The organism is Nocardia sp. NPDC004415, from assembly GCF_053602435.1.
Map to the genome: position 1 here is coordinate 1 of NZ_JBSGDP010000040.1, position 55,793 is coordinate 55,793.

At 70.9% G+C, this 55,793-nt stretch carries 56 protein-coding genes (1 of these 56 running past the window's edge); 26 read left to right on the forward strand and 30 right to left on the reverse strand.

Annotation, left to right across the window (positions count from 1 at the left end; genetic code table 11):
* Positions 1-188: 188 nt before the first annotated feature.
* Together ACWEMY_RS19140 and ACWEMY_RS19145 are read right to left on the reverse strand one after the other, a co-directional pair.
* Entirely contained in the window at positions 189-464 is a 276-nt protein-coding gene (locus ACWEMY_RS19140; RefSeq protein WP_452391106.1) for a hypothetical protein, read from the reverse strand.
* Positions 465-690: 226 nt separating this feature from the next.
* Positions 691-1,224, reverse strand: a complete 534-nt coding sequence (locus tag ACWEMY_RS19145) for a helix-turn-helix domain-containing protein (RefSeq protein ID WP_452391107.1) — start codon at positions 1,222-1,224, stop codon at positions 691-693.
* 117 nt (positions 1,225-1,341) lie between these two features.
* Between ACWEMY_RS19145 and ACWEMY_RS19150 the strand changes: the two genes are divergently transcribed.
* Both ACWEMY_RS19150 and ACWEMY_RS19155 read left to right on the forward strand, forming a co-directional pair.
* Positions 1,342-2,151 carry an alpha/beta fold hydrolase gene (locus tag ACWEMY_RS19150; RefSeq protein ID WP_452391108.1) on the forward strand — a complete coding sequence of 270 codons (810 nt, stop codon included), beginning with the start codon at positions 1,342-1,344 and terminating at the stop codon, positions 2,149-2,151.
* Entirely contained in the window at positions 2,145-2,582 is a 438-nt protein-coding gene (locus ACWEMY_RS19155) for a GbsR/MarR family transcriptional regulator (protein ID WP_452391109.1), read from the forward strand. Before ACWEMY_RS19150 ends, ACWEMY_RS19155 begins: the two co-directional genes overlap by 7 nt.
* Before the next feature lie 36 nt (positions 2,583-2,618).
* On the opposite strand, the gene ACWEMY_RS19160 is transcribed toward ACWEMY_RS19155, so the two are convergent.
* The gene (locus tag ACWEMY_RS19160; RefSeq protein WP_452391110.1) at positions 2,619-3,299 is read right to left on the reverse strand and encodes a hypothetical protein; all 681 of its coding nucleotides are present in this window, start codon (positions 3,297-3,299) and stop codon (positions 2,619-2,621) included.
* A 159-nt stretch (positions 3,300-3,458) separates the two neighbouring features.
* Here ACWEMY_RS19160 and serC point away from each other — a divergent pair, with 159 nt between their 5' ends.
* The 3 genes from serC (at position 3,459) to ACWEMY_RS19175 (ending at position 6,683) form a co-directional block, all read left to right on the forward strand.
* Entirely contained in the window at positions 3,459-4,580 is a 1,122-nt protein-coding gene (serC, locus tag ACWEMY_RS19165; RefSeq protein WP_280345863.1) for a phosphoserine transaminase, read from the forward strand.
* Positions 4,581-4,871: 291 nt separating this feature from the next.
* On the forward strand, positions 4,872-5,909 hold the full coding sequence (gene sepH / locus ACWEMY_RS19170; protein ID WP_452391111.1) for a septation protein SepH: 1,038 nt from the start codon (positions 4,872-4,874) through the stop codon (positions 5,907-5,909).
* 51 nt (positions 5,910-5,960) lie between these two features.
* Positions 5,961-6,683, forward strand: coding sequence for a DUF6928 family protein (locus ACWEMY_RS19175; protein ID WP_375933839.1), 723 nt, complete (start codon positions 5,961-5,963; stop codon positions 6,681-6,683).
* On the opposite strand, the gene ACWEMY_RS19180 is transcribed toward ACWEMY_RS19175, so the two are convergent.
* Entirely contained in the window at positions 6,684-6,986 is a 303-nt protein-coding gene (locus ACWEMY_RS19180) for a DUF2537 domain-containing protein (RefSeq protein ID WP_375933836.1), read from the reverse strand.
* Entirely contained in the window at positions 6,983-7,786 is an 804-nt protein-coding gene (locus ACWEMY_RS19185; RefSeq protein ID WP_452391112.1) for a TrmH family RNA methyltransferase, read from the reverse strand. The genes ACWEMY_RS19180 and ACWEMY_RS19185 overlap by 4 nt, the downstream gene beginning before the upstream one ends.
* A gap of 25 nt (positions 7,787-7,811) precedes the next feature.
* On the opposite strand from ACWEMY_RS19185, the gene ACWEMY_RS19190 reads away from it, so the two are divergent.
* The gene (locus ACWEMY_RS19190; protein WP_375933830.1) at positions 7,812-8,213 is read left to right on the forward strand and encodes a YccF domain-containing protein; all 402 of its coding nucleotides are present in this window, start codon (positions 7,812-7,814) and stop codon (positions 8,211-8,213) included.
* Here the strand turns inward: ACWEMY_RS19190 and ACWEMY_RS19195 are convergent, their stop codons facing one another.
* Positions 8,214-8,645 carry a MarR family winged helix-turn-helix transcriptional regulator gene (locus ACWEMY_RS19195; protein ID WP_452391113.1) on the reverse strand — a complete coding sequence of 144 codons (432 nt, stop codon included), beginning with the start codon at positions 8,643-8,645 and terminating at the stop codon, positions 8,214-8,216.
* A gap of 68 nt (positions 8,646-8,713) precedes the next feature.
* On the opposite strand from ACWEMY_RS19195, the gene ACWEMY_RS19200 reads away from it, so the two are divergent.
* Positions 8,714-8,974, forward strand: a complete 261-nt coding sequence (locus ACWEMY_RS19200) for a DUF2530 domain-containing protein (protein ID WP_452391114.1) — start codon at positions 8,714-8,716, stop codon at positions 8,972-8,974.
* On the opposite strand, the gene ACWEMY_RS19205 is transcribed toward ACWEMY_RS19200, so the two are convergent.
* The gene (locus ACWEMY_RS19205) at positions 8,971-11,010 is read right to left on the reverse strand and encodes a neutral/alkaline non-lysosomal ceramidase N-terminal domain-containing protein (protein WP_452391115.1); all 2,040 of its coding nucleotides are present in this window, start codon (positions 11,008-11,010) and stop codon (positions 8,971-8,973) included. The genes ACWEMY_RS19200 and ACWEMY_RS19205 overlap by 4 nt on opposite strands.
* 117 nt (positions 11,011-11,127) lie before the next feature.
* Between ACWEMY_RS19205 and ACWEMY_RS19210 the strand changes: the two genes are divergently transcribed.
* Positions 11,128-11,754: a TetR/AcrR family transcriptional regulator gene (locus ACWEMY_RS19210; RefSeq protein WP_375933816.1), complete on the forward strand. Its 627-nt coding sequence runs from the start codon at positions 11,128-11,130 to the stop codon at positions 11,752-11,754.
* A 1-nt stretch (position 11,755) separates the two neighbouring features.
* Here ACWEMY_RS19210 and ACWEMY_RS19215 read toward each other — a convergent pair whose 3' ends face one another.
* A complete protein-coding gene (locus tag ACWEMY_RS19215; protein WP_452391116.1) occupies positions 11,756-14,605 on the reverse strand; it encodes a sacsin N-terminal ATP-binding-like domain-containing protein in 2,850 nt (949 codons plus the stop codon).
* A gap of 5 nt (positions 14,606-14,610) precedes the next feature.
* Complete coding sequence (locus ACWEMY_RS19220) at positions 14,611-15,900, reverse strand: DUF3027 domain-containing protein (protein WP_452391117.1); 1,290 nt, start codon at positions 15,898-15,900, stop codon at positions 14,611-14,613.
* Between the two features lie 17 nt (positions 15,901-15,917).
* On the opposite strand from ACWEMY_RS19220, the gene ACWEMY_RS19225 reads away from it, so the two are divergent.
* From ACWEMY_RS19225 to ACWEMY_RS19235, 3 genes are all read left to right on the forward strand, one after another.
* The gene (locus tag ACWEMY_RS19225) at positions 15,918-16,694 is read left to right on the forward strand and encodes a glutaminyl-peptide cyclotransferase (RefSeq protein WP_452391118.1); all 777 of its coding nucleotides are present in this window, start codon (positions 15,918-15,920) and stop codon (positions 16,692-16,694) included.
* 67 nt (positions 16,695-16,761) lie between these two features.
* Entirely contained in the window at positions 16,762-18,537 is a 1,776-nt protein-coding gene (locus ACWEMY_RS19230) for an MFS transporter (protein WP_452391119.1), read from the forward strand.
* A complete protein-coding gene (locus tag ACWEMY_RS19235; protein ID WP_452391120.1) occupies positions 18,534-19,049 on the forward strand; it encodes a DUF2771 domain-containing protein in 516 nt (171 codons plus the stop codon). Before ACWEMY_RS19230 ends, ACWEMY_RS19235 begins: the two co-directional genes overlap by 4 nt.
* Before the next feature lie 40 nt (positions 19,050-19,089).
* On the opposite strand, the gene ACWEMY_RS19240 is transcribed toward ACWEMY_RS19235, so the two are convergent.
* Complete coding sequence (locus ACWEMY_RS19240) at positions 19,090-19,509, reverse strand: cold-shock protein (protein ID WP_375935683.1); 420 nt, start codon at positions 19,507-19,509, stop codon at positions 19,090-19,092.
* A gap of 162 nt (positions 19,510-19,671) precedes the next feature.
* Between ACWEMY_RS19240 and ACWEMY_RS19245 the strand changes: the two genes are divergently transcribed.
* Positions 19,672-19,887 (forward strand): hypothetical protein, encoded by a 216-nt coding sequence (locus ACWEMY_RS19245; protein WP_375933799.1) that lies wholly within the window; start codon positions 19,672-19,674, stop codon positions 19,885-19,887.
* A 333-nt stretch (positions 19,888-20,220) separates the two neighbouring features.
* On the forward strand, positions 20,221-20,829 hold the full coding sequence (locus ACWEMY_RS19250) for a transglycosylase family protein (RefSeq protein ID WP_452391121.1): 609 nt from the start codon (positions 20,221-20,223) through the stop codon (positions 20,827-20,829).
* Between the two features lie 66 nt (positions 20,830-20,895).
* On the opposite strand, the gene ACWEMY_RS19255 is transcribed toward ACWEMY_RS19250, so the two are convergent.
* Entirely contained in the window at positions 20,896-21,087 is a 192-nt protein-coding gene (locus tag ACWEMY_RS19255) for a hypothetical protein (RefSeq protein ID WP_278264671.1), read from the reverse strand.
* 83 nt (positions 21,088-21,170) lie between these two features.
* Between ACWEMY_RS19255 and ACWEMY_RS19260 the strand changes: the two genes are divergently transcribed.
* The gene (locus tag ACWEMY_RS19260) at positions 21,171-23,471 is read left to right on the forward strand and encodes a helicase-associated domain-containing protein (RefSeq protein ID WP_452391122.1); all 2,301 of its coding nucleotides are present in this window, start codon (positions 21,171-21,173) and stop codon (positions 23,469-23,471) included.
* 29 nt (positions 23,472-23,500) lie between these two features.
* Here the strand turns inward: ACWEMY_RS19260 and ACWEMY_RS19265 are convergent, their stop codons facing one another.
* Positions 23,501-24,016 carry an LppU/SCO3897 family protein gene (locus tag ACWEMY_RS19265; protein ID WP_375933790.1) on the reverse strand — a complete coding sequence of 172 codons (516 nt, stop codon included), beginning with the start codon at positions 24,014-24,016 and terminating at the stop codon, positions 23,501-23,503.
* A 77-nt stretch (positions 24,017-24,093) separates the two neighbouring features.
* Here ACWEMY_RS19265 and ACWEMY_RS19270 point away from each other — a divergent pair, with 77 nt between their 5' ends.
* Positions 24,094-24,972 carry a hypothetical protein gene (locus tag ACWEMY_RS19270; protein WP_452391123.1) on the forward strand — a complete coding sequence of 293 codons (879 nt, stop codon included), beginning with the start codon at positions 24,094-24,096 and terminating at the stop codon, positions 24,970-24,972.
* Here the strand turns inward: ACWEMY_RS19270 and ACWEMY_RS19275 are convergent, their stop codons facing one another.
* The 3 genes from ACWEMY_RS19275 to ACWEMY_RS19285 form a co-directional block, all read right to left on the reverse strand.
* Complete coding sequence (locus tag ACWEMY_RS19275) at positions 24,973-26,346, reverse strand: M1 family metallopeptidase (RefSeq protein WP_452391124.1); 1,374 nt, start codon at positions 26,344-26,346, stop codon at positions 24,973-24,975.
* 49 nt (positions 26,347-26,395) lie between these two features.
* Positions 26,396-27,061, reverse strand: a complete 666-nt coding sequence (locus tag ACWEMY_RS19280) for a DUF3239 domain-containing protein (protein ID WP_375933781.1) — start codon at positions 27,059-27,061, stop codon at positions 26,396-26,398.
* A gap of 94 nt (positions 27,062-27,155) precedes the next feature.
* Entirely contained in the window at positions 27,156-28,823 is a 1,668-nt protein-coding gene (locus tag ACWEMY_RS19285; protein WP_375933778.1) for a DNA repair helicase XPB, read from the reverse strand.
* A 309-nt stretch (positions 28,824-29,132) separates the two neighbouring features.
* On the opposite strand from ACWEMY_RS19285, the gene ACWEMY_RS19290 reads away from it, so the two are divergent.
* Together ACWEMY_RS19290 and ACWEMY_RS19295 are read left to right on the forward strand one after the other, a co-directional pair.
* Positions 29,133-29,777, forward strand: a complete 645-nt coding sequence (locus ACWEMY_RS19290) for a LysE family translocator (protein WP_452391125.1) — start codon at positions 29,133-29,135, stop codon at positions 29,775-29,777.
* A gap of 308 nt (positions 29,778-30,085) precedes the next feature.
* Entirely contained in the window at positions 30,086-30,679 is a 594-nt protein-coding gene (locus tag ACWEMY_RS19295; RefSeq protein ID WP_375935680.1) for a trimeric intracellular cation channel family protein, read from the forward strand.
* A 75-nt stretch (positions 30,680-30,754) separates the two neighbouring features.
* Here the strand turns inward: ACWEMY_RS19295 and ACWEMY_RS19300 are convergent, their stop codons facing one another.
* A complete protein-coding gene (locus ACWEMY_RS19300) occupies positions 30,755-31,933 on the reverse strand; it encodes a pyridoxal phosphate-dependent aminotransferase (RefSeq protein ID WP_452391126.1) in 1,179 nt (392 codons plus the stop codon).
* 174 nt (positions 31,934-32,107) lie between these two features.
* On the opposite strand from ACWEMY_RS19300, the gene ACWEMY_RS19305 reads away from it, so the two are divergent.
* Positions 32,108-32,323: a hypothetical protein gene (locus ACWEMY_RS19305; RefSeq protein WP_278264679.1), complete on the forward strand. Its 216-nt coding sequence runs from the start codon at positions 32,108-32,110 to the stop codon at positions 32,321-32,323.
* A 51-nt stretch (positions 32,324-32,374) separates the two neighbouring features.
* Here ACWEMY_RS19305 and sigJ read toward each other — a convergent pair whose 3' ends face one another.
* Genes sigJ through ACWEMY_RS19320 form a run of 3 tightly spaced genes read right to left on the reverse strand, consistent with a single transcriptional unit; the run spans position 32,375 to position 36,855 of the window.
* The gene (gene sigJ, locus ACWEMY_RS19310; protein WP_452391127.1) at positions 32,375-33,256 is read right to left on the reverse strand and encodes an RNA polymerase sigma factor SigJ; all 882 of its coding nucleotides are present in this window, start codon (positions 33,254-33,256) and stop codon (positions 32,375-32,377) included.
* 60 nt (positions 33,257-33,316) lie between these two features.
* Positions 33,317-36,028 carry an ATP-dependent RNA helicase gene (locus tag ACWEMY_RS19315; protein WP_452391128.1) on the reverse strand — a complete coding sequence of 904 codons (2,712 nt, stop codon included), beginning with the start codon at positions 36,026-36,028 and terminating at the stop codon, positions 33,317-33,319.
* A gap of 32 nt (positions 36,029-36,060) precedes the next feature.
* Entirely contained in the window at positions 36,061-36,855 is a 795-nt protein-coding gene (locus ACWEMY_RS19320; protein WP_452391129.1) for a helix-turn-helix domain-containing protein, read from the reverse strand.
* A gap of 86 nt (positions 36,856-36,941) precedes the next feature.
* On the opposite strand from ACWEMY_RS19320, the gene ACWEMY_RS19325 reads away from it, so the two are divergent.
* Positions 36,942-37,298, forward strand: coding sequence for a nuclear transport factor 2 family protein (locus ACWEMY_RS19325; protein ID WP_452391130.1), 357 nt, complete (start codon positions 36,942-36,944; stop codon positions 37,296-37,298).
* Between the two features lie 104 nt (positions 37,299-37,402).
* Here the strand turns inward: ACWEMY_RS19325 and ACWEMY_RS19330 are convergent, their stop codons facing one another.
* From ACWEMY_RS19330 to ACWEMY_RS19340, 3 genes are all read right to left on the reverse strand, one after another.
* The gene (locus ACWEMY_RS19330) at positions 37,403-38,494 is read right to left on the reverse strand and encodes a 3-deoxy-7-phosphoheptulonate synthase (RefSeq protein ID WP_452391131.1); all 1,092 of its coding nucleotides are present in this window, start codon (positions 38,492-38,494) and stop codon (positions 37,403-37,405) included.
* 321 nt (positions 38,495-38,815) lie between these two features.
* Positions 38,816-39,286 carry a carboxymuconolactone decarboxylase family protein gene (locus tag ACWEMY_RS19335; protein ID WP_452391132.1) on the reverse strand — a complete coding sequence of 157 codons (471 nt, stop codon included), beginning with the start codon at positions 39,284-39,286 and terminating at the stop codon, positions 38,816-38,818.
* Between the two features lie 84 nt (positions 39,287-39,370).
* Positions 39,371-40,234, reverse strand: a complete 864-nt coding sequence (locus ACWEMY_RS19340; RefSeq protein WP_452391133.1) for an oxidoreductase — start codon at positions 40,232-40,234, stop codon at positions 39,371-39,373.
* Positions 40,235-40,390: 156 nt separating this feature from the next.
* Here ACWEMY_RS19340 and ACWEMY_RS19345 point away from each other — a divergent pair, with 156 nt between their 5' ends.
* Positions 40,391-42,004: a (2,3-dihydroxybenzoyl)adenylate synthase gene (locus ACWEMY_RS19345; protein ID WP_452391134.1), complete on the forward strand. Its 1,614-nt coding sequence runs from the start codon at positions 40,391-40,393 to the stop codon at positions 42,002-42,004.
* Positions 42,005-42,014: 10 nt separating this feature from the next.
* On the opposite strand, the gene ACWEMY_RS19350 is transcribed toward ACWEMY_RS19345, so the two are convergent.
* The 3 genes from ACWEMY_RS19350 to ACWEMY_RS19360 form a co-directional block, all read right to left on the reverse strand.
* Entirely contained in the window at positions 42,015-42,329 is a 315-nt protein-coding gene (locus ACWEMY_RS19350; RefSeq protein ID WP_452391135.1) for a hypothetical protein, read from the reverse strand.
* An 87-nt stretch (positions 42,330-42,416) separates the two neighbouring features.
* On the reverse strand, positions 42,417-43,286 hold the full coding sequence (locus tag ACWEMY_RS19355) for an alpha/beta fold hydrolase (RefSeq protein ID WP_452391136.1): 870 nt from the start codon (positions 43,284-43,286) through the stop codon (positions 42,417-42,419).
* 102 nt (positions 43,287-43,388) lie between these two features.
* The gene (locus ACWEMY_RS19360) at positions 43,389-44,675 is read right to left on the reverse strand and encodes a salicylate synthase (RefSeq protein WP_452391145.1); all 1,287 of its coding nucleotides are present in this window, start codon (positions 44,673-44,675) and stop codon (positions 43,389-43,391) included.
* Between the two features lie 190 nt (positions 44,676-44,865).
* Between ACWEMY_RS19360 and ACWEMY_RS19365 the strand changes: the two genes are divergently transcribed.
* Both ACWEMY_RS19365 and ACWEMY_RS19370 read left to right on the forward strand, forming a co-directional pair.
* Positions 44,866-47,295 (forward strand): glycerol-3-phosphate 1-O-acyltransferase, encoded by a 2,430-nt coding sequence (locus ACWEMY_RS19365; protein ID WP_452391137.1) that lies wholly within the window; start codon positions 44,866-44,868, stop codon positions 47,293-47,295.
* Positions 47,295-48,710 (forward strand): HAD-IB family hydrolase, encoded by a 1,416-nt coding sequence (locus ACWEMY_RS19370; RefSeq protein ID WP_452391138.1) that lies wholly within the window; start codon positions 47,295-47,297, stop codon positions 48,708-48,710. Before ACWEMY_RS19365 ends, ACWEMY_RS19370 begins: the two co-directional genes overlap by 1 nt.
* Before the next feature lie 135 nt (positions 48,711-48,845).
* Here the strand turns inward: ACWEMY_RS19370 and ACWEMY_RS19375 are convergent, their stop codons facing one another.
* From ACWEMY_RS19375 to ACWEMY_RS19385, 3 genes are all read right to left on the reverse strand, one after another.
* Positions 48,846-50,045, reverse strand: a complete 1,200-nt coding sequence (locus ACWEMY_RS19375; protein ID WP_452391139.1) for a Dyp-type peroxidase — start codon at positions 50,043-50,045, stop codon at positions 48,846-48,848.
* Positions 50,038-50,580 carry a copper chaperone PCu(A)C gene (locus ACWEMY_RS19380; RefSeq protein WP_452391140.1) on the reverse strand — a complete coding sequence of 181 codons (543 nt, stop codon included), beginning with the start codon at positions 50,578-50,580 and terminating at the stop codon, positions 50,038-50,040. Before ACWEMY_RS19380 ends, ACWEMY_RS19375 begins: the two co-directional genes overlap by 8 nt.
* 118 nt (positions 50,581-50,698) lie before the next feature.
* Entirely contained in the window at positions 50,699-51,247 is a 549-nt protein-coding gene (locus ACWEMY_RS19385; RefSeq protein WP_452391141.1) for a hypothetical protein, read from the reverse strand.
* Positions 51,248-51,399: 152 nt separating this feature from the next.
* Between ACWEMY_RS19385 and ACWEMY_RS19390 the strand changes: the two genes are divergently transcribed.
* Positions 51,400-51,834 carry a DUF6069 family protein gene (locus tag ACWEMY_RS19390; RefSeq protein ID WP_375933724.1) on the forward strand — a complete coding sequence of 145 codons (435 nt, stop codon included), beginning with the start codon at positions 51,400-51,402 and terminating at the stop codon, positions 51,832-51,834.
* A gap of 55 nt (positions 51,835-51,889) precedes the next feature.
* Here ACWEMY_RS19390 and ACWEMY_RS19395 read toward each other — a convergent pair whose 3' ends face one another.
* Both ACWEMY_RS19395 and ACWEMY_RS19400 read right to left on the reverse strand, forming a co-directional pair.
* Positions 51,890-52,609: a polyprenol monophosphomannose synthase gene (locus tag ACWEMY_RS19395; protein WP_452391142.1), complete on the reverse strand. Its 720-nt coding sequence runs from the start codon at positions 52,607-52,609 to the stop codon at positions 51,890-51,892.
* Between the two features lie 127 nt (positions 52,610-52,736).
* Positions 52,737-53,420, reverse strand: coding sequence for a GAP family protein (locus tag ACWEMY_RS19400; protein ID WP_375933719.1), 684 nt, complete (start codon positions 53,418-53,420; stop codon positions 52,737-52,739).
* Between the two features lie 98 nt (positions 53,421-53,518).
* Here ACWEMY_RS19400 and ACWEMY_RS19405 point away from each other — a divergent pair, with 98 nt between their 5' ends.
* The 3 genes in view from ACWEMY_RS19405 to ACWEMY_RS19415 are tightly spaced (at most 9 nt apart) and all read left to right on the forward strand, a layout consistent with a single transcriptional unit that may run on beyond the window.
* Positions 53,519-53,836, forward strand: a complete 318-nt coding sequence (locus tag ACWEMY_RS19405; RefSeq protein ID WP_375933716.1) for a hypothetical protein — start codon at positions 53,519-53,521, stop codon at positions 53,834-53,836.
* Positions 53,836-55,104 (forward strand): hypothetical protein, encoded by a 1,269-nt coding sequence (locus tag ACWEMY_RS19410; RefSeq protein ID WP_452391143.1) that lies wholly within the window; start codon positions 53,836-53,838, stop codon positions 55,102-55,104. Before ACWEMY_RS19405 ends, ACWEMY_RS19410 begins: the two co-directional genes overlap by 1 nt.
* A gap of 9 nt (positions 55,105-55,113) precedes the next feature.
* Positions 55,114-55,793 carry the 5' portion of a hypothetical protein gene (locus ACWEMY_RS19415; protein WP_452391144.1) on the forward strand. It continues 361 nt past the right edge of the window, so 680 of the gene's 1,041 nt are visible here — the first part of the coding sequence; the start codon lies at positions 55,114-55,116; the stop codon falls past the right edge of the window.

Consider the following 55,793-nt stretch of genomic DNA (forward strand, 5'->3'; position numbering starts at 1 on the left):
CACCACCGAATCCACCATCGCCCCCGGCCCCCCCCCCCCCCCCCGTCGCCCCGGCCTGCCCCCCCCCCGCCCGCTCCTAAAACACTCCCCCCTCGTCGGCCCGCCCGTTTCACCCCGCCCGCCCCGACTCGATTTCCCTCGCCGACTACCTGGTCGGCAGGACCTCACGGAATGTTGTTCCAGCTAACTCAACCAGCGGATCGCAACAGTTCGACGGCATCGTCCATTCCGTAGCGGGATACCAGAATCTTCAGCGCGTCCTCCTCCGCGACGACCGGGTTCCGGTATCGGCTCAGCATGGTGCGCAGCGCGTATACGGCCGTCTCCGGCGAGACCGCCACCGTGTCGGCAGCGAATTCTGCCGCCGTCCGAACCGATACCCCGTCCGGCATGCGATCAGCCGGGAAGTCCCGCAGATTCTGGGTGACGATCGCGTCGGCTCCACCGACAACCGCCGCCGCCACGACGTGCTCGTCATCGTGGTCAGGTAGCCCGAAGGTGCCCTCGTGCGGCTCCCAATTCAGAACCAGGGCGTCGTCGAACCGTGACTCCAGCGTGGCGACGAGTCGGGGTCCGCTCGGACCACAGCGGTCGGTAGAGACCCTCGACGGCGAGCGACAGCAAGAAATCGCGCTGCAGGCTCGGCCAGAGAACACACGTATCGAGCAGTACCGCGAACACCGATCCCCCTCAGTCGTTGCGCTTGCCTCTGGTCCGTTCCGCTGCCAGGCGGCGTGCCTCACGCAGGTGACGCTCGACATCGGCGGGGTCGTCTTCGATGGAGATGTCGACTGTCGTTTCGGCAAGGGCGTCGTACTGACGGCGACGGCGCACCTCGCGATAGTCGAGGACATCATCGAGTTCGAGCCGGTGCCGCGTGCCGATCCGCTGGGCAGGCAGCTCACCCTTCTCGATGAGACGCTTGACGGTCGGCCGACTGACACCCAGCAGGTCTGCCGCCTGCTGCGAGGTCAGAGTCATGCTGCGCGGCGCGATCGTGACGGCCCGGCCGGCCAGCAAGGCCGCGACCACCTGTTTGAGTGCCTGGTGCACGTCGGCGGGAAGTTCGATCCGATCCCCCTCGTCGGTGCCTACCAGCGCATAGCTCGGCTTCGCGGCGGCGCCCCACCGGCGCTCATGTGCTTCCAGGAAGCTCATGACCGGCGCCAACCGGGCACGATCTTCGGGCAGGAACGTGCGCTCTTCGAGCGGTTGCGAGACCACCGCACCTCCTCGGTTCCGAACGTTTCGAAATATCGTTCGATTCGTTCGAATACTACCTTGCTCCCTGTCGAAGCACGACGGGCGGCGCACCTCCATGATCTGCTCTATATTCAGAGAATGGTGAAACTGGATCGGCGGATGGGGCGGGCTGGGGCGGAGATCGCGTTTGCCGACAGTGGGGGTGATGGGCCGGTTGTGGTTTTCACGCATGGTGCGGGGATGGATCACAGCATGTTCGACGCGCAGGTCGAGGCGTTGGCGGCGGGCGGGTATCGGGTGATCACGTGGGATCTGCGGGGGCATGGGGAGTCGGTGTTGGGGGCGGGGGTGCGGTTCGCCGGGGTGGATGCGGTGGCGGATCTGGCGGCGCTGATGGCGGAGTGTGGGGTTGGGCGGGCCGTGCTGGTGGGGCATTCGCTCGGGGGGAATATCGGGCAGGCTTTCGTGCGGGCGCACGGTGCGCGGGTGGCGGGGCTGGTGGTGCTGGATTCGGCGTGGAACGCGGGGCCGTTGACGTGGGGTGAGCGGGTCGCGTTGCGGGTGGCGGCGCCGTCGCTGGCGGTGGTCCCGGGGCGGGTGTTGCCGGGGGTGATGGCTCGGGCTTCGGCGGTGACGCCGGACGCGATCGCCAGGGCCGAGGCGGTTTTCGCGCGGATGCCGAAGCGGGTGTTCCTGGATGTCTGGCGGGCGACGGTGTCGTTCGTCGAACCGGAGCCGGGGTATCGGTGTCCGGTACCGCTCGCGCTGGTCCGGGGTGCACGGGATCGGACGGGCAACATCGCGACCGCGATGCCACGCTGGGCGCGGGCGGAAGGGGTTGCGGAGCAGGTGATTCCGGGGGCGGGCCATCTCGTCACCTGGGACGCGCCGGAGGAGACCTCCCGGGTGCTGCTGCGGACACTCGCGCACTGGGACCTGGCGTGCTGAGCCCGGAGCGGGAACAGTTCGTCAACGCCATGGGCGACACCCTGGCGACCTGGCACCTCCCCCGCGCGACCGGCCGCGTCTACGGCTATCTGCTCCTGCACAGCGCCCCGTCGACCTCCGAAGAACTGCGCGCCGACCTGTCCCTCAGCTCCGGCGCGGTCAGCACCGCCATCCGCGAACTGGTCTCCTGGGGTCTGGCCAACACCATCCCCAGCCCGGGCAGCCGCCGGTTGCTCGTGGAAGCAGCGGGCGACTTCGAGCAACTCCTCGCCGCCAGTCACGAACGCACCCGCGCCTTCATCCGCACCCTGCGCGCCGCCGAACCCCTCACCGACGACACCGCGACACGACGCCTCCGCGATGTCACCACCCTGTTCACCACCTATGTCGACGCCGGAGAACGAGTCCTGCGCGAGCGTGCGCGGGAGTGAGGCTGTTGTCGAGACCGCGAGGGCGAGCGGACAGTGTCAGCGCGGTTCGGGTCGACGGTCCGGCCGGTCGGCGGACGCGCCTCGGGTGAGGGAAGCGAAGTCCAGGGCGACGGAGTCGCCCCGGTCGACGGTGAAGAAGGCGGCGTCGAGGCGGGTGCCCAGTTCTATATAGCCGACGGCGGCCAGGGGCACGGGCTGGATGAGGCGGACGCGCCAGGGGGACGGTTCGTCCCAGGCGCGAAGCTCCAGGTCCAGGCGCAGGATGGGGTCGTCACGGCCGGTGTAGTCGGCGGCGACGGGGGCCACGGCCAGGACGGTCGCCTCGGCACGACGGCCGTTGGCGAGGATCTTCGCCGCCGCGCTGCGGCCGGATTCGGGGACCTCGGGGATATACAGCACCACCCGGTCGCGGTCGCCGGGGTCGACCCGGCAGCTCACCGCGTCGCCGGGCTGCATCCACTCCAGGTCCTGGCTGCGCACCCGCTGGTGGACCCGGGCGTCGTAGGCGAGTTCGCCGGGAACGCGCACCCGCACCGAGAAGCGGTACCCGCCCTCACCGCGCCGCGACCGCACCGACAGCACCGTCGCCTGCGCCGGCATCCCGCGCATCAGCAACTCCCGCCGCGCCCCCTCCGACAGCAACCCCGGTCGGCGCCCCAACGCCCACACGATCCGGTCGACCAGGCCCCACCCCGGATCGGCCACAACAAGGCTCATCCCGGAAGAGTAGACCGCTACGCCCGCGCGTCGAGGCAAATTCTCCGCACTCCCGATACCCCTTGCCCCGACTCGCCGGTAACCGGCCGCGGGTGGTCCGTCTCACAGGACCCCACCCACCACCACCACGGCAAACCCCCGACCACTAAACTCGCCCGCATGACCAGTGCGTTCCCGACGATTCCCGCCGACCTCAAGCCCGCCGACGGACGGTTCGGCTGTGGACCCTCCAAGGTCCGCCCGGAGCAGCTGCAGTCCCTGGTGACTGTGGGCGCCTCGGTGTTCGGCACCTCCCATCGCCAGAAGCCGGTCAAGGACGTGGTCGCGCGCGTTCGCAACGGCCTGCGTGAGCTGTTCTCGCTGCCCGAGGGCTACGAGGTCGTGCTCGGCAACGGTGGCACCACCGCGTTCTGGGACGCCGCCGCGTTCGGCCTGATCCGCGAGCGTTCGCTGCACCTGACCAACGGCGAGTTCTCCTCGAAGTTCGCCTCGGTCGCCAAGGGCAACCCGTTCATCGGTGACCCGATCGTCGTGTCGGCCGAGCCGGGCAGCGCGCCCGAGCCCGTGTCGGACCCGAGCGTCGACCTCATCGGCTGGGCCCACAACGAGACCTCGACCGGTGTGTCCATCCCGGTGTCGCGTCCGGCCGGTTCGGAGAACGCCCTGATCGCCATCGACGCCACCTCCGGCGCGGGCGGCCTGCCGGTGAACATCGCCGACTCCGACGTCTACTACTTCGCCCCGCAGAAGTGCTTCGCCGCCGACGGTGGCCTGTGGATCGCGATCATGAGCCCGGCCGCGCTGGCCCGCGTCGCCGAGATCAAGGAGTCGGGTCGCTGGACCCCGGAGTTCCTGTCGCTGCCGATCGCCATCGACAACTCCACCAAGGACCAGACCTACAACACCCCGGCGCTGGCCACCCTGCTGCTGTTCGCCGACCAGATCGAGTGGATGAACGCCAACGGCGGCCTGGACTGGACCGTCAAGCGCACGCTGGACTCGTCCTCGCGCCTGTACTCGTGGGCCGAGTCGAGCTCCTTCGCCACCCCGTACGTCACCGATCCGGCGCACCGCTCGCAGGTCGTCGGCACGATCGACTTCGACGACGCGGTCGACGCCGCCCAGGTCGCCAAGATCCTGCGTGCCAACGGCATCGTCGACACCGAGCCGTACCGCAAGCTGGGCCGCAACCAGCTGCGTGTCGGCATGTTCCCGGCCATCGATCCGGAAGATGTTTCGCAGCTGACCCGTTCGATCGACTGGGTCGTCGGCCAGCTCTGAGATAAGACCGCAATCAGCGCCGGTGCGCGGCGGAGAAATGGCTCCGCCACGCACCGGCGCTTTGCCATGTGTTCGCAATATTCGCATTCCCGAGCTCCGCTAAATGATGTTGATCCATCACCAAAGTCCCTGCACAGGACCGGAATTCGGGTGGGGAGCCGATCAGATTAGCCGGAGCGGGAGCCCTCGTGCGCGATTTCGGTCGTGCGTGTCTGCTGCGGCGGGCAAGTAATGTGCACTACTGTCTAGGAAAGTGGGCGGTGTCGTAGCCGACGCGATAAGGAGGTAACGGTGCGTGAACTTCGAGTGATCGGGGTGACGCCCGACTCCACGCACATCGTGTGCAGCGACATCGAGTCCGGTACCAAGTTCCGGCTGCCCGCCGACGACAAGCTCCGCGCAGCGGCGCGCGGCGACCTCGCACGATTCGGCCAGATCGAGATCGAAACGGAGGCGTCTATGCGTCCTCGCGATATCCAGGCCCGTATTCGAGCCGGAGCGTCCGTCGAGCAGGTCCAGGCGGAATCCGGCATGCCGGCCACCAAAGTCGAACGTTTCGCCTACCCGGTGCTGCTCGAGCGTGCGCGCGCCGCCGAACTGGCGCAGAAGGCGCACCCGGTGCGGCCCGACGGCCCCGCGGTGGAAACGCTGCACGAGATCGTCACCGCGGCCTTCGCCGAGCGCGGCCACACCATCGAACAGGCCGAGTGGGACGCCTGGAAGGACGAGAAGGGTTTCTGGGTCGCGCAATTGCAGTGGCGGCACGGTCATTCCGAGATCGCCGCGCACTGGCGCTACCAGCCCGACGCGCACGGCGGCTCGGTCTCCCCGCTCGACGACCCGGCCAACGATCTGATCGACCCCGACTTCGGCCGAGCGTTGCGCGGGCTGGCCACCATCCTGCCCGAGCCGTCCACGCCCGTCGTCGAGCCGCCGGTCCCGGTGGAACCGCGCCCGCGCGAACAGCTCTCGCCCACCGCGCGCCCGGCCGCCCGGCCGCAGCCGAAGTTCGACGAGTTCTACGAGCAGCGTCAGGTCGCCGCGGGCGGTGGCACGGCGGCGATTCCGGCCGCCCCGGTCCCCGCGGCGGCTCCCGCGCCCGTCCCGGCGGCAGCGGCTCCCGCGCCCGTCCCGGCGGCAGCGGCCCCCGCGGCCGCGCCGGTGCCCGCGGTCCCGAGTCAGCCGGTGGCCCAGCAGGACAAGCCGACGGCCGACGAGCCGGTGCCGGTCGACCCGCCCGCGCCGAAGCCCGCCCGCCCGAAGCGCGGCAAGGCTCCGATGCCGTCCTGGGAGGACGTCCTGCTGGGCGTCCGCAGCTCCGGCCACTAGCACCGCGGGTCCCGAGCCGGATTCCGGCACGGCGGGACAGGAGGTGGGTTCATGCGATCGGCTTCCACACTCTGGTACATCGACACCGCCGACCCGATGGCGGTGCTGAAAGAGGGCCCCGACCCCGATCCCGAGGCCGCCGCGGCCCTGGCCGGGCAGCTCTACAGCGAGCACGACGTGCGCCCGATCACGATCGGCACGCTCGAAGGCTGCGCGGCACCGGATCGCGACGAGGTCTACATCGGCTGCTATCCCGGCTTGACCGTGGTGTGCACGGCCGAGGCGGCCCTGGTGGAGCCGACGAAACTGCCGGATCTGCTGGTGCGGCCGCTGGCCTCGGAGCACACCTTCCTGGTGTCGTTCGACGACCGGGTGCACTGGGGCGCGTTCGCGCAGTGGGAGCGTGGGGAGTTCCGGCGCTCGTTCAGCTCCACCCGGGTCGACATCCTCGAGAACGAGGGACTGCCGATGGTGTGGGAGCGGCAGTACTGGGCCGGGGAGCATCCGGTGCCGTGGCGCGGGGCCGATCATCCGCAACCGCGGTCGCTGCCCTTCGACCCGCCGGAATTCGCCGACGCCGCCAACGACGAGTGGCTCGGCTTCCGCTATCTCGGGTCGGGCGAGGAGGAGCTGACCCCCGGTTCGCTGGCCGTGTGCGGCTTCACGCTGTACCCGAAGGGACGCGCACCCGAGCCCGCGCCGCGGCCCGCCGCCGAACCGCGCGCCAGGCACGGGCTGTTCGGCTGGCTGCGCGGCGGCGACCGGGTGCGCTGATCACAGCAGGCCGCTGAGCTCGTCGACGAAGATCGCCAGCCAGCCGAGCACCAGGCCGACGGCCGCCCCGGCGAGCACCCAGCGCACCACCGGCGTGTACCGCCACCGCCACGCCGTCGGTGCCACCCCGAGCACCGCGACCGCGTTCACCGCGACGGCGAGCAGCGGATGCACCGCGGCCAGCGCGGTGCCGAAGGCGTACACCGCGACGGCGGCGAGCACGGCGACCAGCGCGATGACGGTGCACCCGGCCGCCCACGGCACCGAATCCGGTTGCGCGCGATAGGGACCGTCGGGCTTCACGAGGTGCGCACCCGCTCGTAGAAGGCCATCGCGGCGGCGGTGGCGACATTGAGCGAATCGGTCCCCGGCGACATGGGTATCCGGGCGCGCACATCGGTGGCGCGCATGGCCTCCTCGGTGAGCCCCGGGCCTTCGGCGCCGAGCAGCAGCGCCACCTTCTCCCCCGTCATGGCCGTGGCCAGGTTCACCGCCGACGGGTCGGGGGTCAGCGCGATGATCTGGAAGCCGCGCTCCCGCAACAGCTCCAGCCCGCCGGGCCAGGTCGGCAGGGTCGCGAACGGCACCCGCAGCACGTGGCCCATCGAGACCCGCACCGCCCGGCGATAGAGCGGGTCGGCCACCCGGTCGCCGAACAGCACCGCGTCCGCGCCCAGGCCCGCCGCGTTGCGGAACATCGAGCCGAGGTTCTCGTGATCGTTGACGCCTTCGAGCACCGCCACCGTGCGCGCGCCGTCGAGCACCTCCTCGGGGGTGAGTTCGGCGGGCCGTGGCGCGACGGCGAGCACGCCACGATTGAGATGGAAGCCGACGATCTCGGCCATCACCTCGGCGGTGGCGCGGTAGTACGGGATGTCGCGGCCGGCGAGGTCCTCGGCCAGCGCCTCGTGGCGTCTGGCGACTCCGAGCAGCGCGCTGGGGGTGAAGCGGGAGCCGAGCATGCGCTGGACCACCACCACACCCTCGGCGATCACCAGGCCCTTGCGGCCGGGCAGGTCGGGTCTGCGATCGGCGGAGGACAGATCGCGGAAGTCGTCGACCCGGGGGTCGGCGGAATCGTCGATGTCTATCACTGCGGCCACGCGCTCATCCTGGCATGCTGGACACATGAAGGTCGTACAGTTGATCTTGAACATTCTCTGGGTGGTGCTGTGCGGCTTCTGGATGGCCCTGGGCTATCTGCTGGCGGCGATCATCTGCTTCATCCTGATCATCACCATCCCCTTCGGCGTCGCCTCGCTGCGCAACGCGGGCTACGTGCTGTGGCCGTTCGGGCGCACGGTGGTGAGCAAGCCGAGCGCGGGCGCGGGCTCGCTGATCGGCAATGTGATCTGGTTCGTCTTCGCGGGCTGGTGGCTGGCGCTGGGCCACATCACCACCAGCATCGCGCTGGCGATCACGATCATCGGCCTGCCCTTCGCCTGGGCCAATCTCAAGCTGGTGCCGCTGGCGCTGTTCCCCCTCGGACACGAGGTGGTCTCCTCCGACGACGCCCGCGCCCAGCTGTGATCACTCCGATCCGGCGACGATCTGGTTCATGATCGCGACCGCCTGATCCAGCACCGCGAGCTGCTGCGGATCGAGCATGGCCAGCTGCTCGGTCATCCACGCCTCCCGGGCGTGGGTCTCGTCGGCGATCAGCGCCCGGCCCGCGGGGGTGAGCGAGACGATGATCTGCCTGCCGTCGGTCGGGTGGGGACGGCGATCCACCAGTGCCAGGTCCGACAGCGAGGCGATGACGCGGGTCATCGACGGCGGTTGCACGCGTTCCTTGCCTGCCAGGGTGCCCGGTGTCATCGCGCCGTCGCGCGCCAGCGTGGCGAGTGCCGACAGCTGGGTGAGCGAGATCTGCGCGTCGGTACGGCGGCCGCGCAGGTGTCTCGTGAGCCGCACGATCGCCAGTGAGAGGTCACCGGCCAGGGCGCGGACGTCGGATGGCATTGTCACAGTGCAGAACTCTACGGTACGTCCGGCTGCCAGATCGGGTTTCACCCGGCTACTGTTTGGGTATGGAAGCCGGACGCGTCACCCCCGAGATTCCGCACCTGCCCCGATTCCTCGTCGACCCACGCCCGGTCGTGCTCGCCGGATTCGCCGCCTGGATCGTCGCCACCGTCCTGTCGTGGCTGGTCCCGGCGCTGGCCGACGCCCGGCCGGTCTGCCTGATGGGGCTCGCTGTCGGCGCGCTGGGCTCCTCGATCTTCCTCGCGCAGCGCCGGTCGGCCCGGCGCGGCGACAAGGGCGCCCAGGTCGGCCTGCAGACCGATTAGGCGCTGACCTGGAACTCCGCGCTCGTCCCGACGACCGGCCGCAGGGTGCCGTCCCCCTGGAGAACGTCCACGTAGTGCACGAAGCGGTGTAAACCCGGCTCGACAGATTCGGGGATGTCCCAGGTGAATTTCGCGAGCGAGATCGCCGCCCCGCCCGAGCTCCAGTGGTACCGCACATCCCACTCACCCTCGTTGGCCACCCGCACCCACTGCCCCGCACCCGTGCGGCGTTGCACCTCGAGGAAGGTGTCCCCGCGCCGCGGATTGTGCTTGGGATGGGCCGAGACGAACTCGACCGTCACCCGGTCACCGCGCGCGGTGTCGACCGGCTGCGCCAGCACGTCACCGAAGGCGCGCCCCGGCGGTGCCGCGTCCGGACCCGGCGTGGTGGCGAAGTTCGGTTGCAGCGCGGAGACATCGCGCGGCGCCGGACCGCGGCCCAGCGCCGCGCCCGCCACGAACGCCTCGGCCACCCGGGTGAATTCCTGCACATAGCCGCACAGGGTGTAGCGCCCGAACAGCGTCGAGGCTCCCTCGTACTGCTGGGCGTCGTACTCCTCCGGCGTCGTCACGTACTCGTGGTAGCTGTTGGCGTAACCCTGCAGCAGCACCTGTTCCACCGCGACACCGAGCACCGCGGCCACCGCGCGCCGCACCCGCAACCCGGCGACGATGGTGAACTCCGCGCCCGCCGCGGCCAGATACAGCTCACCGATCCGGACCAGCTGCACCGGAACCACATTCGGCACCCACGGCACCGGCGGCAGCAGCCCCAGCGGCGCGAAGATCGCCTTGGGCGCCTGCGCGTCGGCCAGCCAGGCCGGATGCGGATGGTCGATGCCGCCGAGGAAATCGACCATCGGATTGCGCACGCCCTCGGGAATCGGCCCGCCGGGCAGGCCGGGGCCGTCCTCGACACTGCCCGCGGCCAGCGAGACACCCGCGGCGGCGGGCGAGGTGCGGCGCGGGGCACCGTCGGGGGTGAAGCGCCCGTCGACGGCCAGGTCGGCGAAGTCGACGTAACACAGCAGCGCACCGACCGCGCCGCCCATCGGAACCGCTTGTCCGGCAGCCGCTTTCGATGCCGCGTACTGACGTTCGCCGATGATGCGGGTGTTGGCGAACTCGTCGGTGGTCGGCCCGTCTCCCGGTCGCAGGTTCAGGTTCGGCGACATGTCACCGGCATTGGTCTGGGCGAAGGCGGCGATGTAGTCGGGCCTGCCGTCCAGGTGCCGCACGCCGTGTTCGAGCTGTTCGGCGGCGTAGCTGGCGTAACCCTTGTTGTCGGCGCTGATCAGGCGGTTGGCATTGGTCATCGAGGTGTTGTGGGTGGCGAACCAGGTGAGCGCGCCGACCTCGCGGCCCGCGCGCCGGAAGACCAGCGTCGTCACCGCCGGGTCGACGGCATCGGGGAACTCCGCGCGATCCTCGGCGGGATTGCGGTCGAAGGCGACCCGCGACCGGTTCACGCTCGCGTCGTGCAAGCGCGCCCGGCCCACCGCGATGGTGCCGGGCGCGTAGTCGGCGTCGGCGGCCACGATCGCCTCGACGATGCCGGCCACCTCCGCGTCGTAGACCTGCCGCTGGAATCCGAGGGTCGCCAGGGTGTAGGCGTAATCGTGCGCCGAGCCACCACAACTCGCGTGGGTGTGGGTGGAGGTGAGTACGACATTGCGTTCGGTGTATCGATCACCGAAACGGTGTGCCAGTGCCAGCAGCACCCCGCTGTGCACCGAACCGAACACGGCGCCGTTCTCCACCGCCACGTACGCGATACGATTCTCGCCGGAACCGATGACGAATGCCCGCGCGCGGGGACGCAGATGAATTCCGGCAGTGGTCTGCTCGAGTTGGGAATAGCCCATCATGCCGCATTCCGCGGCCGGTCCGGTGAGATCGGCGATCCCCGTTCCGAATTCGAACCCGTCGCTTTTCGGATTTGCGCGGGCGGTGGGCGCACTCAGCGTCGGCACGAGTGGCACGGCGGTGACACTCAGTGCCGACGCGGCGAGTACTGCGCGGCGGGACACGGACATCAGGCGACTCCTTCGCTACTTCCGCTCCGGAGAAAACCACACAACTGGTCGCATGTCCAGGATTTCGGCCGGATCGGCGAATTGACTGTTTGCGACGCGAGCGCTTAACTCGCACACGTGTCCTCCCGATTGAGCGTCGAAGAACGACGAGCCCACCTGATCGAGGCAGCGATCGGTCTCGCCGAGAAAAAGGGCGTGGCGGGCGTGACCACGCGCGATGTCGCCCAAGCGGCCGGCGTCTCGCTCGGAGTGGTGCATTACTGTTTCGAAAACAAGGACGCGCTGATGACCGAGCTGGTCAAAGCGCTCTCGATCGAATTGCGCGATTCGGTGGACGCCGAAGAGTCGGTGTGGGAAGACGTCGGAACCGGAAAAGAAGCGCTTCAGAAATTGGTGCGCCGCGCGCTGGAACTGATGTGGCGCAACATCGAAGCCACCCCCGAACGTCAGCTGCTCACCTACGAGACCACCACCTATTCGCTGCGCGAAGGTGAGGCCACCCCCGCCAAGATCGCCATCGCGCGCGACCAGTACGGGTTCAACGACAGCACCGTGGCCGATGTGCTCGACCACTGCCGCGAGGCCACCGAGACCACCTGGACCACCCCGGTCACCGAGCTGAGCCGGTTCAGCCTGGCCGTGATCGACGGGATCGTGCTGCGCTGGCTGGTCGACGACGACAGCGAGTCGGTACAGACCCAGCTCGACCTGCTCGCGGCCATGGTCGCCACGCACGCGAACTGAGTCAGCCGCGCGGCACCTGCACGTGCACCGCGCCGTCGGCGCTCCACCACGGCACCCGCACGGTGCCGGTGATCGCGCCGCGCAGATGCACTTCCAGCGTCTCGTGCAGCACCAGGTCGCCGGAGGTGTCCGGCGGTGACCAGAGCTGACGCAACACCACCCCCAGCGGATCGGCCGCCCAGCTGGTCCGCCTGCCCGCCCCGAGGATCTCGGCGCTGACCTCCTCGGAGACCAGCGGCAGATCGAGCAGGGTGGCCAGGGCCTCGGCGGGCCCGCCCGCCACCAGCTGCCCGGCGGGCACCACCAGTCCGAAGCTGGGCTGATCCAGCACCATGGCCATGCTCGCCGCGACGACCTCGCCCGACAGCGCGCGGACGTGGTCGGGCAGGTCGAGATCGCGCGGATCGAGGGTGCCCTCGGCGACGGCGGTGGCCAGTCGCGTGTGGGTGCGGGCGACGACCTCGGGGGCCGGGGTGTTGGTGGGGTCGGCGAGGGCGTCGAGCAGTTCCTCGGCCAGCGCGGCCGACATCACCTCGGGCCGCACCAGCAGCGGGCGCAGGGCGTCGAGATCGCTGGCGTCGAAGCCCTCGGCGGGGAAAGCCGGGAGCAGACCGGCGAATTCGGTGTCGTCGGGGTGGCGCAGCCGGCCAAGCGCGATGCCGTCGAGGTGGGCGTGGCGGTGCAGCCACCAGGCGGTATAGCCGTCGCGGTCGGCGAGCAGGGCGCGGGTGCGCGGGTCGGCCAGCAGCAGGCGCAGGGCCGTGGCCCAGCGGTCGTCGTCGACCAGATCGAGATCGCGGACGGCGGTGAGCTCGCGCGGGTCCTCGGAAAGGCTGTCCCACCAGTCGTGTTCGTCGTCGAGGTCGTGATCGGGGCCGACCGGGTCGGGTTCGGTGAGGACCGCGAAGTCCCAGCCGACGCCGATCGCGCGCAGCGCCGCTTCGCCGTGCTCGGCGACGGTCGCGGCGGCCACGGTGCCGAACGGGGCGTCCTCGGCCAGCACGGTGGACAGCGGGGCGTCCGGGAGCAGCAGTTCGTCGGCGGGGCGCAGTTCGCCGGTGTCGTCGGGGAGTTCGAGCAGGCCGAGCCAGTGCGGTAGGTCGTGCGCGGAGGCGAACGGGGTCAGCTGGAGGACGGCGGCGACGGTGTCCGGGTCGGCCGGGTCCTGGTCGAGCAGGTCACGCAGCCCGGGGTCGGCGAGCAAATCGTCGGCGGAGGCGCTGCGGGCGCCCAGCCGCGACAGCAGGGCGTGGGTGGCCTCCGGGTGCACCAGGCGGGCCCAGTGCACCGGCACGGCGACGGTGAGCTGGTCGTCGAGCACGACGGTGCGCGGGCCGGTCACCACCCGGCCGTCGGCCAGCGGGACGGCCAGGGCACCCAGCTCCTCGGCGATCCGCGAATCGGTGACGAAGGGTTCCAGCGCCGCGTAGAACCGCTGCCACCAGCGGGGTTCGCGATCCAGGCCGCTCGTCGCCTCGGCCAGCGCGGCGGGGCCGAGGCGGTGGACGTCGAGGACGGAGAGTCTGTCCTGGTGCTCGCGGCCCGAGAGCTCCGGAATCAGCAGGGGGCCGGTGATCTCGGCGAGGAGCGGGGCGAGTTCCGGGGTGAGATCGGGGAAGACGGTCGCGCGGGTGGGGATGGCGAGGGCGGACCGTCGCGGGTCGTCCGGTGTCGGCTCGTCGATCTCGCCCGGGGTTTCGCCGGATGCGCCGAGAGTGGTCTCCCAGTCGAGACCGCCCTGTTCGGGTGAGGTGTCGTGGCTCGCAGCGCAGATCGGGAGCCAAGGGTGGGTGCGGAGTTCGGTGATGATCGCTTCGCGCAGGAGGGTGTCGGCTTCGCTGCGGGGGAAGCCGGGGGCCGGGACCAGGGTGAGGCGGTCTTTCGGCGGGAGGGCACGGGCGAAATCGGCGTAGCCGGAGGCGATTTCGGCGAGGTGGGCGCCGGGGAGCAGGCGGCGGCGGTCCGGCTGCATGGGGGTGTCGGCGACGAGGAGGGCCGGGAGGGAGAGTTCCTCGTCGGAGCGGGTGGGGGCGCGCAGGACGTCCGGGGCCGCCGGGGTCGGGCGGCCGTGGTGCAGTGGGAGCAGCCAGCGGGCGCGTTCGGTGCGGAACTGCCACCAGGTGCGGGTGGTTCCGGACGGGAGGGTGACGGACAGTTCGTCCAGGTCGCCGAGAGTGGTTACCGCGCTGGCGAATTCGTCTTCGTCGATGCGGATGCGCTGGAGGGCGGGCAGTTCCAGGAGCAGGTCGGGGGCTTCGGCGCGCATGGCGCCCAGGAGTGCGTCGGCGTCGATGCCGTCGCGCAGGTGGATGACGATCTCGGTGTCGAAACCCGCGGGCGGGGTGGTCGGGACGGGCCAGGCCAGGCGCAGCACCGGGGGTGCGAGAGCGGCCAGGTCATCCGGGACGGTGATCCCGTTGTCGTGCAAGGCGTTCAGCGTGGCCGTCCGCGAGAAACGGATGGACCCGGTGGTCGAGCGCACCTCGACCTCGTCGCCCACCGACCGCACCGCCGTGAACCCGACCCCGAACCGCCCGACCTGCGCGGCATCACCCTTGCCCGAGGCACGCAGGGCCGTCAGCGCGTGCACACCCGGGACATCCAGCGGCGCACCGGTATTCGCGATGTGCAGGCGCCCGTCGAGCACCCGCACACTCACCGCCCCGGCGACACCAGCCTTGGCCGCCGCGTCGGCCGCGTTCTGCGCCAGCTCGGTGAGCAGCCGATCCCGGTAGCCCGCGGCCACCAGATCACCCTCACTCGCGCTGTCCTCCCGCAGCCGCGTCGGCGAATCCCGCCACGCGGCGAGCACACCACCCCGCAGCTCCGCCGTCCCGAACGGATCCCCCACTCCGTTCAGCGCGCCACCGGCGATCCGTGCTCCACCTCGACCGCGGGCACCTCGGCATCTCCGCCGACAGCATTGCGCGCGTCAGAACTCTGCTCGGCGTGGTCGGCCTGGTCAGAGCCGGACTGATCAGACTCGCCGACAACCTGTCCGGACTCGGTGACGGCCTGTCCGGACTCGGTGACGGCCTGTCCGGACTCGCCGGCAGCCTGATCGGATTCGGCTCCAGACTCCGCGCCCGCAGCTCGATCGGCAACAGCGGCATGGTCGGTCGCGGTCTCGCTGGAGGCCGGTGCGTCGGTGCCCTGAGTGGCAGCGGCCGCTTCCTCAGCCGGGCTGGGATCGCCGACGTCTGCCGTCTGCGACTCCGCCGCCACGACCTCGGCGGCCGACTCGGGCGCGGCGCCTTCGGCCAGAGCCACCTGCTCGGCGGCAGCGGCTTCGACGGATTCGGCCTCGGCGGTCTCCTGGTCGGTCGGCGACGGCTCGGCGGGAGCCTGCTCACCGACCGACGGCTCGTCGGAAGGCTGCTCGCCCACCGACTGCGCCGCCGCGCGCACCTGCACGTACTCCACCGCGTGATCGTCGAACGCCTCGTACCGGGGCGAACCGTTCCCACTCGGCGCGACCACATCGGAGTGCGCGCCGCAGCCGTATTCGAGGTGGACGACGTGTCCGTCCGCGCCCATCGCGTTGGCGCACACGCCGAAGGATTCGCGCAGCGCGCCGGCCAGGGGGACGTAGAAGCCGCACAGGCCGCAGGTGGAGGGGGCGGCCTTGGCCATCTCGGTGTCGGGGCCGTATTCGAGGTACCAGCGCTGGGCGGCGTCGACGCGGCCCTCCAGGCTGAGCACCTGGACACGGCCGAGGCCGACCTCGCGGGCGACGTCGTCGACGACGGGGTCGCCGGTGGCCACGTAGCCGGGGACCAGGCGCGGGTCGTCGGTGGGCGGGGCGAGCAGGTCGCCGGGGCCCAGGTCGCCGGGGCGCACGCGCTGTTCCCACGGGATGAAGTCGGGGGCGATGAGGGCGTCGGGGCCGGGCAGCAGCGCCGACTCGCTCACCGTCGCGGATTCCGCACCGGGCGGCGCGGCCACGACGACGGCCCACTGCCAGCCGCGGTAGCCGGGCAGGCTCGCCTCGAAGCGGTGGGTGGCCGCCGTCTCGTCTTCGGCGGTCACCCCCAGATGGACTCCGACCCCGTGGGGTTCGAGTTCGACGAGCGCTCGACGTGCGACTTCGGCCGCATCGGCCAGAACGGGACGCACGCCGGACTCCGAAACAGATACTGCGCTCACGGCATACATTTTGCCGTATGAAGTGCAATCGGAGTTCGTTGGCCGTCGTAGTGCTGGTCAGCCTGCTCGGCGTGGGGGCGTGTAGCGGTCCCGGCGCCGGCGCGCCGCAGCGGCTGCGGGTGGAGGTGATCGGCTCGTCACCGCACGATCCGCGGGCCTTCACCCAGGGGCTCGAGGTGGTCGACGGGGTCCGCTACGAAAGCACCGGCATGTGGGGCGTGTCGAGCGCGCGGGCCGCCGATCAGGCGACCGGTTCCGAGACCGCGCGGGTCGATCTGCCGGGCCGCCTGTTCGCCGAGGGGATGACCAAGGCGGGCGACATCGTCTGGCAGCTCACCTGGCAGGACGAGATCGCCATCGCCCGCGATCCGGTCACGCTGGCCGAGATCCGCCGGGTCGGTTACCCGGGCGAGGGGTGGGGCCTGTGCGCGCAGCCGGACCGGCTGATCATGTCCGACGGCACGCCGAAACTCACCTTCCGCGACCCGGTGACCTTCGCCGAGACCGGCTCGGTGACCCTGACCGGCTACCGCGACCCGAAACCCAACGAACTCGACTGCGCCGCCGACGGCACCGTCTACGCCAACAACTACCCGACCGACGAGATCCTGCGGATCGATCCCGGCACCGGCCGGGTGACCGGGGTGATCGAGGCCGGCGGGCTGCTCACCACCGAGGAACGCCAACGCACCGATGTGCTCAACGGCATCGCGCAGCTGCCGGGCACCGACCGCTTCCTGCTCACCGGCAAGTACTGGCCGCACCTTTTCGAGGTCCGTTTCGTCCCGAAATAGCACGCTGTGTCCGACACCGCCGCGCCGCGAGTGAACGCCTGTCGCCCGCGTGCGACAGAATTGGACTGTGACTACGCCCCGCGAACCATCGGGTCCCGACCGTGGTCGCCGGGACGGCACCGCCGCGGGCGCCCCGCCCGGCCGACACCCCGGCTTCGGGCAGTACCCGCCCCGCGCGGGCGACCCGGAACCGCGGCGCGCTCCGCGCAAGGTCTTCCCCCGCCCCGATCCCCCGACGGCCCGCTTCCGGGGCGGCGGCCGCGAGGACGACGCCCCCACCAGCGACTTCCGCAAGCCCGACCCGCGCCCGATCGAGCCGGGCCCGCCGCGCACCCGCCCGCTCCCCCGGCCCGACGACGCGGCCGAGCCCGAGGAGATCCGGCAGCGCGTTCCGCGCAAGCTGACCGTCACCCGGGTCGCCGCCATGCGCAGCCGCGAACTCACCGAGCGCGGCATCGCCACCTTCCAGCGCGCCGCCAAGGCCGACGGCGCCGACCAGTCCGGCCTGACCGCGCTCACCTACGCCACGATGGCCAATTTCGCGCTCGACGCCGCGATCGCCGTCGCCCTGGCCAACACGCTGTTCTTCGCCAGCGCCACCGCCGAGTCGAAGGTGAAGGTGGCGCTGTATCTGCTGATCACCATCGCCCCCTTCGCGATCATCGCCCCGCTGATCGGGCCGCTGCTCGACCGGCTGCAACGCGGCCGCAGGCTGGCCCTGGCCACCACCTTCGGGTTGCGCGCGGGGTTCGCGGTGCTGCTCATCTTCAATATCGACACCTGGGGTCTGTATCCGCTGGCCCTGTGCATGATGGTCGGCTCGAAATCGTTCGCGGTGCTCAAGAGCGCGGTCACCCCGCGCGTGCTGCCACCCGATATCGACCTGGTCCGCACCAACTCCCGGCTGACCGTGTTCGGCCTGGTCGGCGGCACCATCGGCGCGGGCGCGCTGGCCGCGCTGGCCGCCCTGATCGCCGATTCCACCGGCGCGCTGATCTTCGCCGTCGCCATCGCGCTGACCGGCGCGTATCTGAGTCTGCGGATTCCGTCGTGGGTCGAGGTGACCGAGGGCGAGGTGCCCGCCACGCTGAGCTATCACGGGTCCGACGCGCGCACCGAGGTGCTCGATCCGGGCGAGCTGTCGGCCGTGCCCGCCAGGAAACGCCGTCAGCCGCTGGGGCGCGCGGTGGTCACCGGGCTGTGGGGCAACAGTTCCATCCGGGTGCTCACCGGCTTCCTGACCTTCTACATCGCCTTCGTCGCCAAGGGCTCGGGCGGCAGTCCCACCGAGCAGGCGGCGATGCTGGCCGCGGTCGGCGCGGCGGCGGGCTTCGGCAATTTCGGCGGCAATGCCACCGGCGCCCGGCTGCCGCTGGGCAGGCCGTCGCTGGTGGTGCTCGGCTGCACCGCCGCGTGCGCCGGGGTGGCGCTGTTCGCGGTGTTCACCGGCAATCTGTTCGGGGCCGTGTTCGCCGCGCTGGTGGCCTCGGCGGCCAGCGCGCTGGCCAAAGTCTCCCTCGACGCGGCCATCCAGGACGACCTGCCGCCGGAGTCGATCGCCTCCGGTTTCGGGCGTTCGGAGACGGTGCTGCAGCTGAGCTGGGTGGTCGGCGGCGCGGCCGGTGTGCTGCTGCCGATCGAGTTCTGGAAGGGTTTCGCGGTGATCAGTGTGGTGCTGGTGGCCGGGCTCGTGCAGACCTTCGCCAGCTACACCGGACATTCGCTGCTGCCGGGTCTGGGCGGAAACCGCCCGCAGCACGCCGAGCAGGAAGTACCGACAACCCATCCGTTCCGGGCAGGTCCCGGCACGGTTCCGCGAGGGACAGGAGACCCCATCCGGTGAGCAAGCTCAACGTTCGCACGACCCTGGCCCTGGCCGCGGCGGGCCTGCTGGCCGTCGCCGTGGTGACGGCCGTGTGGGTCGGGATCGCGGCGTCGAAGGCACCCGCCTACCAGCCCCAGATCACCGCGTACGCCTACGGCGAGACCGTCACCGTGGAGCCGTTCATGTACTGCACGGTCCGGATGGAGGACTGCCGCTACGGCGAGACCACCCCGCTGACGGTGCCCTCCGGCCTGCCGGTGCAGCTCTCGCTGCCCGAGAAGATCTCCGGGTCGCCGTGGCTGATCCAGCTCATCTACCAGCGCCCCACGGGCGAACAGGTCGACCGCGTGCTGAGCTTCGCCGACTTCCCCGACGGCGCCCGCGCCATCACCGTCGACTCCCAGCCCGAACCCGACCTGCGCCTGGTCGGCATCGAGGTCCAGCTCCCGATCCTGGCCCGCGACACCGCGACCGGCCGCGAGACCTACATCCCGCACGCGGCCTGGTCGATCGTCACCCCGGAGCCGTGAGACAGCTCGGCCCCGGACACTGGTCCGGGGCCGATTCGTCTCAGTGGTCGAGTTCGCGGGCTACGGCCCGGACGACCTCGGAGATGCGCTGGGAGAGCTTGCGATCCGGGTACTTGCCGCGGCGCAGGTCCGGCTGGACCTTCGTCTCGAGCAGCGTGATCATGTCCTCGACGAGGCCGTGCAGTTCGTCGGGCGACTTGCGCGGCCCGGCGTCCTTGCGGGCGGGCGCCGACGAGCGCTCACCGCGCACGCTGGGCGGCGCCTCGAGCAGCTTGAGGCTCAGCGCCTGCGGACCACGACGACCCGCGGCCATGCCGAACTCGACGCGCTGCCCGGGCTTGAGCCCTTCGACACCTTCGGGTAGCGCGGAGGAACGGACGTAGACGTCCTCGCCCTCGTCTTGGGAAAGGAAGCCGAAGCCCTTTTCGACGTCGTACCACTTCACCCGGCCGGTCGGCACTGCACTCACCCGTTCATCGTCATTCGGCACCCGAACCCCTGCGGTTCGAGTCGGTCCTGCGTTGTCGCGAAAAGAACGCGCCCCACAACATGGCGGGACGCGATGTGCTCAGAGTCTACCCCGGTGGCTATACCGCGAGCACATCAGTTTTACGGTGCACCAGTGACCAACTCACCTCGGCGTCGAAGCGATCGCCTGCTGCAACTGGCCGTCGCCCTGTTCGGGATCGGCATCCTGGCGGTGATCGGCATCTTCGTGTGGTCGATCGTGTCCGACAGCGAGCCGGGCCTGTGGCTGTACCTGCTCGCCATGCTCGCCCCGGTCGGTTTCCTGCTCGCACTGGTGTTCGCACTGTGGTCGGGACGCCGAGCCCGCTAAACATGTGACCTTCGTCACATAACAGCGGGGTAACGAACTGAGCGTGCAACCGTCGCGAACACCCGGCGTGCCGACTACCAGCGCGGACGCCTCGGGGATCACCCTGAGACCACCCCGAGACACCCCGGAACCCGCCGGTTACCAAATAGTGACTTTCGCCGCTGGGCGTCGTACCGTTTCTGGCAGCCGGGGCAAACCCCGGAACCACCGGCCCGCCGCACCGAACCTCACCCCGCGGGTACCGGACCCCGATTGGAATCAGGGGTGAGGGCGGACCGGGAGACCTCTCAGTCCGGACCACATGCAGGTGCGCACGAGAGGAAGAAACCCGATATGAGTGGACGCCACCGCAAGCCGACTTCCACCGGGCGCACTGCTGCCAAGGTCGCCGTCACCGGCGCGATCTTCGGCACCGCAGCCGCCGCCCTCGCCGGAAACGCCAGCGCGGCCCCCGACTCCGACTGGGATCGCCTCGCGCAGTGTGAAGCCGGCGGCAACTGGGGTATCAACACCGGCAACGGCTACCAGGGCGGACTGCAGTTCTCCCCCTCCACCTGGAACGCACACGGTGGTGGCGAGTACGCCGCCACAGCCAACCAGGCCACCCGCGAACAGCAGATCGCGGTCGCCGAAAAGGTTCTCGCTTCCCAGGGTTGGGGTGCCTGGCCCTCCTGCTCGGCTCAGCTCGGCCTGAGCAGCGGCCCGACCGAGCGCATCGCGCCGTCGGCCCCGAGCTGGGTCCCCGAGGTCAGCGTCCCGCAGGTGCAGGACCCGAGCCAGGAAGTCTTCCAGGCCGTGGACCGCGCCCTCGAGGTCGTGCAGCAGCAGGGCATCGCGGTGCCCCAGCAGGCGCTCGACTTCGTCGCCAACGCCAAGGGTTCGCAGCTGGACCCGGCCGTGATCGACTTCTTCCAGGCGAACAAGGGCCTGCTGCCCTCCTGATCGCCCCCGCAGACAACAAGAGCCCGCATCCTCGAAGGATGCGGGCTCTTGTCTTTCCCGTCCGATTTACACCCGGTTGATGGTGGTCTGCGGGTGCACGTAGGGCAGCTGCGAGGCCGGGACGGGAAACTCGGTCTCCTCGCCGAAGGGCGAGAGGTTACCGGCGCGGGTCGACGACAGTTCGGTCACGGCGTGCTCGCCGTCGGCCACCTGCGGCCAGCCGTTGTCGACGTAGGGTTTCTTCGATTTGTTCACCACGGCCTCATTCTGGCACACGTGGCACCGGGCTCGATCGCGGCTGGCACAGCAGCTTCCCGGCCGCGAACGGTAGGCTTTATCCGATGATCGCGACGGACTCCCTCGCCGACTGGCTCGGTGCGCGTACCGACGCCCAGCTGGTGAAACTGCTGCAGTTGCGGCCCGATCTGGCGGTGCCGCTGCCCGCCTCGATGTCGGTGCTCGCGGTGCGCGCCCAGCAGCGCGCCTCGGTGCTGCGCGCCGCCGACGATCTGGACACGCTGGAGTTCGCGATCATCGAGGCGCTCGCCGCCAACGACGACGCCCGCACCATCGGCACCGCGCTCACCCCGCTCGCCCGCGCGACCCTGCACGCGCAGCTGAAGGACCGGGTCACCAAGACAGCCTTCGCCGCGGCGCTGACCAGGCTGCTCGACCGCGCGCTGGTCTGGCAGACCGGCGACGACCTGCACGTCACCCCGTCGGCCGTGGAGGCCCTGCCCTGGCCGCTGGGCGCCACCACCGCGCTGCCGGACGCGCTCACCGAACCCGAGGCGAATGCCGCGCTGGCGCAGGCGAGTCCGCCCGAGCGCGCGCTGCTGGAGAAACTGGCCACCACCGGCCCGCGCGGCCGCACCCGCGACGCCGCACCGGGCACCCCCGCCGACCGTCCGGTGCAGCGGCTGCTGGCCGCGCGGCTGCTGCACCGGATCGACGACGAGACCGTGGAACTGCCGGTGACGGTGGGTCAGCTACTGCGCGGCGAACCCGTCACCGACCCGCACGCGCTGGCCCCGCCCAAGCCGTCGCCGGTCAAGAATCCGCCCGCCGAGGTGAACGCGGTCGGCGCGGGCGAGGTGGGCGAGCTGCTGCGTGACTGCGCGGATCTGCTCGAGGCACTGGGCAAGCTGCCCGCCCCCGCCCTGCGCGCGGGTGGGCTCGGCGTGCGCGAACTGCGCAGGCTGGCCAAGCAGACCGGCGTCGACGAACAGCGCACCGGCCTGCTGCTCGAGCTACTCGCCGCCGCCAAACTGGTCGAGAAGGGGCTGCCCGAGCCGCCACCGGATCTCGACACCACCGACGACTTCTGGGCCCCGACCCCCGCCGCCGACGCCTGGTCCGACGCCCCGCCCGCCACCCGCTGGGTGGTGCTCGCCCAGGCGTGGCTGGAACTGGACCGGATGCCGTGGATGATCGGCCTGCGCGACGCCGCCGACAAGCCGATCGCGGCCCTGTCGGCCGAGCTGCGGATTCCGCACGCCGTGCGCGACCGGCACGCGATTCTCGCGCTGCTGGCCGAGTTCCCCAGCGGCAGCGCCCTCACCCCCGCCGAGATCGGCAAGCTGCTGGCCTGGCGGATGCCCCGGCGGCGCAGGCACTTCCGGCTCGACGCGGTGACCGCGACGCTGGCCGAGGCCGCCACCGTGGGCCTGCTCGGACGCGGTGCGCTGGATTCGGCGGCCCGCGCGCTGCTGCACGGCGCCGACACCAGCGTCGCCGATGCCGAGGCGGAGATGGCGGCCGCGCTGCCCGAACCGGTCGATCACGTGCTGGTGCAGGCGGATCTGACGGTGATCGCGCCCGGTCCGCTCGTCCCCGAACTGCGCGGCCGGATCGCGCTGGTGGCCGATGTGGAGTCGGCTGGCGCGGCCACGGTCTACCGGGTCGGTGACGCCTCGGTGCGCCGCGCGCTCGACGCGGGCCTGACCGCCGCCGAACTGCACGCCCTGTTCGCCACCCACTCGCGCACCCCGGTCCCGCAGTCGCTGACCTACCTCATCGACGATGTCGCCCGCCGCCACGGCCAGCTCCGTGCCGGGATGGCCCAGTCCTTCCTGCGCAGCGACGACCCCGCCCTGCTCGCCCAGGTCCTCGCCGCTCCCGTCGCCGAGACCCTGGCCCTGCGCGCCATCGCCCCCACCGTCGCCATCGCCCAGGCCCCCCTCGGCGAACTGCTCGAGCAACTGCGCGCGGCCGGTTTCGCCCCCGCGGGCGAGGATTCCGGCGGCGCCATCGTCGACCTGCGCCCGCGCGGCGCCCGTATCGCCGTGCGCCCGCTGGCCCGCAGGCCCTATCGACCGAGCTCGCCCAGCGACACCCAGCTGGCCCAGCTCGTCACCGAACTACGCGCGGGCGAGCGCGCCGCGGGCGCCCGCACCGGCCAATCCGTCCGCAGCGACGGCACCCGCACCGGCACCGCCGCCACCCTCGCCCTGCTACAACTGGCCGCCCGCGTCCGCCGCCCCGTCAACATCGCCTACGTCGACGCCCAGGGCGTAGCCACCCAACGCGTCGTGGAACCCCTCCGAGTCGGCAACGGCCAACTGGACGCCGTGGACCCAGTCACCGGCGCCACCCGCCACTTCACCCTCCACCGAATCGCCTCGGTGGCCCTCCTGGACTGAGTCCGAAAGGGCCACCGATCAGCGTGTGACTACGGCTTGGCGAGGCAGAAGGTGGTCTTCGGGTCGGGGACGGTTCGGAACTGGGTGGCGTCGGCGCCGCAGAGCAGCTCGTCGGTCTCGCCGTCGATCCGCTTGACCACCTTGAACGACGCCTCCGGGGCCGTACAGGCGATCGACTCGGCGGGGCGCGTTCCCGCGTCCGTGTAGCACTGGCCTTCGGCGAAGTTCGGGGTCAGGCACAGTCCGGTCTTGGTGTCGCCGACGGTTCCGTTGAACGTGGCCGCGTCGGCGTCGCAGTCCAGCGGCGCGGCGCCGGTGGAGGCGATGCGGTAGGCGGCGGCGCTCGACGAGCAGTCCGCGACGGTGGCCACCATCGCGTCGGCGGTGTTGTCGGTGACCTGCACGCACGAACCGGCCGCGACCGCACCGGCCGAGGTGGACGAGTCGTCACCGGAGGAGCAGGCCACGACCGCTCCGACCAGCGCGACCGTGGCGACGGGGGCGAACACGAGCCGTGCCAGCAGTCGCTTTCCTGGGATGAACACTGAAAACCTCACTCACCGAACGGTTCAGGCAGATATGACCGCCGGTGACGATACCCAAGGCCGCTACCATGGGGGAGATGAGCATCGACGATGCCGCGGCCGAGCTGTACGGGCTCGACCCCGGCGAGTTCGTCTCCACGCGCACCGAGCGCGCCGCCCAGGCCCGCGCGGACGGCGACCGCGAGCTCGCCGCCGCGATCACCGCCCTGCGCAAACCCACCGTCGCCGCCTGGACGGTGAACCTGCTCGCCCGCGACGCCCCCGCCGAGATCGCCGCCCTGCTCGACCTCGGTGACGCCCTGCGCGCGGCCCAGCGCCAGCTTTCCGGCACCGAGCTGCGCGCGCTGGGCACCCAGCGCCAACAGGTGGTGAACGCGATGACCAAGCGCGCGGCCGAACTGTCCGCCGAGCACGGCCGCACCGCCACCGAACAGACCCTGCGCGAGGTCGGTCAAACCCTCACCGCAGCGCTCGCCGATCCGGAGGTGGCCGATCAGATCCGCACCGGGGTACTTCCGGCCACGGTCACCTACGAGGGTTTCGGTCCGGCGGGCCTGGTCGCGATCACAGGCGGGAAGGGTCGCACCGAGTCCGGTAGAAGCAAGGCGGGCAGCAAAGCGGCCGCCCGCCCCGAGAAACCGACCGGGGAGGAGATCGCCGCCGTCCGCCGCGCCGAGGCGCGACAGGAACTCGACGACGCCGAAGCCGGCCTCGAATCCGCCCGCGCCGACCGCGACGAAGCCGAATCCAGCGCCGCCGAGGCGAAATCCGCTCTCGCCGCCGCCGATGACCGCGTCGCCCAGCTCCGCGCCGACCTCGAACACGCCGAACAGCAACGCCATGTCGCCCAGACCGCCGAGCACCGCGCCCGCGGCGAACTCACCGCCGCCCGAAGCCAGTTCGACAGGATGCGACGCTGGGCCGACCGGGCCCGCGCCCGCCTCGACGAATCCTGATCAGCCGCCCAGCGTGCCGGGATACAGGAACGCGTCGCGCGGCGCCCGCGTCCCGTCCAGCCATTCGGCCAGGAAGTCCTTCAGCGGCATCGAGGTACGCGTCTGCAGGAACTCCCGGAACTCCGGCATCGAAGCGTGCCCGTCGCGGTGGGCGGTGACGAAGTCCTTCAGGGCGGCGAAGAAGACATCCTCGCCGATCAGCTTGCGCAGGGCGTGCAGGAACAGCGGCCCCCGGTAGTAGACCGAGGTGAACTCGTTGCCCACCCCGGGATCGGCCAGCGCGTACTCCCAGAACTCGGTGTCGTCGCGGTATTTGCCGACCGTCTCGCGGTATTTGGTGTCCACGTCGGCCCCGTCGATCCGTTCGATCCACAGGTAGTCCGCGGTGTAGCTGGCGAAGCATTCGTTGAGGCAGATGTCGGACCACTGCCGCACCGACATGGTGTCGCCCCACCACTGGTGGGCCAGTTCGTGCACCACGGTGTTGAGGTCGGTCCACGGGGCGTAGGTGGGCCGGGTCTGGGTTTCCAGCGAGAACGGGATCTCGGCGTCGACGTAGATGCCACCGGCGACCTCGAACGGGTAGGGCCCGTACAGGTTTTCGAGGAAGTCGAGGATCTCCGGCACCCGCTGTTCGTCCTCGCGATTGTGCTCGGATTCCGGCGCGAAGGCGCTCAGTACGGGCGTGCCGTCGGGGCGCCGGTTCTCCAGGAAGGTGAAGTGGTCCACGGCCATCGTGGTGAGGTAGCCGATCACGGGCTGTCTGGTCTCCCAGGTGGTGAGCAGTTTCCCGTCGCGCACCTCGTGCCGGGTGCGCGCACCGGTGGACATCACCTCCCATCCGTCGGGCACGGAGGCACGCAGGGTGAAGGTCGCCTTGTCCAGGGGTGTGTCGTTGAGCGGATACCAGCTGCTCGCGCTGTGCGGCTGGCCCACGGCGAAGGCACCGCCGCTGGGCGCGTAGGTCCAGCCCTCGCCTTCGGTGTCGGCCACCTCGCCCGCGTAGTCGACGACGATGCGCAACGGCAACCCGGCGGGCAGCGGCAGCAGCGGCGTCACCACCAGCTCGTGCTCACCCTCGCGCGCGAACCCGGCGGGCTGCCCGTTGACGGTCACCATCCGCACCTCGGGCCCCCGGAAGTCCAGATTGAACCGGGCCAGCGGCTGCACGGCCCTGGCCTCGATCCCGGCGGTGCCGCGCAGCTGATGGGTCGGCGGGTCGTAGTCGACCGCGAGGTCGTAGTGGTTCACGTCGTAACCGCCGTTGCCGTCGAGCGGGTAGTACGGGTCGCCCACCCCGGGCGCGCCGATCAGCGCCGGGTCCGCCGCCGCCGGTCCCGTTCCCAGCACCAGCAGCGCGAACGCCGCGCACACCCCCGCCGGCCATCGCCTCGCACGGACGCCCTTCCCCGGTCCGGCCACGTCAGCCCAGGTCGTCGGGCAGCTGGTGGGGGTCGAGCAGGAGGCGTTTGGTGGCGGTGCGCTTGACGCGGGCGGCCAGGGCGAGGTTCTCGGCCAGCAGCCGCCATTCGATCTCGGTGATGGCGGCGGCCGCGCGGTCGATGACGTCCTGGTCGCGCGTCCCCCAGGCGATCGGCATCGCGGTGACGAGCTGCCAGCGCTCCCCCACCTGCCGGGGCGCGCGATCGGTGCGCACCGCGACCGCGGGCACGCGCTCACCCCGCCGCGGCGCGTGCCCGGGCAGCGCCCGCACCTTGCGGGTGATCAGCGCCCAGCTGCGCGTGGTGGCGGTGGGTTCGGCGATGTCGACCAGGGCGAGCAGCACGATCCCCGACGGCTCGGACTCGGTGACCACGGCAGGCACCAAAGGCCCGTCCTGGTACAGCTTTTCGATGCTGGAGCGGTGCGGCGTCCACAGCGCCACCCACAGCGCGATGATCGCGGCGAGCACACACACCACCGCCAGCAGATATCCCCAGGCCTGCCCGCTCCACACCAGCGCGACCGTGGCCGCGACGGCGAGTCCCGCCACGAGCAGGGCCAGCAGGCGCAGCCTGCGTAACCCGGTGAACGTCTCGTTGACCGCATGAGCGTGCTCTCGGTCGACCACGAATTCGAAGCGGCGCACAGTTCCTTCCTAGCACAGGTTGCGGAGGAGTTGCCTCCACTTATCTGCCGAGGGGTTCATAGCACCGTACCCCGCCCCGACCTGGGGATGAGCGCTACGCGCCGTCACCGATCGGCGGTCCGAGCAGATCATCGGCATCGGTGATGCGATACGCATACCCCTGTTCGGCCAGAAAACGCTGCCGGTGCGCGGCGTATTCGGCGTCGAGGGTGTCGCGGGCGACCACCGAGTAGAAATGCGCCTGTCCCCCATCCTGTTTGGGCCGCAGCAGCCTGCCCAGACGCTGCGCCTCCTCCTGCCGCGAGCCGAAGGTGCCCGAAACCTGCACCGCCACCGAGGCTTCCGGCAGATCGATGGAGAAGTTGGCCACCTTGCTCACCACCAGCACCGGGATCTCCCCGGACCGGAACGCGTCGAAGAGCGCCTCACGCTCCTTGTTCTTGGTCGCACCGGTGATGACCGGGGCGTTCAGATCGATCCCGAGTTCCTCGAGCTGGTCGAGATAGGCGCCGATCACCAGCGTCGGCGCACCCTTGTGCCGCTCGAGAATCGACTCCACCACCGGGATCTTGGTGCGCGCGGTCGAGCACAGCTTGTAGCGCTCCTCGGGCTCGGCGGTCGCGTACGCCATCCGCTCGGCATCGGTCAGAGTGACCCGCACCTCCACACAGTCGGCGGGCGCGATCCAGCCCTGGGCCTCGATGTCCTTCCACGGCGCGTCGTAGCGCTTGGGGCCGATCAGCGAGAACACATCGCCCTCACGACCGTCCTCACGCACCAGCGTGGCGGTGAGACCGAGCCTGCGTCGGGATTGCAGATCGGCGGTCATCCGGAAGACCGGCGCGGGCAGCAGGTGCACCTCGTCGTAGATCACCAGGCCCCAGTCGCGGCTGTCGAACAGCTCCAGATGCTTGTACTCACCCTTGGACTTACGGGTGATCACCTGATAGGTGGCGATGGTGACCGGCCGGATCTCCTTGCGCTCGCCGGAGTACTCGCCGATCTCGTCCTCGGTCAACGTGGTGCGCGCCAGCAGCTCGCGCCGCCACTGCCTGCCCGCCACCGTATTGGTGACCAGGATCAACGTGGTCGCCTTGGCCTTGGCCATCGCGGCGGCCCCGACCATGGTCTTGCCCGCGCCACACGGCAGCACGACCACCCCGGACCCGCCCGCCCAGAACGAGTCGGCGGCCATCTCCTGATAGTCGCGCAGGTGCCACTTGCCCTCGGTGTAATCCAGGCCGATGTCGTGCGCCTCACCGTCGACATAGCCGGCCAGGTCCTCGGCGGGCCAGCCGATCTTGAGCAACATCTGCTTGATGTGACCGCGCTCGGACGGGTGCACGACGATCGTGTCGTCGTCGATGCGCGCACCCAGCATGGGCGCGATCTTCTTGTGCCGCAGCACTTCCTCGAGCACCGCGCGATCCAGGCTGACCAGGCACAACCCGTGCGCGGGATGCTTCACCAGCTGCAACCGGCCGTAGCGGCCCATGGTGTCGACGATGTCGACCAGCAGCGGCTGCGGCACCGCGTACCGCGAGAAACTCACCAGCGCGTCCACGACCTGCTCGGCATCGTGACCGGCCGCCCGCGCATTCCACAGCGCCAGCGGCGTGATCCGGTAGGTGTGCACATGCTCGGGCGCGCGCTCGAGCTCGGCGAACGGCGCGATGGCCTGCCGTGCGTTGCCCGCCAGCTCGTGATCGACCTCGAGCAGCAGGGTCTTGTCGCTCTGGACGATCAACGGCCCGTCGGTCACAACCTGCTCCTGTGTTATTTGGCGGCTGGTGCCGCGGGGTTTTCGGCCCTGTGAGCCTCGCATCCGAGGGGCGATACTTCGGCTTCGCCGTGACGTCTCGCCCCTCGGATGCGAGGCGGCCGAAAACCGTGGTGGGTGCTTTGGTGGGTAGGTGAGGGCAGTGGTGGTTCCTTTTTGCCGCCTTGTTCGATTGTACGGACTTGCACCGACACGACCTGGGGGTTCGTTTCGGGCGGACCGGTGCCAGGCGGTCCAGCGGGTGGTGACTGGACCGCGACAAACCGGGCTCGACCAGGTCAGACTCTGTGCATGTTGCAGACGACGGCGGTACTCGGGGTGGGCGCGGCCGCGCTCGGGATGGTGCTCACGCCGGGGCCGAACATGATGTATCTGGTGTCGCGGACGGTCGCGCAGGGGCGCCGGGCCGGGTTGATCTCGCTGGGTGGGGTGGCTGCCGGGTTCGGGGTGTATCTGCTGGCCGCCACGGCGGGGATCACTGCGGTGTTCGCGGTGGTGCCCGGCCTGTATCTGGCCGTGAAGCTGGCGGGGGCGGGCTATCTGCTCTGGCTGGCCTGGCAGGCGTTGCGCCCGGGTGGGGTCTCGGTGTTCGCCCCGGCGGACCTGCCCCACGACCCGGCCCGCCGCCTGTTCACCATGGGCCTGGTCACCAACCTGCTCAACCCCAAGATCGCCATCATGTACATGGCCCTCATCCCCCAGTTCGTCGACCCGGCCCGCGGTGCCCTCTGGCTCCAGAGCCTGTCGCTGGGCGCGGTCCAGATCACCGTCGCCCTCACCGTCAACGCCCTCATCGTCCTCACCGCCGCCACCCTCGCCACCTTCCTCACCACCCGCCCCGGCTGGCTGCGCACCCAGCGCTACCTCATGGGCACCGCCCTGGGCACCATCGCCGTCCTGCTCGCCACCGACCGCACCCGCCCCACCCCGGCCTGACCCCTCGACCGCCACCCTCTCGGGGCGACGCGGCCCCGACGAGCACCGGCGCCCGCCCCGCCGCGATGTCTGGCCTACACGGGCGGCGGCACCCACCTGTGGCCGTGCCGGCACGACCTCTCGACCCGATGGCGACGCGCCGGGGCGGGCGGCGGCACGGTGACGCGGCGGGCGTGTCAGTCTGCTCGGGAGCCGGTGTGAAGGAGTGAGCGGTGAGTGGTGGCGTGCTGGTGACGGCGGTCTTGGCCGGGCCGTCGGTGACCGAGCTGGATTCGGCGGTGACGGCGGTGCATCGCAGCGGTGAGCTGATGGGGGTGATCTCGTTCGCGGCCTCGGGCGCGCTGGTCGCGGTGCGCAAACGCCTCGACCTGTTCGGGATAGCGGTGCTCGCCATCGCGACCGCGCTCGGCGGCGGCATCGTGCGCGACCTGCTCATCGGCCGCACCCCGCCCGCCGCGTTCACCGACCTGACCTACCTGTGCGCGGCGCTGCTCACCGCCCTGGTGCTGTTCTTCATCGCGCCCTCACCCCGTCTCACCAAGGGCCCGCTGGAGATCGCCGACGCGATCGGCCTCGGCCTGTTCTGCGTGACCGGCACGGTGATCGCCTACTCCGCCGATGTCGGCGCCCCCACCGCCGCGCTGCTCGGGATGACGACGGCCATCGGTGGCGGCGTCCTGCGTGACGTCCTCAGCGGCGAGGTCCCCAGCGTCCTACGCCCCGACCAGGACCTCTACGCCATCCCCGCCCTCTTCGGCGCCGCCACGACGGCCGCCCTGCTCCACTTCGACCTCTACCACGCCTGGACCGGCCTGCTCGCCGCCGCGGGCGCCATCGGCTTCCGGCTGCTCGCCCGCCACTACCAGTGGCACGCCCCCTTGGCCCGCCACGCCCGCGACTGACTCCGCCCGGCACCGTCCGCGCACGGCCGACTCAGCGGCCCCACGCCCCGGAGCCTCCCGCGCCGAGGCGCGCGCTCAGCCGACCGCGATCCCCGCACGCAACCGCCGCACTCCCTCATCGATGGTCTCGTCGCGCTTACTGAAGGTGAAGCGCACCAGGTGTTTCCAGTCCTCGGCATGGTCGGCGAACACACTCACCGGCACCGCCGCGACCCCGAGCCGGGCCGGGAGTTCGCGGCAGAAGGCGAGGCCGTCGGTCGCGCCGAGCGGGCGGATATCCGCGCACACGAAATACCCACCGGAACTCGCGTGTACGCCGAACCCGGTGTCGCGCAAGGCAGCCGAGAGCCGCAACCGCTTGTCGGAGAGCCCGGCACGCAGCGCCAGCACCCACTCGTGCTCAGCGGTGATCGCGTGCGCCACGGCGGGCTGGAACGGCCCGCCACCCACGAAGGTGAGGAACTGCTTGGCCGCGAGCACCCCGTCGAGCAGCGGCGCGGGCGCGCACACCCAGCCGATCTTCCACCCCGTCACATTGAAAGTCTTCGCCGCACTGGACACCACGACGGTGCGCTCCCGCATGCCTGGCAGCGTGGAGATACTGACGTGCTCCACACCGTCGTAGACGAGATGCTCGTAGACCTCGTCGGCCAGCACCAGCAGATCGTGTTCACACGCCAGCTCGGCGATGGCCGCCAGATCGTCGCGATCCAGCACCGAACCCGTCGGATTGTGCGGCGAATTCACCACCACCATGCGGGTTTTCGGGGTGATCGCGGCGCGCAGGCTGTCGCGGTCGAGCACGAAGCGGTCCCCGTCGGGCACCAGCCGGGCGGTGCGCCGCTGCGCCCCGGCCAGCGCGACCGAGGCGGCGTAGGAGTCGTAATAGGGCTCGATGAGTACCACCTCCTGCCCCGGCTCCACCAGCCCGAGCACCGCGGCACTGATCGCCTCGGTGGCTCCGACCGTCACCAGCACCTCGGTCGCCGGGTCGTAGGCGGTGCCGTAGCGGCGGGCCCGATCCTCGGCGACGGCCTGGCGCAGGACCGGCATCCCGCGCCCCGGCGGGTACTGGTTGAGCCCGTCGGCGATGGCCGCGCGCGCCACCTCGAGCATGCCCGCGGGCCCGTCGGTATCCGGGAAGCCCTGGCCCAGATTGACCGCGTCGTGGCGCAGGGCCAGCTCGGTCATCTCGGCGAAGATCGTCGATCCGAACGGGCGCAAACGGGCGACAGTGGGTGTTTCCGGCGACATCCCCGCAGCGTATCCCACTTTTCCCCGACGTTGCCGAACGATAGCGAACACCTATGTTTCACAAACGTTTTACCCGTTTGACCTGCACTATTGTGCGTTGACCCAACCTCAGCTAGCCTCGCCGTGTTCTACCTCACACACCACATCGTGGTGGTATATCGAAAGGGGCTCCCTATGGCCTCACCCTTGCTCGACTTCATCGTGCACCCGGCCGCGTCGGAGGTCGCCGGTTCGGCACTGCAGTTCATCCACGATCATCTGATCGCCAACCCGATCGTCGACTACTTCACCGGTTCGGCGACCCCGGACAACAACATGGGTTCCTCGACAGGCGATTTCAACCTCGGCTCGTCGACCGGAAACCACAACTGGGGCTCCACCTACCCCTAGACCGGCTGTGCGCGTCGGACCGGATCGCGCGGGTCCGGTCCGATGTCGCCGTCAGCGCGACCGTGCGCCCGACAGCTTCGCCACATTGGCGAAATCGTAAGCGGCCCAGATCTTTTCCTCGTGCACCGTGAAGCCCAGTACCCGCACCGGCCGCCCGAACGGCGAGTTCGGGTCGGTGAGCACGAGCCCCGATTGCCCGTTCACCGTGGCGGACCCCAGTTCCAGCGCCTGTTCGGCGAGATGCCTGCGCCACAGTCCCAGCGCCAGACGGGCGATCGTGTCCACTCCCGCGACGACATCCAGTGCCGTCTCGATGGTGCCGCCCGCGTCGCCCGCGAAGGTCGCCGCCGGATGCAGGGTCGCCGCGACCCCGTCGACATCGCCCGCCGCCAGCGCGGCCAGGAACCGCTGCACCGCCGCGTCGTGCACGTCATCGCTGGTGGGTGCCGGTGCCACGGCCCGCCGCCCGACCGCCAGGGCGTCCCCCACCGCCTCGCCCGGCATATCGACAATCGCGCCGATCTCCTCGACCGGCACACCGAACCCGTCGTGCAATACCAGCGCGACCCGCTGCGGCGGGGTCAGCGCCTCGAGCGCCACCATCGCCGCCAGCCTGCACCGCACATCCCGCGCCACCGGATCCAGCGGCCCCACACCATCGCCGGTGACGATCGGCTCCGGAAGCCACTGCCCCACATAGCTTTCCCGGCGCACGGCCGCGCTGCGCAGATGATCGACACAGATCCGCGCGACGACTGTCGTGAGCCAGGCCCGCAGATCATCGATCTCCGACTGGTGCACCCCCGCCATCCGCAGCCAGCTCTCCTGCACGGCGTCCTCGGCGTCGCCGACGCTTCCGGTGAGCCGGTAGGCGACCGAAAGCAGATGCGCTCGATGCGATTCGAACAGGTCGGCGAGAAGTGGGGAAACCATCGCGGCCGATCCTACGGAGGACACCCCGCGCCTCCCCGACCACCCCGTGGTGCCGCCCGATCAGTTCTCGCGGGCTCGGCGGGCGGTGCCTCGGTGGGGGACGACGGTGGTGGGGTCTTCGGGCCAGGCGTGTTTGGGGTAGCGGCCGCGGAGGTCGGCGCGGACCTGGGGCCAGCCGTTGCGCCAGAAGGACGGGAGGTCGGCGGTGACGGCGACGGGGCGCTGGGCCGGGGAGAGCAGGTGGAGCAGGAGGTGGGCGCGGCCGTCGGCGAGGGTGGGTGGAGTGGTCCAGCCGAAGATCTCCTGGACCTTGACCGCCAGGACGGGCTGGTCGGCGCTGTAGTCGAGGCGCACACGGCTGCCGGAGGGGACCTCGAGGCGTTCGGGGGCTAGCTCGTCCAGGCGGGCGGCCTCCGGCCAGGGCAGCAGGCGGCGCAGGGCGGTGCCCGCGTCGACGCGGGTGAGATCGGCGCGGCGGCGCACGGTGGTGAGGTCGGGGGCGAGCCAGCGGTCGAGGTCGGCCAGGAGGGTGTCGTCGTCGACGGCGGGCCACGGGGCGCCGAGGGTGCGGTGCAGGAAGTCGAGACGTTCCCGCAGGCCGAGGGCGTTGTCGTCCCAGCGCAGGAGCTGCAGGCCCTCCGTGCGCAGGCCCTCGCGGACGGCGCGGTCCAGCGCTACCGGATCGGGTTGGCGCAGTGGCTTTTCCGACAGCACGATCGCTCCGAGCCGTTCCACCTGCCGGGCGACCACCGCACCGGATTCCCAGTGCACTTCCTCGGCCCGCGTCACCAAACCCGGCGCCGCCTCCCGCGCGAGATCCTCATCCGCGATGGCCGCCAATCGAATACGTCCCTCGGCCCGTCCCGGATCGCGATCGGCCACCGCCACCGCCAGCCACTCCGCCTCGGCCAAGCCGGACCCCGGCGGCAAGGTCACCGCGGTCCCGCCGGCCATGAGGTACGACGTCCCACCGGCCCGCCGCCGGGCCAACCGCTCCGGCTGTGCCAACGCGATCATCAGCGCCGCGATCTCGTTCACCCCGCGCGCCGAATCCCCGGAAGCGGTCCGGTTCTCCGAGTGAGCGGTCCGGCTCTCCGAGTGAGCGGTCCGGCTCTCCGAGTGCCCGGCAGGAACACCGCCCGACCTCCCTCCGCCGACCGGTGTTCCAGCGTCCGCCGGAACGGAGGCGGCATTCGACCCGCTGTCCGCGCCGAGCAGCCGGACCAGCCGTTGCGCCTCTTTGGTCCAGCGCGGCGGACGTTCGGCACGCAGGGCACGGAGGGCTGCGGCCGCGTCGGTGGTGTGGGCCAGGGAGTCGTCGTCCATCAGCACCACCATTTCGGCGGCGGCGCGAGGACCGACGTGGGCGGCGCCGTCGAGGAGAGCGCGGGCCAGGCGGGGATGCAGGCCGAGGGCGGACATGGCGCGCCCGCGGTCGGTGACGCGATCCGACGCGTCGAGGGCGCCGAGTGCGCGCAGGACCGCGCGACCCGCGGCGAGACCACCTTTGGGCGGTGCGTCCCACCAGGCCAGGCCCGAACCGTCGGGGGTGCCCCAACACGCCAATTCCAGTGCGAGCCGGGTGAGTTCGGCGGTGCGGATCTCCGGTTCGGGATAGGCGGGCAGCGTCTGATGCTCGTATTCGGGCCAGCACCGCCAGGCCCGGCCGGGCGCCTCACGACCGGCCCGCCCCGCCCGCTGCTCGGCCACCGCCGCCGAAACCCTTACGGTCGCGAGCCCGGACAGCCCCCGGCGATGATCGATCCGCGGCACCCGCGACAGACCCGAGTCCACCACGGCCCGCACCCCCGGCACGGTGAGACTGGATTCGGCCACCGCCGTGGACAAGACGACCCGCCGCCGCACCCCCAGCCGCAAGGCGGTGTCCTGCACCGAACTCCCCAGCCGCCCGTGCAGCGGCACCACATCGACACCATCGAGATCCCGCAACAGCCCCGCCGTCCGATTGATCTCCCCGACCCCGGGCAGGAACACCAGCACATCCCCCTCGGTCCCGGCCAGCGCGGCCCGCACACCCCGCGCCACCTGCGCCTCGACCCGCTCCCGCGTCAATGCCGGAAGATACTCCACCTCAACGGGATACGCCCGCCCCCGCACCTCCAGCACCGGACACGCCCCCGGCTCACCGGCCGACCCCACGTTCACCCCGCGTCCGCCCACCACATCAGCCCTCGCCCCCGCCCGCACATCGGCGCCCTCCCCGAACCCGACCTGCCCATCGACCTCGCCACCCTGCCCGAGCAGCGCGGCGAGACGCCCCGCCGCGACGGTGGCCGACGTGGCGAGTACCCGGAGATCCGGTCGCAGCCCGGACCGCGCGTCCAGCAGCAATGCCAGCAGCAGATCCGCGTCGAGGTGCCGCTCATGGCATTCGTCGAGCATCACCGTGCCGACTCCGGGCAGCTCCGGGTCCTGCTGCAAGCGCCGCACCAGCAGCCCCGAGGTCACCACCTCGATCCGCGTTCGGGGTCCCACCTTCCGATCCCCGCGCACCGCGTAGCCGACGGTCTCGCCCACCCGTTCGCCGAGCAGCGCGGCCATCCGTGCCGCCGCCGCCCGCGCGGCCAGCCGACGCGGTTCGGCGACCACGATCCGCCCCTCGCTCGCGGCGGCCAGCGCCAAGGGCACCAGCGTCGTCTTCCCGGTGCCCGGCGGGGCGACCAGCACCGCGACCCCACGTCCGGCCAGCGTCTCGACGATCTCTTCCAGCGCGGGCCGCACCGGCAGATCGGGCAGTTCAGGCAGCTTCATCACCCACCAGTCTCCCCTGCCGCGCCGACGTCCTACTCGTCACCTCGATGCCCGGGCCCCGCCAGGAAGAATCGCCGGGTCGCGAGATCGGCGGGGAGATACGCCTCGATCGCGACCTCCTCCAGCGCCACCTCGAAGGCCGCGCCGAGCGTGGTGACGGTATTGACGAAGCTGAGCTCGGCCCCACGGAACGCGAGCCGGATGACCAGCGCGACCTCGGCGGGGTCCGGTGTCCCCGGCTCGGGCGGGGTCCCGTGGGCGACCAGTTCCTCGTGCAACGCGTGCAGCCGAGGATCACCGCTGCGGGCGGCCTGGTGGGCGAGCCTGGGCAGCAGGTACGCACGCACCTGGTCCAGATTGCGCAGCCGGGGCGCGAGCCCGTCGGGGTGCAGACCCAGCCGCATCATATTGATCGGCGGACGCGTCAGCTCCGGGGCCGCACCCTCCAGGAAGACCTCCACCGCGCTGTTGGCCAGCACGAGGTTCCATCGCCGATCCACCGCGAGCGCGGGATACGGTTCGTGGGCCAGCAGCACCTGCTGCACGGTCTCGCGCGCCCGCGCCAGATCCGGCCGGTCCAGCGGTCGCGCGCGGAAGACCGGCGCGTGCCCGGCCGCCACCAGCAGCCGGTTGCGCTCACCGACCGGCACATCCAGCCGGTCGGCCAGATGCAGCACCATCGCGCTGCTCGGCACGGTCCGCCCGGTCTCGACGAAACTGAGATGCCGCGCCGACACCTCCGCCGCGATGGCCAGATCCAGCTGACTCAACCCCCTGCGCCCGCGCCACTCCCGCAGCAGTTCACCGACGGATCGTTCCCGGGTCATCCCCCGAGTCTGCGCCGCCCCGCCCCCGACAGCCACTACCCGGCGGGTAATCGACACACCCACCGCGCACCGGCGACAGTCACCCGATGACAACGAACAAGGACCTGGTGGTCGACGCCTTCCACCGCTTCGCCGCAGGCGACATCGAAGTCCTGCGCACCCTCCTGCACGCGGACTTCATCGAACACAGCCCCGGAAACCCCAGCGGCCGAGACGCTTTCATCGACTTCATCCGCACCTCCCCCGTCGCGGCCGCCGACCTCACCCTCCACCGCGTCATCGCCGAAGCCGACCTCGTCGCCCTGCACTACCGGATGACACCCCACCACACCCCGAACCCCGTTGCCGTCGTGGACATCTGGCGACTGGAGAACAACCTGATCGTCGAACACTGGGACGTCGTCCAACCCCTCCCCATCCCCGGCGATCACGGCGACAGCTGAAATGCCTCGACGTGCTCGGGCCGCATACCCACCGCGCGGACGCGTGTCATCGCCCTCGATTCCACCCGGCGTCACACCGCCCGGTGGAATCGAAGCGACGAGCTTCAGCCCTTGCGGCGGGTCTCGATCGCGGCGGCGAGGCGGTCGAGTTGGGTGGCGGTGGTGGTCCAGTCGATGCAGGCGTCGGTGATGGACTGGCCGTAGGTGAGGTCGTCGGAGCGGCCGAGGGTGAGGTCCTGGCGGCCCGCGACGAGGAAGGACTCGAGCATCAGGCCGACGACGCCCTGTTCGCCGGCGGCGAGGCGGTCGGCGATGTCGGTGACCACGTCGACCTGGCGGTTGTGGTCCTTGTTGGAGTTGCCGTGGCTGGCGTCGACGACCAGGCGCTGGGGCAGCGAGGACTTCTCCAGGCGCAGCTTGGCCTCGGCGCAGGAGGCCGCGTCGAAATTGGTGCCGTTGCTGCCGCCGCGCAGGATGACGTGGCAGTCGGGGTTGCCCGAGGTGCGGATCAGCGCGGAGCGGCCGTCGAGGTCGGTGCCGGGGAAGACGTGGCTGGCCGCGGCGGCGCGCACGCCGTCGACCGCGACCTGCACGTCACCGTCGGTGCCGTTCTTGATGCCGACCGGCATCGACAGCGCCGAGGACAGCTGCCGGTGCACCTGGCTGGCGGCGGTGCGGGCACCGATCGCGCCGTAGGAGACCAGGTCCGCGATGTACTGCGGGGTGATCGGGTCGAGGAACTCACACGCCACCGGCAGGCCGAGGGCAGTGATGTCGACGAGGACCTTGCGGCCGATGCCCAGACCGGTGTTCACGTCGAACGAGCCGTCCAGGTGCGGGTCGTTGATCAGGCCCTTCCAGCCCAGCGTGGTGCGCGGCTTCTCGAAGTAGACGCGCATCACCACGTGCAGCCGGTCGCTGAGCTCTTCGGCCTTGGCGGCCAGCTTGCGGGCGTAGTCCAGTGCGGCGGCCGGGTCGTGCACCGAGCACGGCCCGACGATCACCATCAGGCGGTCGTCGTCGCCGTTGAGCACGTCGACGGTGGCCTTGCGGCCCGCGCGCACGGTGTCGGCGAGCTCGTCGGTGATGGGGTGGACCAGGCGCACCTCGGCGGGTGAACGCAGCGGGCTCACGCTGAGGGTGCGCTGATCGTCCAGGTCGGAGTGGCGCGAATCGACATCAACTGCCGTTGTCATGGGAATCGTGGGTCCTTTTCGTTGGAAGGCCGACCCACGGAGTTCGCTACCCGTCGAGCCGGTCAGGTGTCCGGCTCGGGCGGAGGAAGTCAGCGCGCAGGGTCGCAGACCGGCCCACCCAGGGCCGGATCGCTAAACCAGAAATATGCGCGCTGCATGCCAGGGACTCTACCACCGGCGAATCGGCGCGGTCCCGGACACGGTCTCCCGGAGTGTGGACGATCACACTCCGGGGGACCGCGCGCCCCTCCTCGGTCACGACGCGAGGCGGACCTCCGGCGCCGCTGGCCGAGGAGCGGAAAGTGACTGCGCGAGTGGGGTTCAGCCCAGCTGACCGGGCACGTAGTGACCTGCCGGGGTGTGGGCGACGGCATTGAGGCGGTTCCAGGCATTGATCACCGCGATCGCGGCGATGAGGGCCGCGATCTGATCGTCGTCGTAGTGCTTGCGCACCTGCTGCCAGGTCTCGTCGGTGACCTTGCCGCCGTCGGCGACGCGGGTGGTCTCCTCGGTCAGCGCCAGCGCCGCCCGCTCGGCCTCGGTGAACACGTCGGCCTCGCGCCAGGCGGCGACGAGGTGCAGCCGCACCGAGGTCTCCCCGGCGTGGGCGGCGTCCTTGGTGTGCATGTCGACGCAGAAGCTGCAGCCGTTGATCTGCGAGGCCCGGATCTTCACCAGCTCGTGGGTCACCGCGGGCAACGGCGACTCGTCGATCACCTTGGCCGCCATGACCATTCGCTTGGCGAAGCTGGCGGTGACCTTGTTGCCGTAGAGATCGAAGCGCGGTTCCATGATGACTCCTTCGTCGTGTCCGTGGGGTTCACAGAGACGACGGAGCGGGACCGCGCCGTGTGACATCGCGTCAGGTGAGCCCGGTCACAGCAGACCGCAGAGCTTCTCCGACAGCTCCCACAGCGCACCGGCCAGCCGCTGGTCGCGCGAGGCGGCCGAGCTCGACACCCGCTTCGGATAACCCCGCAGTTCGAGCAGCCCGTCGGGACCGTAGAACGCGCCGGGCTCGATATCGGCGGTGGCGGCGAACAGCGTGGGCAGCGCGCCCTGCTCGGCGCTCTGGGCCAGCGTCCGGTTGCCCAGCCACATGAACCATTCCTGGATGGACTCGGTGTGTGACATGAGCTCGGTCGCGGCGTAGCCGGGGTGCGCGGCCACCGAGACCACCGCCGAGCCCTCGCCCGCGAGGCGGCGCTGCAGTTCGTAGGCGAAGCTCAGGTCGGCCAGCTTGGACTGACCGTAGGCGAGCCAGCGGTCGTAGCGGCGCTGCTCCCAGTTCGGGTCGTCGAGGTTGATCCTGCCGATGCGGTGGGCATTGCTCGATACCGTCACCACGCGGTCGGTGATGCGGTCGAGCAGCAGATTGGTGAGCGCGAAGTGGCCCAGGTAGTTGGTGCCGAACTGCATCTCGAAGCCGTCGGAGGTGCGTTGCAGCGGCAGGGCCATCACGCCGGCGTTGTTGATGAGCACGTCGGCACGCTCGACCGAGTCGGCGAAGGCGCGCACGGAGTTCAGGTTCGCCAGGTCGAGCGCGCGGACCTCGGTGTCGCCGGGCATGCCCGCCGCGACCTGCTCGGCCTTGGCCGTATTGCGGCAGGCCAGGATCACCCGCGCGCCCGCCGCGCTCAGTGCCCGGGCGGTGGCGGCGCCGAGCCCGCTATTGGCACCGGTGACGATGATCGTGCGGCCGGTCTGGTCGGGCATGTTCGCGGTAGTCCACTTGCTCACCCGCGGAATTCTAGTTACACCAGGCAAAAGCGCGAATCGACAAGAGCCGGAGCGCAGTTCGCGCGAGGATCACGGTATCGACTCCTGAGCGGCGGCACTCCGCCCTCGATGAGATAGGGTTGCCTAACCTACGACGGACGCAAGTGAGGGCAGTACATGACGTCGACATCGGCCGCGGCAGACCTCCGCGAGGGCTATGTCCCGTTCCCGGCGGACGCCGCCCAGGAGTACCGGACTGCCGGTTACTGGTCCGGCCGCACCCTCGGTGACCTGCTGCGCGACTCCGCCGAGGCGAACCCCGCGCGCCCGGCCGTGCTGGGTGACGCGCCACTGACCTACGCCGAGCTCGACGCCGCCGCCGACCGGATGGCGCACGGCCTGCTCGCCCTCGGCATCGCGCCCGGCGACCGTGTCATCGTGCAGCTGCCGAACATCCCCGAGTTCGCGACCGTGCTGTTCGGGCTGCTGCGGGCGGGCATCGTCCCGGTGCTCACCCTGCCCGCGCACCGCCGCGCCGAGATCGAGCACCTCACCGCGCTCTCCGGCGCCGTGGCCTACCTGATCCCCGACCGGCTCGGCGATTTCGACTATCGCGAGCTGGCCGAGACCGTGCGCGCGGCCGTGCCGAGCCTGCGCCATGTACTCGTCGCCGGTGATCCCGGCGCCTTCACCGCGCTGGATTCTGTTGCTCGCGAAGGTGATTCGCCGCCCGTCGTCGATCCGTCCGAGATCGCGGTGATGCTGGTCTCCGGTGGCACCACCGGTCTGCCCAAGCTGATCGCGCGCACCCACGACGACTACGTCTACAACGCGACCGCCAGCGCCGAGGTGTGCGGCCTGACCGCCGAGGACGTCTACCTCGCGACCCTGCCCGCCGCCCACAACTTCCCGCTGGCCTGCCCCGGCATCCTGGGCACCGTGGCCACCGGCGGCGCGATCGCCTTCACCCTCGACCCGAGCCCCGAATCGGCCTTCGCCGCCATCGAGCAGCACCGGGTGAGCGTCACCGCCGTGGTGCCGCCGCTGGCGCAGCTGTGGAGCGCGGCGGTGGAATGGGAAGAGGCCGACCTGAGTTCGCTGCGCTTGCTGCAGGTGGGTGGCGCGCGGCTGGCCGAGGTCAATGCCCGCGATGTGGAGCCCGCGCTGCGCTGCACGCTGCAGCAGGTGTTCGGGATGGCCGAGGGGCTGCTCAACTTCACCCGCCTCGACGACTCCACCGAACTGGTGTGCACCACCCAGGGCCGCCCGCTGTCCCCCGCCGACGAACTGCGCGTCGTCGATGCCGAGGGCGACGATGTGGCGCCCGGCGAGGAGGGCGAGCTGCTCACTCGCGGTCCCTACACCCTGCGCGGGTATTACCGTGCGCCCGAACACAATGCGCGCGCCTTCACTCCCGACGGCTTCTACCGCAGCGGTGACCTGGTGCGTCAGCTGCCCAGCGGGCACCTGGTGGTCAGCGGCCGGATCAAGGACGTGATCAACCGCGGCGGCGAGAACATCTCCTGCGACGAACTCGAGGAGCACCTGCTCGCCCACCCCGCCGTCCGCCACGCCGCCGCCGTCGGCCTGCCCGACGCCACCCTCGGCGAAAAGGTCTGCGTGGTCCTGGTCGTCACCGGCGACCTCCCCACCCTGGTCGAACTCAAGACCTTCCTCACCGACCGCGGCCTGGCCACCTACAAACTCCCCGACCTCGTCCGCCAGTCCGACGCCCTCCCGCTCACCGCCGTCGGCAAGATCGACAAGAAGGCCCTGCGCGCGATGTCGTAGCCCTGGTGTCTCAGCCGGGCGGAAGCGCCACCGTCCTCAGCGACACATCAGGGCGCGCATCGGGCAGTGACGCGGCCGAAGCGATCGCGTTCCGGCCCTGCGTCAATACCGCTGTGTCGCCGGTCATCGGGGTCGGGTCCACCGGCCCCTTCCATCCGCACCAGCCGCCGCACTCGGCGATCGTCCGGCTCTCGACGCCGCCGTCGTCGAACCGTGCGGTGATGTGCCGGGCCTGGGCCGGGTGGTCACAGATCGGGCAGCTACCGAAGTAGTTGAGAACGATCTGGACGTCCGAGGCGACGACAGTCCGTGTGCGGTGGGTCATGATCGGGTCCTCCCTGTACGGGGAGCCTAGAGCGGCGGTGCGCTGATTCCGGTCGAACCCACCGTGCGGTCGATCACAGATGGGTGGTCAGTTGGCTCCGTCGAGGAGGGTTCGGAGGACGCGGGCGAAGGGTTCAGGTTGGCCGGGGTAGCCGGAATCGGGGCCGGTGAAGCCGCCGTGGTGGCTGGGGAACAGGACCGGCTGGTGGCCGAGTTGTTCGGCGATCGCGGTGGTGGCGCGGTGGGTGACGGTGTCGGTGGATTCTTCGCCGTAGCCGAGGACGATGTGGGTGGGGGCGGCGGTGAGGGCGGGGATGTCGGCTCGGTAGGCGAGGACGGGGCGGGAGCGCTCGGAGAGCAGGGGGTCGTCGCGAGTGCCGTCGTCTTCGCTGGGGAGGCCGAACATCGCGGGGTCGGGGGTGGGGGCGGCGAAGTAGGCGTCGGTGTATTCGCCCTGCCAGGAGGTCATGGCGATGAAGGCGGCCATGCCTGCGCCGAAGCCCTTGGCGGCGTAGGCGTCGCGGTAGCCCTCGGCCGCGCGTTCGGCGGCCGCGGCGTCGGGGAGGGCGGTGAGCAGCGGGGGTTCGTGGGCGACCAGGGTGGTCACGTCGTCGGGGTGGGCGGTGACGAGCGCGAGCGCGACGATGGCGCCGCCGCTGCTGGCGAAGACCTGGACCGGGCCCGCGCCGAGCGCCTCGATGACGGCGTGCACGTCCGCGGCGTGGACGGCGGGGACATTGTCGACCTGCCCGTCGGTGCGAACACTGCGGCCGAGCCCGCGCGGGTCATAGGTGACCACTGTGCGGTCGGGGAAGTACGCGGCGAGCGCCGTGAAGCCACCGGCCTCCATCGGCAGCCCCACCATGAGCAGCGGCGGGCGCCCGTCGGCGGCCGGAAGCGGGCCGTGGACGTCGTAGGTGAGCGTGGCGCCGGGAACGTCGAGCTGGTGTGTGGTCATGTCCGTACCGACGGGACGGGCACGGGAAACTCATCGGTCCCCGCGAAAGACGAACGGCGGCTCGCCAGGGAAGGGATGAGCCGCCGTTCTCGCCGGTTGGTTTCAGGCTTTGACCACGTAGGGAGCCACGCTCCCGAGCTTCTCGCAGGTCTCCTCGAATTCGCGTTCGGGGCGGGACTGGCCCACCACCCCGGCACCGGCGCGCAGCCACGCGCCCTCACCGGTCTGGTAGACGGCACGCAGGACCAGGGTGGCCTCGAGGGCGCCGGTGGGCGAGATGCGAACCACCGCACCGGAATACAGGCCGCGGGGTTCGTGGTCGTTGCGGAAGACCGAGTCGACCCCGGCCCGCTTGGGGATGCCGGAGGCGGTGACCGAGGGGAACAGGACCTCGAGCGCGTCCCAGCTGGTGCGGTCGGGTGCCAGGGTGCCACGGACGGTGGAGGCCAGATGCTGGACGCTGCCGCGTTCGCGCACCGCCATGAAATCGGAGACGGCGGGCGTGCCGGGCACCGACACCGCGGTGATCTCGGCGAAGGAGGTCTGCACCGAGATGGCGTGCTCGACGATCTCTTTCGGGTCGGCCAGCAGATCGGCGCGCGCGGCGCCATCGGCTTCGGCGCCGAGCCCGAAGGCGCGGGTGCCCGCCAGCGGTTCGGTGGTGACCACGCGATCGTCGTCGACGGAGGCCACCAGCTCGGGGCTGAAACCGGCCGCTTCCAGCCCGCCCAGGCGCAGCAGGAACGAGCGGGCGGGGGTGTTGTTGGCGCGGCCGAGCCGGTAGGTGGCGGGCACGTCGACCGCGAAGGGCAGCTCGACCTTGCGCGACAGAATCACCTTCTGATAGCTGCCGGAACGGATTTCGGCGACCGCGGTGGCGACCCGCTCCTGGTAGCCGGTGGGGTCGAGCCGCACGTCGACCGGGGTGGACTCGGGCAGCTCGGTGCCCTGCGACTCGGCGATCAGATCGTGGATGTCGCAGGCCTCGGTGGGGGTGGCGCCGCTGATGCGCACACCGGCGGCGTCGATGCGCACCTCGATGCGCGGAATCATCAGGTTGACCAGGGGGGTGCGCTGGTTGAGGTGGTCGGTCGCGGACAGGGCGTAGGCGCAGAATTCGAAGCCGATCCAGCCGTAGGCGTTGCGGCCGTCGAGCGGGAGTTCGGCGAGGGCGGCGTCGACGACCTCGGCGGGGCTGCCGGTCCACGCGCGCGCGGTGGTCTCCCCGTTCCAGTGCACGCGCAGTTCCCCGGCGTCGAGTTCGACCCCGCCCAGCGGGTCGGCCGCGAAGACCCATTCCCCTGGCTGCTCGTACATCACGTACTCACCGAATCGGTCAGCCGCGGCCAGCCGGGACATCGCTGCCGCTGGATCGGTCACATACTCCACCCGGATGGGCTGCTCCGTCGACGACAACGATCCTCCAAGGTAATGCTGACCTAACTTTGCCGAGTTAGGTTAGCATTACCTCGCGGGTTAGCCAGCTCCAAAATGGGTATTCTTCACCACTCCCTCACCGCGCAACGCGCTGTGGTCCAAGTTCGGTGCGCCGAGGCCCAACTGCGGCTTGAATGGAGGGATGATCGACAACGGTGGGCGGCGTGGCCGGCGTTCAGGATCGTCCGCGGACTCGGTGGTCGCCCTGGTCGACGCGGCCTCGGGCGTGGAACGCGAAGTGATAGGCACCTGGATCGCCGAGGGCGGCCTCGGTGCCGAGATCGGCGCCACGGCCCCGGTGACCCAACTCGACATGGACGCGAAGGCCATCACCAAACGCCTCGTCGGCAGGCACGACGATCCGCTCGTGGTGCCGGTGCGGGTGCTGTGGCTGCCACCCGAGCGCGACGGCGTCCGCCGCGTCACCTTCGCCGACCTGGCCCTGCTGACCAACCCGCGCAAGCCCAACCGGCTGGTCCAGCGCAGGCTGCTGCGCACCGAACCCGACCGGCACCGGGTGCTGGTCGGCGCGCCCGCGCGGCTCAGCGAGCTGCGCGCCAACAACCCGGAGGCGGCCGCGCTGCTGCGCGCCGGGACGGCCGACCCGTTCGCCCGCGCGGTGGTGCGCGCGGCGGTGGTCGCGCTCGAACGCGCCGAACGCACCGTCATCGGCGATCGGTACAAGGTGCCCCAGCTGGTGGCCGAGGAGATCCTGGACTCCCCCGAATTCCAGCGCAAACTCGACTACATCGCCGAGGAGATCGGCTCCGAACCCGACCAGGTGTATCGCAGCGCGGAGAAGGCGCTGCGCGAACTGGTGGCGGCGCAGAGCAGGCTGGTCTCGGACCTGTTCACCCAGGCCATGCGGCCGGTGCACGCCTCGACCTGGAAGGTCGACACCGATCTGGGCGGCCTGGACGCGCTGCGCACGCTCAACCGCAAGTACCCGCTGGTGTTCCTGCCCTCGCATCGCTCCTATGTGGACGCGTTCGTCCTCGGTGACGTGCTGGCCCGCAACGACTTTCCGCCCAATCACGTGATCGGCGGTGCGAATCTGAGCTTCTGGCCGATGGGCCCGATCGCCCGGCGCACCGGCACGGTGTTCATCCGCCGCAGTTTCGGCGACGACGAGGTGTACAAGGCGGTCGTCGAGGAGTACTTCGCCTATCTGCTGGCCAAACGCTTCAATATGGAGTGGTACTTCGAGGGTGGGCGCACCCGCACCGGCAAGCTCCGGCCGCCCCGCTACGGGCTGCTCAATTACCTTGCCGCCGCGGTGCGTTCGCGCCGGGTGGAGGACGTGATGCTGGTGCCGGTGTCGATCACCTACGAGCGGCTCAACGAGCTGGGCGCGATCGCCAGCGAGCAGTCCGGCGGCACCAAGAAGGCCGAGGGCATCGGCTGGCTGGCCAGATATGTGCGCAGTCAACAGCATTCGGCGGGCCGGGTGTATGTGCGCTTCGGCGAACCGATCTCGGCGCGCGAAGGGCTCACCACCCACGGCGATCCCCTGGATCAGCGCCCGGTGACCATCCCGCTGCGCGACACCGCCTCCGGTGCCACCAGCCGCCCCGACGAGTCGGCGCTGGCGGAGGTGGAACGTAAAGCGGTGCAGCGCTTGGCCTTCGATATCGCGGTCGGTATCAACGAGGTCACGCCGATCACGGTGAACGCGCTGGTCACCCTCGCCCTGCTCGGCGTGCACGAGCGCGCGCTGACCCTCGGCGAGGTACGCACCGTACTCGATCCGGTCCTCGGGTACATCGACGCGCGCGGCCTGCCCAGCGGCGAACTGACCGCCTTGCGCGACGAGCAGGGGCTGCGGGTGGTGCTCGAACAGCTGGCCCTGGCCGGGGTGGTGACGGTGTATCGCGGTGGGCTGGAAGCGGTCTACGCGATCGAGCCGGGCGCGCATCTCGAGGCGGCGTTCTACCGCAACAGCGCGGTGCACTGGTTCGTCAATCGCGCCATTCTCGAACTGGCCGCGCTCACCGCGGTGGAGGCGCCCGGCGACGATCCGCTGCGCTCGGCGTGGAAGGCGGCCTTCGCGCTGCGCGATCTGCTCAAGTTCGAGTTCTTCTTCCCGGAACGCCAGGAATTCGCCGACCAGATCATCGCCGAGGTACGGCTGATCGTCCCGGAATGGGACGAGCACACCCCCGACGACCGCCTCGACCGCCAATTCCTCAACGCCCTCACCGATTCCGGCTTCGTGATGGCGCATCGCGTGCTGCGCTCGTTCTTCGACGCGCAATTGGTGGTGGCCGAAAGGCTCGTGGCACGGCCCGCGGACGCGGTGATCGATCGCAAGGAATTCATCGACGAGTGCGTGGCCGTGGGTAAGCAGATGCTTTTGCAGCAGCGGCTGCACAGTGCGGAATCGGTGTCGTCGGAATTGTTCACCAGCGCGTGGAAACTCGCGGAGAACCACAAACTGATCACCCCCGCCACCGGCGACGCCGCCGCCGAATTGATCCAGCGGCGCGCGGAATTCGCCCAGCAGCTGCGTGATCTCGGTGAACGGATCGCGCGGGCGGCCACCCTGGACCCGTCGAACCGGACGGCCCTGTGATGAGCACGCTCGAGGCGGCGGTGGCCGCGATCCGGTCGGGTCCGCGGGGCGCGCAGGTGATCGCCGCGTTCGATTTCGGGGGGACCGTGGTCGACGGGATGCCGCGCCGGGGGCTGGTCAGCCGGGTCGCGCGACGTGGTGACGCCCGGCGCGCCGCACTGCTGGGCGGTATCCGGCGTGGCGGAGGGGACGGCGACTACGGGCGCTTCCTGCAGGCCGTCGAGCGGACCTGGGCCGGGGTGCCCGAGGAGGAACTGGTCGCGCTGGGCCGCGCCGCGTTCCGGAAGGAGATCTACGGGCGGCTGTTCCCGGAGGCGTGGCGGCTCGTCCGCGAACATCAGCTGGCCGGGCACACGGTGGTGCTGGTCAGCGAGCTGACGGTCTATCAGGTGGGCCCGGCGGCCGAGCGGCTCGGCATCGAACACGTGCTGTGCACGCGACCGGCCATCGAAGACGGCGTCCTGACCGGCCATCTCGACGGGCCGCCGCTGTGGCGTGCGGGGAAGGCCGCTGCCGTGCGCGAGTTCGCCGCGGGGCTCGGCGCCGAGGTGGGCTATGTCTACGCCGACAGCGCGACCGACCTGCCCCTGCTCGAGCTGGCGGCCGTCCCCACCGCCGTCGACCCCGATCCGGCACTGGCCGAGCACGCGGCCGCCGCGGGCTGGGCGAGCCTCACCTTCCGCCCGCGCCGCGCCCCGCGCCCGATCGACTACCTGCGCACCGTGGCGGGCTTCGCCGCGCTGCTCGGCGGCGCGCTGACCGGAGTGCTGCGCAAGTCCTACACCCGCAGGCGCCGGGCCATGGCCGACGCGCTGCTGCACGACGCCACCACGGCGACCCTGCGCGCGATCGATGTCCGGCTGCGCGTGGTCGGCGCCGAACACGCCCGCGCACCGCGGCCCGCGGTGTTCCTGTTCAACCACCAGAGCCAGTTCGACGTGATCATCGTGCCCAAGGTGCTCGACGGGGCGGTGACCGGCGTCGGCAAGAAGGAACTGGCCAAGCATCCGCTGTTCGGGCCGCTCATGCGATTCGTCGGCGTCACCTTCATCGACCGCTCCGACACCGAGCGCGCCAAAGCCGCACTGGCCCCGGTGGTCTCGACGCTGCGCGAGGGACTGTCCATCGCGGTGGCACCCGAGGGCACCCGCTCGTACACGCCCGGGGTGGGACCGTTCAAGAAGGGCGCGTTCCACATCGCCGTGCAGGCGGGCGTCCCGGTGATCCCGGTGGTGATCCGCAATGCCGGCGAGATCGCCTGGCGGGATTCGCCGATCGCGCGCGCGGGGATCGTGGATGTGGCGGTGCTGGCGCCGATCGATGTGTCGGAGTGGGACCCGGCGGAGATGGACGACGAGGTCGAGGGCGTGCGTCGGCTCTACGAACACACGCTGCTGAACTGGCCACACGACTGACATCTGTGGTGCGCGGCGGCACCGGCGCCGCGCGGGTGGCGCGCGCAACTGGGTGAGCACGCCTGGCAGCTGCGTAGCCGCATCGGAATCGCCGACGACTGGGCGGCCGCACGGAGATGCGCGGCCGCCCAGCGGTCAACTGTCGAACAACTGCTGGCCCAAGTAGTGGCCTGGGCCGGGGACACCGGCGGGGATCGCGAAGACCGCCGATCCGATGGGGGTCGTCCATTCGTTGAGCGCGTCGAATTCCGCCAGTCGTCGCTGGACCGGCAGGAACTGGGTGTCGATATCGCGCTGGTAGGCGACGAACAGCAGGCCCGAATTCGACACCTGGCCGGGTGCCGGGGGCTCGTCGTAGTTGAAGCCGCGGCGCAGGAACCGTTCCCCGTCGTGGGTGTGCCGGGCGCGGGCGACGTGGGAGCCCGGTGGGATGACCGGGATGCCGTTGCGGTCGACCGCGGTCAGGTCCGGCTCGTCGTGCTCGGCGGTGCCGGTGAGCGGCGCGCCGTCGGACACCCGGCGGCCGACGGTGATTTCGCGGCCGTCGGCGTCGAGTTCGTCCCAGGTGTCGAGGTCCATGGCGATGCGCCGCAGGACCAGGCTCGTGCCGCCGGACAGCCAGGGCGTGGTCGCGCCGTCGTCCCAGATCAGCCGGTCGAAATCGGCCGGGGCGATGCCGACGGTGCCGTCGAGCTGGCCCATCAGGTTGCGCGGGGTCTGCCCGGGTGGGGCGTCCCGGAAACCGCGCTGCGCCCAGCGCGTCCGCACCAGCGAGCGCACGTGCTTGGACAGCACGCGCGTCGCGTGGGCGACCGTGGTCGCCTCGTCGGCGCAGATCTGGAGGACCAGGTCGGCGCCGGTGTAGGCGGGGTCGAGGCGGTCGATCGGGAAGGCCGGGAGCGGGCGTAACCAGGGCGGCCTGCGATCCTCGACACCCGCGGCGGTGAACAGGCCGGCGCCGAAGCCGACGGTGATGGTCAGGCGGGCCGGTCTGGCCGCCAGTTCCGGTTCGGTGTCGGCCAGGGCCGGGCCGCCCCGGGTGAGGCGGTGGGCGTCGTCGGTCCAGATGCGGAGCAGGCCGATGATGTCGTCGCGGGTGACCTCCGGTGCGAGGTCGAAGCCCGCGAAGGTGACGTGGCCGGGTGGCGGGGTCGCGATACCGGCCTGGTGCGGGCCGTAGAACTCGACGACATCCGTGGCCGCGTCACGCTCCGGTTCGGCACGCGGGAAACCGGCCGCACCCCAGCCGATCCCCGCCGCGCCTGCCACACCCACCGCCGCCGCTCCCCCGCCGAGCAGACGCCGGCGGGAGAGCCCTGGCTTCGGATCAGCCACCGTGGGCGGGGTTCTCGGCGCCCGGTGCGTAATGCTCGTTGCCGCCGGCGAAATCGCGGATCTGGGCGGTGACCACGGAGGTGGAGCCGTCGGCGAAGGTGAGCGTGAGCGAGGTCTCCGCGCCGGTGCGCAGGGGTTGCAGCAGATCCATGAACATGAGGTGCTCGGCGCCGGGGCGCAGGGTCACCGCGCCGTGGGCGGGGATGGTGATGCCGCCTTCCTTGGGGCGCATGGTCTTCGCGCCGGTGCTGTCGGGGACCACCTCGTGGATCTCCACCCGAGCGGAGGCGGGGCTGGTGGCGGCGACGAGGGTCACCGGCTCGTCACCGGTGTTGGCGAGATTGCCGAAGGCGGCGGACATGCCGGAGTCGGCGGCCTTGATCCACTGGTCGCTCAGGGTGACCCGGTCGCTCTGGGCGGACGACGGCGCGGCGTCGGAACCGGTGCAGGCGGTGGCGAAGACAGCGAGGACGGACAGGGCGGTCGCGGCGCCGAAGCGGCGGGCGATGCGCGGGGTACGCGGGAACGCGGACACGGAAGATCTCCGATCGTGGGTGAGTGGACCCCGGACCGGTCGACACGGGAAATCGGTCGCCGGGAAGACGACCGGTGCCGATGCGGGTCGAGCGCCCGAAGCCGGACAGGCGGGGGCGCTATGCCGGGGTGAGGTGACGCGCGATACCGGGGACGCGCGGCGGGGCGCGCAGGCCGATGCCGGGATGCCGCAGGAGCCGGTGGAGGATCGCGCGGTCGTCGGCGCGGGGTGGGCGCGGTGGCGCGGCGGGGGTGGCGAGGAAGCCGGTGAGGATGACGATCAGGCGGCGGACGCTGGTGATCGCGCGGCGGGCACCGGCTTCGGCGGCGCGGATGGCGAGGGCGCAGACCGGGACCGCGATGCCGTGCGCGAGCAGCATGGCCGCGGTGAGGTCGTGGTGGTGGGTGTGTCCGAGGGACAGGGCGGTGTGGCCGATGGCCTGTCCACCGGTCAGCAGCGCCATGGTCGCGGCCGGTCCGGTGGAACGGGGCAGCGCCGCGGCGACGACGCCGATCAGGGCGCAGGCGGCGAGCAGCAGGGTGATCGCCGCACCGCCGGGCGCGGCACTCGCGCCGCCGAGTCCGTGGGCCAGGATCGCGACCGCACCGGCGGCAGCACCGACCGCGGCACCGCGCAGGTGCGCGGCCGGATCCGGGGGTGCGGGCACCCCGCCATGCTACGACCTCCTGTCGTAGTTGTCCGGCGCAGGTCCCTCACCAGCGTTTTCCGTTTTCCCGGAATCGAATTCGCGTACAACGCTTGACCTAAACCATTGTTCAGGTTGGATGCTCGTCTCACCACCGAATGAGGGAGAACATCATGACCACCATCGCCGCCACCGCCGACCGCACCCTGCCCGCCCTGAACCGGCCCGTCGCCGTGCTGGGTGGCGTGGTCGCCGCGGTCGTGCTGAATCTGATCGTCTGGGGCATCGGCGCCGCCGCGGGCGGATCGTTCGTCGTCACCGACGGGGACACGGTCAGCGATGTCGCGCCGGGCGGGGTGGTGATCATGTCGGCCGTGCCGCTGCTGATCGGCCTGACCGCCGCGGTGCTGGTGTCCTACCTGTGGACCGGCGTGCTGCGGGTCGCCGAGGTCGTCGGCTCGGTGCTGGCCGTCGCGACCATCGGCCTGACGGTCGCCGCGGACTTCGACACCGCCTCCACCGTCGCGCTGTCGGTCATGCACGTGGTGCTGGTGCCGGTGATCGTGGTCGCGCTGGAAGGCGTGCGCCGCGGCATCGCCGCCCGCTGACCCCGGACACGACGAAGGGCCCCGCCGATCCGGCGGGGCCCTTTCGCGCGAACGCTCAGACCGAGCGGCCGAACAGCAGCTTCCACGGCATCAGCGCCGACTCGATCTGCACCTTGAAACTCATCTTCGAGGCACCCACGGTGCGCTCCTCGAACCGGATCGGCACCTCGGCGATCGTGTACCCCTTCTTGATCGCGCGGTAGTTCATCTCGACCTGGAACGAGTAGCCGTTGCTGCGGATCGAGGCCACATCGATGGCGCGCAGGGTGTCGGCCTTCCACGCCTTGAAACCCGCGGTGGCGTCCTTGACGCCCAGGCGCAGGATCAGGTTGACGTAGAAATTGGCCCAGGCCGAGAGGGCCTTGCGGTACCACTTCCACTCCTCGGCGGTCGAGCCGCCGGGCACGTAGCGCGAGCCGAGCACCACGCCGACATCGGGCGCGCTCAGCTTGTCGAGCATGGCCGGGATGACCTCGGCGGGGTGCGAGAGGTCGGCGTCCATCTGGATCACCACGTCGGCGCCGTCGGCGAGGGCCTGGGTGATGCCCGCGATGTAGGCGCGGCCGAGGCCGTCCTTCTCGGTGCGGTGCAGCACGCTCACCACGTTCGGCAGGTCGGCGGCCAGCTTGTCGGCCACCTCGCCGGTGCCGTCGGGTGAGTTGTCGTCCACCACCAGCACGTGCAGATCGGGGACCGGCAGCGCCGTCAGCCGCTCCACCGCCACCGGCAGATTTTCCCGCTCGTCGTAGGTCGGCACAACAACGGTAACCCTCAAGGGTCGCCCTCCCTGCTCACCTGGTAACGCCCGGCGACCCGGGTAACCGGGCGCCGCGGCATGTCATCGATTCGTTATGACGGTACTCGATCGACCTGACAGGAAACCGATCGGCCGGGCCGGGCCCTCACCACAGCCGCCCGGCGTGGACCAGCGCGTCCACCACCAGCGCGACACCGAACACCACGAACAGCACCCGCACCACCGGCGGCCCGAAGCGGGTGATCCCCCGCACGAGCAGGCGGTACACCCGCCGCGCCCGCGGTGTCCGGCGCAGGGCCAGCGCCAGCACGATCAGCGGCAGCACCAGCGCGACCAGGCAGTACGCCGCCACGATCACCGGCCAACCCAGCGGCAGTGGACGCTGCGCGGCCAGCAGCGCCAGCGCCGCCAGGTACGGCACCGAGGTGGGCACCTTGGCCAGCCCGAGGGTGAAGCCCACCACACCCATCAGCCACGGCCGCTCGCGCACCGGCCGCACCCAGCGACCGCCCGTGCGCGCGGTCGCGGTCACCGGCAGCGCCGCCACCCCGATCAGCCCCAGGCCGATCAGCAGCTCACCCCAGTACCGCAGCGTCGGGGTGAGCTCGAAGTCCAGCCAGCGGACCAGGAAGTCGAGGCCGAGCACGGTGCACAGACCGAAGGCGAAGGAGACGGCGAAGACCCCGCCGATGAAACTGAGCACCCCGACCACCGGCGAGCGACGGGTCAGTCTCGCGTCGGCGACCACGGCGGTGGTGATGGCCACCAGCAGCACGTCGAGCGCGTCGAGGACGGCGAACCCGAGCAGCGTGATCAGCAGGACTCCCATGACTTGCGCGACCCTACTCGGCCCGACCCCGCCCACAACGGCCGCGACCTGGTTACGCTTTTCCTGGGAGCACCCGCGATCGTGAAGGGGAAGACCTCGTGGCAGAAATGTCTTTCGACCCGGCAGCGCTCGACGCCTATCAGCGTGCGGCAGCCCGGGTTTCCGAACTACTCGGCACAGCGGCAACCGACACCACCACCGCGGCGGGGGTCGATCTATCCGGATTAGGCGTGCTCGGACGCGAATTCGCGGCCGCCTGGAGCAAGGCGGCGGGTGATCACGCCGCGACCCTGAGCACCGCGGGCAATCTGGTCAGCACCTACCAGGGCATCCTGGACCGCTTCGGCAGCGCGGTCGTCGGCATCGACACCGGACTGGCGGGCGACCTCGACGCCGTCGCGAGCGAGGTGGCGTGATGCGCACGAAATCGCTGGTCACCGAGAACACCCTGAGCACGATCACCCCCGCCGAGGCCGAGGCCAAGCTCGCGCCGGTGATCGCCCTGCTCGAGGTGCCGCTGCTGGAACTGCGGAAATCGCTGGGCACCAACACCTCCGCCGACCCCGATCCGTCGGTGGTCTCGGCGCTGACCTCGGCCTCGAACGCGACCACCGCCACCGAGGACCCGCACCGCCTCGGCCTCTACGCGCTCGAGTCCACCGACACCGCGGCCCCGGCCACCCCGGCACTGCGCCAGACCGCGACCGAGGTCTCCGCCGCCGCCGACCGCGGCCAGCGGCTGAGCACCCTGCTCGGACAGGCACATTCGACCCAGGCGACCGCGGCCGCCAAAGTCGACGCGATCATCGCCGACTTCCGCGCCAAGGCCAAGGCCGCCGCACCGGCGGTGAACAGCAACAACCTCGACGCCATCGTCGAACTCGCCGAGGAGGCCATCACCGAGGCCGTCGGGGTGGTCGGCACCGCCAGCACCGACATGGACCAGTACACCCGCGACACCAAAGAGCTCACCAGCGATCTCGGCGGCACCAACGGGGTGACGGTCCCGCCCGGCGCCACCGAGGTCGCCCCCGGCGTCTACGTGCTCGGCACCGGCGGCACCTCGACCGGTGACTACAGCTTCGACGACGACACCGAGTCCACCGGCGACCCGGCCACCGATGCCCAGATCGCCTTGCAGAAGGCGCTGATCAGCGGTGGGGTGTCGCTGGGGACCGCGGCGATCGACGCGGGCGTCGAGTTCGGCACGCACCTGATCGACAAGATCGCCGAGGTCGCCATGTACGGCATCGACTCGGGCACCGAACTGGCCACCACCGGCATCGACACGCTGGCCGCGGGCGTCACCGGTGGCGACACCGCGACCGCCCCGGCGGGCACCGCGCCGACCACACCGACAACACCCTCGGGCAACGGCGGCAACTCCAGCACGCTGTTCGGCGGGCTCGGCGGGACCAGCGACAAGCCGGCCACCGCCGCGCCGAGCACCCCCAGCAAGCCCGACACTCCGTCGACGGTCACGCCGACCACGCCGGAGCCGTCCTACCAGGCACCCAAGACCGAGGTGCCGTTCCAGTCGCCGGGCAACAGCCAGGCGCCCACCCAACAGCCGGTGCAGGGCGGGGTGATCCCGCCCGCCGCCCGTCCCCAGCAGGACCAGGAGAGCGAACGGCCCGCCGCGCCCAAGCACGGCCAGCCGGGAGTCGTCCCGGCCCCGGCCTAGGAGGCGTGCGTGGACAACCCGTTCGGCGCGTACTTCACCTCACCGGACGCGCCACCGCCCGCCCGCCGCCGCCCCCAGGGCAAGCGACGACGCAGGCGGCGGCGCGAGGCCGAGCCGCAGACGATCGGCACCACCCCGGAGACCTGGCCGCCGCCGGACCCGGAGCCGTTCGACGACCGGCCGGTCACCACGCCCGTCCACGTCGAGCCGGTGTACCGCACCGACGCCGACGACGACGGGTTCACCGGCGACTGGAACGACTGGCACGACGACACCCCCGTCCCCGAGGCACCGGCGCGCCACGACGACGTGGACTGGAACGACTGGGCCACCACCACCGCCACCGAACAGAGCGGCGACCACGTCGAGATGCCGGTGCTGCCACGGCTCAAGGACTTCGGTGGGGGCGGCACGGTCACCCGGCGGCCGCGCAAGTCCTTCGACGACGAACGCTACGACGATCCGCACGGGCGTGCGAAGGCGGCGGCGGTGATCAAGGGCGTGGTCGGCGCGCTGGTGTTCGTGGTCGCGCTCGGCCTGGCCGCCAATATCTTCCTCGGCCCCTCCGACAAGGCCGACTCCGCGAAACAGGCCGCGCTGGCGGGTGTTCCGGTAACCACGGCCGCCGAGGAGACCGTGGTCGCACCGGCCCCACCGCATGCCGTGGACGGCTGCGAGTCCTTCCGCAG

Excerpts from the sequence above, each read along its gene's own strand:
- ACWEMY_RS19150 (WP_452391108.1), top strand. The coding sequence starts at position 1,342 with ATGGTGAAACTGGATCGGCGGATGGGGCGGGCTGGGGCGGAGATCGCG.
- ACWEMY_RS19270 (WP_452391123.1), top strand. The coding sequence starts at position 24,094 with ATGAGCATCGACGATGCCGCGGCCGAGCTGTACGGGCTCGACCCCGGC.
- ACWEMY_RS19325 (WP_452391130.1), top strand. The coding sequence starts at position 36,942 with ATGACAACGAACAAGGACCTGGTGGTCGACGCCTTCCACCGCTTCGCC.
- ACWEMY_RS19175 (WP_375933839.1), top strand. The coding sequence starts at position 5,961 with ATGCGATCGGCTTCCACACTCTGGTACATCGACACCGCCGACCCGATG.
- ACWEMY_RS19330 (WP_452391131.1), bottom strand. The coding sequence starts at position 38,494 with ATGACAACGGCAGTTGATGTCGATTCGCGCCACTCCGACCTGGACGAT.
- ACWEMY_RS19250 (WP_452391121.1), top strand. The coding sequence starts at position 20,221 with ATGAGTGGACGCCACCGCAAGCCGACTTCCACCGGGCGCACTGCTGCC.
- ACWEMY_RS19305 (WP_278264679.1), top strand. The coding sequence starts at position 32,108 with ATGGCCTCACCCTTGCTCGACTTCATCGTGCACCCGGCCGCGTCGGAG.
- ACWEMY_RS19315 (WP_452391128.1), bottom strand. The coding sequence starts at position 36,028 with ATGAAGCTGCCTGAACTGCCCGATCTGCCGGTGCGGCCCGCGCTGGAA.
- sigJ (WP_452391127.1), bottom strand. The coding sequence starts at position 33,256 with ATGGTTTCCCCACTTCTCGCCGACCTGTTCGAATCGCATCGAGCGCAT.
- ACWEMY_RS19190 (WP_375933830.1), top strand. The coding sequence starts at position 7,812 with ATGAAGGTCGTACAGTTGATCTTGAACATTCTCTGGGTGGTGCTGTGC.
- ACWEMY_RS19160 (WP_452391110.1), bottom strand. The coding sequence starts at position 3,299 with ATGAGCCTTGTTGTGGCCGATCCGGGGTGGGGCCTGGTCGACCGGATC.
- ACWEMY_RS19400 (WP_375933719.1), bottom strand. The coding sequence starts at position 53,420 with ATGGGAGTCCTGCTGATCACGCTGCTCGGGTTCGCCGTCCTCGACGCG.
- ACWEMY_RS19200 (WP_452391114.1), top strand. The coding sequence starts at position 8,714 with ATGGAAGCCGGACGCGTCACCCCCGAGATTCCGCACCTGCCCCGATTC.
- ACWEMY_RS19295 (WP_375935680.1), top strand. The coding sequence starts at position 30,086 with ATGGGGGTGATCTCGTTCGCGGCCTCGGGCGCGCTGGTCGCGGTGCGC.
- ACWEMY_RS19300 (WP_452391126.1), bottom strand. The coding sequence starts at position 31,933 with ATGTCGCCGGAAACACCCACTGTCGCCCGTTTGCGCCCGTTCGGATCG.
- ACWEMY_RS19345 (WP_452391134.1), top strand. The coding sequence starts at position 40,391 with ATGACGTCGACATCGGCCGCGGCAGACCTCCGCGAGGGCTATGTCCCG.
- ACWEMY_RS19290 (WP_452391125.1), top strand. The coding sequence starts at position 29,133 with ATGTTGCAGACGACGGCGGTACTCGGGGTGGGCGCGGCCGCGCTCGGG.
- ACWEMY_RS19335 (WP_452391132.1), bottom strand. The coding sequence starts at position 39,286 with ATGGAACCGCGCTTCGATCTCTACGGCAACAAGGTCACCGCCAGCTTC.
- ACWEMY_RS19260 (WP_452391122.1), top strand. The coding sequence starts at position 21,171 with ATGATCGCGACGGACTCCCTCGCCGACTGGCTCGGTGCGCGTACCGAC.
- ACWEMY_RS19355 (WP_452391136.1), bottom strand. The coding sequence starts at position 43,286 with ATGACCACACACCAGCTCGACGTTCCCGGCGCCACGCTCACCTACGAC.
- ACWEMY_RS19195 (WP_452391113.1), bottom strand. The coding sequence starts at position 8,645 with ATGCCATCCGACGTCCGCGCCCTGGCCGGTGACCTCTCACTGGCGATC.
- serC (WP_280345863.1), top strand. The coding sequence starts at position 3,459 with ATGACCAGTGCGTTCCCGACGATTCCCGCCGACCTCAAGCCCGCCGAC.
- ACWEMY_RS19205 (WP_452391115.1), bottom strand. The coding sequence starts at position 11,010 with ATGTCCGTGTCCCGCCGCGCAGTACTCGCCGCGTCGGCACTGAGTGTC.
- ACWEMY_RS19370 (WP_452391138.1), top strand. The coding sequence starts at position 47,295 with ATGAGCACGCTCGAGGCGGCGGTGGCCGCGATCCGGTCGGGTCCGCGG.
- ACWEMY_RS19225 (WP_452391118.1), top strand. The coding sequence starts at position 15,918 with ATGAAGTGCAATCGGAGTTCGTTGGCCGTCGTAGTGCTGGTCAGCCTG.
- ACWEMY_RS19390 (WP_375933724.1), top strand. The coding sequence starts at position 51,400 with ATGACCACCATCGCCGCCACCGCCGACCGCACCCTGCCCGCCCTGAAC.
- ACWEMY_RS19350 (WP_452391135.1), bottom strand. The coding sequence starts at position 42,329 with ATGACCCACCGCACACGGACTGTCGTCGCCTCGGACGTCCAGATCGTT.
- ACWEMY_RS19410 (WP_452391143.1), top strand. The coding sequence starts at position 53,836 with ATGCGCACGAAATCGCTGGTCACCGAGAACACCCTGAGCACGATCACC.
- ACWEMY_RS19320 (WP_452391129.1), bottom strand. The coding sequence starts at position 36,855 with ATGACCCGGGAACGATCCGTCGGTGAACTGCTGCGGGAGTGGCGCGGG.
- ACWEMY_RS19365 (WP_452391137.1), top strand. The coding sequence starts at position 44,866 with ATGATCGACAACGGTGGGCGGCGTGGCCGGCGTTCAGGATCGTCCGCG.